The following is a 57,671-nucleotide window of genomic DNA, read 5'->3' as shown; positions in this document are numbered from 1 at the left end:
TTAAAAGGAGAAGTAATTGTTAGGTTTAAATCATTTATCTACGACAACAACAATAGTGGTTCTAAGAAACGAAAGTGAAAAAATTTCTCAAGGAACAGGATTTTTCTTTGCTAGAAGAGATGAAAATGGGGATGCTACTATATTTCTTGTGACAAACTATCATGTAGTTACAGGAAATAAGCCAGGAAGTATGCTTGATCCTAAAGGTACATCAATAGAAATACAGTTTCACCTAAATATTTCTAAACCACATCTTATTAGAACAGTTGAGCTCCAATTGTTTACTACAGATGGTAAACCCACTTGGGTACAATCAAAGGTTTATGCCGAGGCTGATATGGTTGTAATTCCATTGCCAAGTTCCGTTATTGGTGATGCAAAATTAACTGTGATTGCTGCTCCTGAATGGACTACAGATCAGAAGGTAAAACTACAGCCAACTACACCTGTTACATTTATAGGCTATCCCTACGGATACTATGATAAGACAAACTTTCTTCCTATTTGGAAGACTGGGCATATTGCAAGCGAACCATTAGTAGATTTTGATGGAAAGCCTTATTTTGTTGTTGATATCTCAGCTTTCTCGGGAATGTCTGGATCACCAGTCTTTGCAATAACTCATGGATCTTATGAAAATGAGGATGGAAATATTGAGATCGGTAAAGCGCGAAAGTTTCTAGGAATATATGCAAGTATGCAAATATTAAATGAGAAAAAATATTTAGAAGAGTTCAATCATGCTAAGAAGATTGGTATAAGTCACGAAGAGTCTTTAGAACTTGGACATGTGTGGAAAGAAAGTCTATTGCTTGATATTATTGATGGTCTTGATATTGTTCAGTATGAAAGAGAGATTGCTCAGAAATCGCAGCCATTTAAATGGTCTCAACCCGAACACTATGACTAATAATATTAGCTCCATTTCGTCTTAACCTTGGAACTGCTTCAGGTTCTGACATTGAATCTGAATGTGGTTAGCTGACTGCTGAGATCTTTGTGTCAGTGACTCCAGCTAATAATCAAAAGCTAAAAAAGATATAGACAAGGTATTAGGAACTGAAGCTAAATTAAAATTTGTATTTTTTATTTATCCTAATTTTGAGTTAGGTCGCCAGCCTAAGTTAGAAAGAGATAATGTAGTGGTTGAGATTTAAGAGGTACAAATAAGCTATAAAAAACTCTTTTCCCACAAAAAAGCCCATATTAGCAAACTAATACGGGCTTTAACATGTAATAAAGTATTTAACAAACTAAGCTATTAACTAAGCCTCTTCACCAAACTTACCACTTTGGAAATCATTAACCGCTTGCATGATCTCTTGCTGACTGTTCATCACAAACGGACCGTATTGTACAATTGGTTCGCGTAATGGACGACCAGTAATCAAAATCACTTTGGTGTCCTCACTACTATCGGCGGTAATAGTCACGCCATCGGCATCTTTGTCATTTTTTAAGATAGCCATATTTTTGGTCGGTACTGTTTCGCCTTCGATATCTACCGTACCGCGATACACAAAGGCAAACGCATTGTGATCAGCTGGAATGGCCTGACTAAAGCTAGTGCCTGCGGGTAGATGGATATCCAAATACGTCGGCTCAGTGATATCGCGTGTGACTGCGCCTTCAACGCCGTGCGATGTCCCCGCAATGACAGTAACATCCACGCCATCTTCTGTGGTGTATTTAGGCAAGTCCTCACTTTGGAAATCTTTATACCAAGGATCATTCATTTTATCTTTGGCAGGTAGATTGAGCCACAGCTGGAAGCCTTCCATCGCGCCATCTTCTTGCTCAGGCAGTTCTGAATGGATGACACCGCTCGCCGCCGTCATCCACTGCACACCGCCGTTTTGTAATAATCCTTCGTTGCCCGCGCTGTCGCGATGACGCATACGGCCAGTGATCATATAAGTAATCGTTTCAAAGCCGCGATGTGGATGATTGGGGAAGCCGGCGACATAATCATCTGGATTATCGCTTTTGAAGTTATCCAGCATCAAGTAAGGGTCAAGGCGCTCTTGTAATTTCTGCGTGAGCACGCGAGTCAGTTTAACGCCAGCACCATCTTGGGTGTCTACCCCAGCATAGAGGTGCTCAATTTGGCGAGATTGGGTGACTGTTTCTTTTACGCTATTTGCTACGTCTTTTACTACCGTGTTATTCATGGTTCTCTCCCATTTTATGATTGTGAATAATGGACTTCTTTTATTCATATTCAGCCATATATTTGGGGTAAGGGGTTGTAGATTTCAATACTTTATTGTGTAGTAAATGTAAATAAGAGATTCAACTTTTTAAGTATAAGTTAATTTATTGCAAGGTTAAAACAACTCACCCGTCTCAATCACTTCTTCAAAATCAAAGCCTAGTTGCTCACCTTTACGCTGTCGCATTTGTTCAATACGCTGCCTGCGACCTACGATTAACCTTAATACTTCTCGGCGCTGTTCGGTGTTCATACTCAGCCACAACTGGCGCTCAGGACGGCTACGCAGACAGCCAAAACAGTAGCCTTTTTTATTGCTCGTGCATACGCCGACACAAGGATTGTCGATGTCAAACAGTTCGATCTGCTCACTCATGACATCTCCTTTTATTGGGTTAGAATGCACTGATAGACTGCATTAAATTGCTTAGTTTTTGATTAAAGACTATCGCTGTGCCGTTTTGTCATTATTGCTCACAACGAAGCTGTGATAGGCTTATGATAATTGAATTATTCACTATAATAGCTGACATAACAAGAGAGACGACACGTGAACCTCGTTTATATTCATGGCTTAGACAGTACGGCAAACTCCGTTAAGGGTCAATTACTAGAGCGCTACTGCGCCAGACATCATCCTGACATTAGCGTACATCGTCCTGATCTAAACCAGTCACCTGAGCGAGTCTTTGGCTATTTGACTGATGTAGTGGCTGAGTTAAGTACGGACGCCAAAACCGTTTTGGTCGGCAGCTCCTTGGGTGGTTATTTTGCCAGTATAGTGAGTAATCATATGGGCTGCGGCGCGCTACTATTGAATCCAAGTACCCAGCCGCATGTCACTCTGCAACGTTTTCAGGATAATGCTCATGCAGATACTCTAGAGTCTGCTAGTAAAAATAACAGTGACAGTAACAGTGATGAGACGCTTTATACCACGACTGGTGGCTGGGTAATGACTCGAGCTGACTTGACGTGGTTTGCCGATCATCAGCTAACCGCTATTCATTGTCCTGACAAAGTCGCTGCGCTGATCAAAGACGGTGATGAGTTATTAGACGCTCAAATCTCCAAGCAGTTTTATCAAGCAAAAGGCGCGACTGTTATCATGCAAGAGGGCGGCGATCATCGCTTTAGTGATTTTGCGAAGCACCTGCCTTTAGTGATAGATATTGTGCAGCAACTATCATCTTAAAATACTATATTTTGCACGCGCTAGAATAAACGACATTATATGACGTAAGCCTGTAACTATCAGCCTTTAACGTGCGGTTTTTGGTTATAATAAGGACATAGAGTTTGTAGATATTAAGGAAAGCATTTTGAGTCAATATAATGCGCAATCGTTAGAGATTTTAGAAGGCCTTGAGCCTGTCCGCCGCCGTCCTGGCATGTATACCGATACCACCCGTCCCAATCATTTAGCGCAAGAAGTCATCGATAACTCGGTTGATGAAGCGCTGGCGGGCTATGCCAAAACCATAAAAGTCAGGCTTCATGAGGATGGTTCGTTATCGGTCGAAGATGATGGCCGCGGTATGCCAACAGATATCCATCCTGAATTTGGTCAGTCGGGTATTGAAATTATCTTAACTCGCTTGCACGCTGGTGGTAAGTTTTCGACCTCAAACTATGAAGTGTCCGGCGGTTTGCACGGCGTTGGCATCTCTGTCGTCAATGCCTTGTCTACACGTGTGGAAGTGACGGTGTGGCGTGATAGTACTCAATTCGACATGGCATTTGAGAACGGTGCGCCAGTGACGCCATTGACCGAATCGGTCAGTCCAAACAAGCGCAAACGTGGTACTAGAGTACGGTTTTGGTCAGATAGTACCTTCTTTGATACGCCTAAATTCAATATCAAACAGCTCAAGCACACCTTAAAGGCCAAGGCGGTGTTGGCCGCTGGACTCACTATTGAGTTCACAGATGAGATCAATGATGAAAAGATTGTTTGGCAATTTACCGATGGGGTGGTTGAGTATCTAACCGAGCAATTAGATGGGCTTGAGACCCTACCGCCAGAGCCTTTTTATTATAATTATGAAGCGACAGGTAGCGAGCGCGCCGGCATCACCTTTGCACTGTCTTGGTTACCTGAGGGCGGCGTGCCCATTCAAGAGAGTTATGTCAATCTCATTCCAACCGCTCAAGGCGGCACCCACGTAAATGGGCTGCGTACGGGTATTTTAGAAGCGCTGCGTGAGTTTTGTGATATTCACAATCTATTGCCGCGTAACGTCAAGCTTACCGGTGAGGATGTCTGGGATGGGATTAATTATATCTTGTCGCTCAAATTCTCTGAGCCGCAGTTCTCAGGTCAGACCAAAGAGCGTCTCTCAAGCCGAGAAGCGGCAGGAGCAGTACAAACGCTTGCCAAAGATGCGTTTAGCTTATGGCTCAATCAACACGCAGATTTAGGCGCTCAGATTGCAGAATTAGCGATTAATAAAGCAGGACGCCGCCTAAAATCTGCTAAAAAAGTCGCACGTAAAAAAATCACTCAAGGTCCAGCGCTACCGGGCAAACTGGCCGACTGCCGAGGTGATCTGCGTGATGGGGCAGAGCTGTTTTTGGTAGAAGGCGACTCCGCTGGCGGTAGTGCTAAGCAAGCACGTGATCGTCACTATCAGGCGATACTGCCGCTACGTGGTAAGATTCTAAATACGTGGGAGGTCTCTTCAGATACCGTGCTCTCAAGCCAAGAGATTCATGATATCGCTATCGCTATCGGTGTCGATCCAGCATCAGATGACTTATCAGAGCTACGTTATGACAAGATATGTATCCTAGCCGATGCTGACTCTGATGGCTTGCACATTGCCACCTTGATCTGTGCACTGTTCGTCAAGCATTTTCCAGCACTTGTCGATGCAGGTCATCTGTTTGTTGCGATGCCGCCGCTTTACCGCGTCGATGTGGGTCGTGAGGTACATTACGCGTTAGATGAGTCTGAGCTTAAGCATATATTGGCGAGCGTGCAAGGTAACAAAAAAGCCCAGATTACCCGATTTAAGGGTCTAGGGGAGATGAGTGCTGAGCAGCTACGCGAGACAACAATGAACCGCGATACAAGGCGCTTGGTGCAATTAGATATGGACGATATGGCACTGACTAATAGCATTATGGATATGCTACTTGCCAAAAAACGCTCGTCTGATCGCAAGTCATGGCTTGAGGATAAAGGTAACTTGGCAGATATACCCGTTTAGTTTTGGCTGATATGCCGATTTAGCAATAGTCATTAGTCATATTAGAGCGAACTGCACAGCAACAAATATCTATAAAAGTCGGCTTATTTGGCTAAGTTTTCATAAGTTAATGGTATGATAAGGGTATCTTTTATTATGCGATGCCCCTATGAAATCTGAGACAATTGATAAATCAAAGCCCACAAAAACCAGCAGATTACCTAAGCTTAACAGAAAAGATTTAGGCGCTAAGATACCTAAACGCGGTAATAAGTTTACGCCAACGATTGCCTCAGTAATGGTAAAGGCTATGGGGTGGCGCAGCGTTGGCGAGATTCCGAACATCTCGCAAGCAGTGGTACTGGCATTGCCGCATACCTCTAATGTCGACGGTGTCTATGCTTTGCCCAATCTGTTTGCACTTGATCTAAAAATCAGCATCATGGGCAAACATACTTTATTCAAAGTACCTGTACTCTCGCAGCTGCTACGTTGGATGGGTATTATTCCTATTGATCGCGGTCAAAAAGGTTCGGTTTTGCAGGCGAGTATTGATAAATTTAAAAGTGGTGAGCCGCTATTTTTGGGGTTATCGCCTGAGGGTACACGCGACTATACCGATAAGTGGAAAACGGGATTTTATTATCTAGCAGTCGGCGCTAATGTGCCAATCTTGCCCGTAGCACTCGATTATAAGACTAAGGAAGTGCGGTTTTTGTCGCCCGTTTATCCTACTGGTGACATCGATGCTGATTTGCCAAAGATATATGAGCAGTACCGAGGGGTGGTGCCGCGATATCCTAAGCGCTTATCTAAGCCGCTACAGGATATGAACAATAAAGAGCCTGAATAATAAAAAAATAGATAGCACCGAGCGGCGCTATCTATTTTTGTTTTACAGTGACAAATAACTCTAGGATAAGTAATTTTAATTAAAAGTGCGGTTGTCCATTAGAGGCACTCACGCCGCCATCGACAGGCAAGTTAACGCCAGTAATCATTAAAGCATCATCACTTGCCAAAAAGGTAATGGCTCCTGCAATATCTTCAGGCGTCACAAAACGTCCTAGAGGACAGCGCGCTAGGAACTTATCCACCTTTTCTTGATCCTCTCGCATGTCTTTAGTCATACTGGTTTTGGTCGCAGTAGGGTTGACCGCGTTAACACGGACGCCGTCTGCACCATGATCGAGCGCTAAGGTACGCGTAAGATTGGTCACGCCTGCCTTAGCTGCATTGTAAGCCGCCATATTCCAGTCGCCACCGATACCAGATAGCGATGAGACGTTGACGATATTGCCTTTGGTTTTGATTAAGTGTGGCAGGGCAGCTTGGCAAACATAAAAAGTGCCATTTAAATTGACGTCCATAGCCGATTGCCAGTCCTCGGCGGATAAGTCTATGATTTTGCCCTGCATGCCTTTGCCTGCATTGTTTACGACGATATCTAAGTGCTCAAACTTGTCTATAACGCGCTTAATCATCTCCTGTACTTGACCTTGGTCGCTAATATCGCAAACGACAACCATATAATTGTCTGAATGAATCCACGTTTTGTCCTGTGGAAATTCGCCTGCGGTCTCCTCCAAAGTCTCAGCAGTACGCCCTACTAGCACAACATTAGCGCCTTCATTGGCAAAACGGATAGCGGTTGCACGCCCCATGCCTGAACCTGCACCAGTGACGATCACGGTTTTTTCTTTAAAACGTTTCATAATTTTGAATCCTTGTTATTATAAGTGGTAAGTGCGCCGTAGATATAACTGAACACGGCTAAAATAATTGACAGAACATCAGTTTGTTTGTAGCTATTTTAGTCATCATAACAACTCATCGCTATGAAAGCGATTGTGTATAATTATTCTTATGTATAGTATTTTTTATCGTACTAGAGAATAAGATTGCACTTATGCTGTTTATTTAAAGATTATTTTGATTTACCAATGAAAGGGTCAGATTTTGTCTAAAACCCCAAAGAGCACGCCACCTTTTTTAGCAAAAGATTTAGCCTGCTACTTATCAGTACGGCCTGTTGAGGTTGCGCTTCCAGTACCACTAGGTACAAATAGCGCACAGCATCATGCCACTTTATACCGCTATCAGTTGCCTTTGGGTGGGATTAATATATTAGCATTCACCCTTTACTTGCCAGCTCACAGTAGTCGTAGCGTCATAGAAAGCGAGCGCATGGCTATGATTAAGGGAGCGTTGGCATGGCATAAACTGTTTTTGACACAGAATGCTGAGGATTTAAAAAGTCACAATCTATTAACCTTTGATATTCAGCTCCACAATCATAACGATCTAAGTCAAGCGTTTAGTCTTTTAGATATACAAAATGCTCAAAGCCGCGCTTTTGAGCACAGCTTTGGCGCGCGCTACTTCATGGAGGATCTGGTCGTTGATATGAGCGAAAACGTTCAGCAGCTACAGGTTTTTAGTCGACAGGACTGGCACGCTATACTTACAGCAGTACAGACGCCTTGTGAGTTATGGCGGTTTTTGGAGTATCATTTAGCGTATTTGCAGCGCTCAGCGCTTGACGACGGTGTAGACTTTGATTCAGAGCAAGAGGTGCTCGATGCCTTTATGAGTGATGATGTGTTATTCACTCAAGCCATCACTATCGACAATGCTTTGATGAATTATAAGATGCAAGATAAGCCCAATTCTGCACTGATTACGATGAAGCTTGCGCAAAAAAGCAAAAGCAAAACATCGCCTATGTATCAGCGTCATATGCAACAGGCATCAACTCTATGGTCGCAGCTGATTGCACAGATGATGACGACCGTCGATACCAAGCAGCAGGCGGATAAAAGAGGCTATCGTAAGGAGCCAAGATCGATACAGTGGCAGAAGCAATTGCTCGATGAGTCACTGTTCTCTCGTCATGAGCTCGTTCGTACTATATACAAGCACCCCAAACAAGAACACGCTTTGCAGCAAAGTGGCTACGTGGTGCATCAGCACTCTTATGAGCACTTGGGTCGACATTATGTTTTGGTATTCTACGGTCAAGTAAAGGGCGCTCAGCAAAGTAAGGCAGTTATTCAGCCTAAGCTTAGCGATATCGCGCAGGAGGTAGCAACGCGCTTACCGCTTGCAGAGTTGCATCATGTAATCGTAATGGGCATCGACTTTATTACAGATCAAGATGATACCTTTATCGATATCGATCTATGGATTCAACCTATAGATGCGACGACTCAAAAAGAGCGGCAACTCACTAAACAAATTCAGCAGCTAAAACCACAAACCTCTAGGCTAAAAGAGGACAGTCAGCAAACAAGTAACCCTCAAGTCACTAGCGAAATCCGAGCTAAGAGTGCACAGGTATCTAGCGCTCCAAAGCACAAGAATATAGAAAAAGGGAAGTTTAAAAAACTGCCTAGTATGCAATTAAACTTGTCAATTCCTGCGCGCAAAGACAAGCCTTAGATAGTCTCAACTTTGCTAAGTCCTATAAGTTTAAACTCAAACAGTAGCCATAAAAAAAGACAGCCTAGGCTGTCTTTTTGGTGCTTAAGAGTAATCTAGCTTATTTGTTGTCATTATTTAGATCGTTGTTTAGACCTTGATCAGACAACAAGTTTGAGCGGGTGTTGCTTTCGACATCAGTAGTGTCAACAGACTCAGACCCAAGCTTACTCGTATCGACAGTATCTGTACTAAAGTCGTTCGTAGTAGTATTTGTGGTTGTAGGCGTAGTGGCAGTTACCGAAGTATTGGTAGTATCAGCAGTAGCAGCGCTTGGCGTGTTTTCGCGTACCGCGTCCGCAACTTTGTCCTGCGTGCTGCTATTAGGCGTCACAGCAGATTTTGCTTTTGCTTTGTCACTTTCTTTGTCCATCTTGTCCTGCATCTTACGTAAGAAGCGAGCGGCGGCTTCTTGACCACCAAGACCGAATGAAAGGGCAAAGGCTACAGCAACAGCGCCTAGTGTTAGACCAAATGCTAGGTTAACGATAGAATCTGCAATACCCATAGCTTTTAGACCCATGGCTAATACTAAGCCCATGATCAATACGCGTACGATATTCGCTAAGAACTGCGATCCTTGCTCAGAGCGCTCAACGACACCGGCGATGATATTGGCAAGCCAAAAACCGATGAATAGGATGATCGCGCCCAAGATGATGTTCGCACCAAATGCGATAAACATCGTGATGATCGCTGAGATAGGCTCAAAACCTAATAAGTCAGCTGCCGCAACTGCCGCAAATAACATCGCAAAGAAGATAATGGCATAGCCTACGACGTCAGATACTCGCTTGTCGCCCATCGTCTCTTGTAGACCGACTTTGGCTGGCAATTGATTGATCTGCGTGTTTTCTATTAAGCCTTTGATGATGTTAGCGACCATGCGAATAACATAGAAAGTCACAATCAAGATTGCCGCTGCCATAAAGATATTTGGCAAAGCTTCCATGATTTTGTTCAGCATGTTGGTTGCTGGACGAGCGATAACGTCAATTTTTAGCGCGTTTAGAGCGGCAATTGTCGTTGGAATAATAACGATTAAAAAGGCTAAAGAACCTGCGATATTAGGCAGACTGTTCTCTTCGCTCAAACCTGCTCTTGAGGCTAATTTTTGCACATCAAAAGTAGAGACAAGGTTAGTGACGATGCCGCGTACGACTTTGGCGATGATATAACCGACAACAAAGACAACCGCTGCAATTAAGATATTAGGGATAAAGCTAAAGATCTTATCGACCATGTTAGTGAGCGGTGCAAATAGACCATCAAGCTCTAATTGACCTAGAACCATTGTCAAAACGATAAGTAGGATGAACCAATAAACCATATCAGCAATCGTGCTGCTCATAGGTTTTACGCCAGCTTGAGCACTTAAACGCTCATCCATTGACGTCTTAGACAGTCCAGTATTGATAGCGGTACGTACTACAGTAGCAATGACCCAACCAATCACACCAACGGCGATAGCAGCGATGAGGTTTGGAATAAACGAGAGCACTTGACCGACCATATTAGCGAACGGTGCTGATACTGAATTGAGGTTTAACTGATTTAATGCCGCTGATATCGCGATAATAAAGATAAACCAAAAGACAATCTTGGAGACTATGCCTTCTATATCGTAGGTTTTACCTGTTGAGGTGTTCATACGTTGATTGACATTGACCTTTGCTAACACACCGCGCACTACTGCTGCGATACCTAAAGCAACAAGCCAGCCAATGATAAAGATAAGAATAGCGCCGATGATAGAACCGATAGGTCCACCAAGATAGCCATTAAAAGATGTAAACGTTGGGTTCATCCTGTCCTCCTTTAAACTTCACATATGAGTAGCAGAATAAAAGTCATGATATTGAAGGATGTAAACTCAAAACAATCACTTTTATAATGAAAACACATACGGACAGTTATAATAAATAGTATTTTAATTGGCATTATTCGTTGAATAATTAAGTCGCTAACTAGCTATTAAAGGCACTAAAAATAGGTGGTATATCATTCAAAATAAAGACCATATATTATCAGTAGTTTAATAAAAAGTTACCAAGAGTTACTTATCTTCTTAACCAAATTAGCTTAGCTGATATAATCGTGAATATAAAGACAGAAAGCTTAACCTGCCACTATATTTGTGTGATAAGTTGTTATGTTTATAGTAAATACTTACATAGACTGTACATTGCACCGATAATTTTGCGCTAAACATGGCTCACAAAACCAAGATTTGCTATGATATCGTCACTGTGACATCTTGCCACTATTCTTCCAATTGAGAGCAATTTATGAAAAAAATCACTACCTTAAGCATCAGTGCCCTTGCCAGCGCTATGGTATTAGTTGGCTGTAGCACTAATAACGGTAATCAAGAAGCAGCGGCGCAAAGCGTGGCTATCACTGAGCAAAGTACGGCTAATGAAAAAGTTGGCTACAGCTTAGGATTTATGATGGCTGAAGGCAACAAAGAAGCCGTTGATGATCTAAACCTAGATACCTTTGAGATGGGTTTTCGTGATGGTTACGACGGCAAAGAGTCGGCTCTAACCCAAGAGCAAATGCAAGAAGTGCTCATGACGTATCAAAAAGAGCAAGAAGAGAAGTTTGTTCAAGACATGCAAACTCAAGCGGTTGAAAACAAAGCTGCAGGCGAAGCCTTTTTGACAGCCAATGCTGCAAAAGAGGGCGTGATGACCACGGATAGTGGTTTGCAATATAAAGTGCTAGAGGCAGGAACGGGTCAATCGCCAAAAGCGACAGACGTGGTTGAAGTAAACTACGAAGGCAAATTGATCGATGGTACGGTATTTGACAGCTCATATGAGCGCGGCGAATCTGTTGAATTCCCACTCAATCAAGTGATCGCTGGCTGGACTGAGGGCTTGCAACTAATGAAAGAGGGCGGTAAATACGAGTTTTATATCCCAGGTGATATCGCTTATGGCGAAGCGGGTAACGCAGGTATTGAGCCTAACAGCACCCTTATCTTTGTCGTTGAACTCATAGATGTTAAGTAATATAAACACCTTATAAACAAGAAGCCCTTCAATATTTGAAGGGCTTTTTTGTTGCTAGGTATTATTAAGCTAAGCGCTATTAAAATAAGCCTATAGCGTTTTTTGGAATACCTTTGAGTTGCGACCATTGTGATACTGCTCTAAGCGTTCCTTGGGCAGGGCATCAGCATCAACCTCTTCAAAGCCTTGCTCTACAAACCAGTGCGCGGTACGTGTGGTTAATACAAACAGTTTATGGAGACCATGACTACGCGCTTGCTGCTCCAAAAATGCCAGCAAATCAGCGCCGCGGCTCCCATTGCGGTATTCAGAATGCACCGCAACGCAAGCAACCTCGGCTGAGTCTTTACTTAAAGGGTAAAGGGCGGCGCAACCTAAAACCATGCCGTCACGCTCGATCACGCTGTAGTTGTCGATCTCTTGTTCTAAGCGCTCACGTGATCGGCTAACCAAGATACCTTGTTCCTCAAGTGGCGCTAGTAGCTCAGTGAGACCGATGACATCATCGATAGTCGCACGGCGAATCTCCTCGTAAGGATCATGGCTGATAAGCGTACCTGAGCCGTCACGGGTAAATAACTCTTCTAACAAAGCGCCGTTTTTGGCATAAGAGATGATATGGGTGCGATGTACCCCTTGGCGGCAGGCTTTGCTGGCGCAGTGCAAAAAGTAGCACAGCTCTTGGTTCAAATCGCGATCGCGTAAAAAGCGATCTACTTCATTAGGAATCATCTCGCTTAGCAGGCGATCATCATCGTTGATACCTGCCTCAGCACCTAGCAGTATCAGCTTGTCCGCACCGAGGGCAACGGCTGCACTGAGAGCGACGTCCTCAGCCAATAGATTGAACACCTCACCGGTCGCTGAATAACCCATCGAACCCAAAATAACAATATGATCGTGAAGCAAATTGTTTTTGATAGCTTCTATATCGATTGAGCGCACTTCACCTGTCATCTGATAATCTACGCCGTCGCGTACCCCATAAGGGCGGGCGGTGACGAAGTTACCTGAGACGGCATCGATACGAGAGCCATACATAGGCGAGTTGGCAAGGCCCATAGACAGCTGCGCTTCAATCTGTAAGCGAATCGCGCCTACAGCTTGCAAGATAGAGGGCATCGCCTCACGCGGGGTGACGCGGATATCTTGATGCAAAGGAGAGGTAATACCGACTTCTTTGAGGTTCTTCTCAATTTGTGGACGTGCGCCGTGCACGAGTACCAGCTTAATACCTAAGCTGTGGAGCAAAGCGAAGTCATGAATAAGGGTGCTAAAATTGGGATGACGAACCGCCTCGCCGCCAAACATAATAACGAAAGTCTTGCCGCGATGGGTATTAATGTAGGGCGCAGAGTTACGAAACCAATGGACGTATTCAGGATTAATCTGTGGCATAGCGCTAGTAGTCATAATAGGAGCAGTCTAAAGAGGAAAAAGGGGTGACAAAAAGGGTTTGCCTGCAAAGATTTACCATAGCAAAAAACACCGTTATGAGCTATCTTTTTATTTGAATAGAATCAAGGGGCATTTATAGTGGAAAAGCTATATACACAACCTCAACACGGGGTTAGTATACCTACAAATACTTTTTGCTATGCTAAGCGCTATTGCACCAACACGACTCAAGAATAATCACGACTCAAGATTAATCTCGGCTACGATTTACTGACCTCGTTTTATCGATACATTAATTAGGGATAATGAACCTCATGAAAAAAATCAACTCTCTTGCCAATCCATTTACCGCTTGGAGCGGTCATCGCTTATTTCACGTCGTCGCAGGTACGCTTATCGGTGTGATGGCAGTCACTCAAGCTTCGGCGATGCTACCGACGCCTGAGCAGACTGTTGACAATCCAGCGATGATGCAGCCTAGCACCTCAAGCGTGCAAGCGGTCAATACGACAGTGACCGCAGCGCTCGTCGGCGTGGATGCCAATGGACAAGAAACTTTGATACCTGTCGATGCCAATACCCGCTTGCAATCTGGCAACATCTTAGAATATCAGGGTTATTTTACTAATAATAATGCAGATCGCGTGCGCAAGATGACAGTTACCATGAGTATCCCTGAGCAAGTAGAAATGATACGTGTGGTCGCGCCTGAGTTCCCGTATGGTAGTGTCGATGGCAATACGTTTGCTCGTATGCCGCTGCGCTCACGAGTCAATAATCAGCTGGTAGAGGTTGCACCAAAATACTATAAAGCAGTACGCTGGGATATCGAAGATGTGGGTCTCAATGACACAGTAATGGTTAAGTACCGCGCTAAAGTTAAATAGATAAATTAGCGCTACGACAGAAAACACGATGATAAAAAGCACGGCAGTTTATATCTGTCGTGCTTTTTTGTGCTTAGCCGTTTTTGTTTATATTGATAACATCAAAGGGCCGTATATTTGCTCTTGGTTTTATCTTTAATGAATACTTTGATGGCATCAATTTGCGCCGTGGTAGCCTGCTCGCCTGCATCGATTAAAGCGCGGCGTTGACTGGTATCAAGCGAGCTAATATGACCGACTTTTGGGGTGATGATAATATCGGCGCGCTCGCGTTCACTGACCATAGCGGTTCGACTGCTCGAGGTGGCGGTACTACGCGCAAAGGTGTTCTCAAGTAAGCCCCAAAAGCTACTTAGAGAAGTAATAGTAGGTATTCTATCAGTAGCGCTCGTGCGCGCTTTGCTATCAGCAGCGGTAACGTCGACGGCGATGACGATATCCGCGCCTAAGTCGCGCGCGCTATCAACGGGTACTAAACTGACTACGCCGCCATCGATGTATTTTTTGCCGACGCGTTCAGGAATGCGCGGTGCGATGAATATATTGGGCACACTACTTGACGCTTGTACTGCAAGGCCGGCATCACCTGTAGTAAATACCGTTTTCTTTAGCGTATGTTTTTCAGCGGCGACTGCTGCAAATCGAATAGGGAAGTTCTCTATAGTGCGCCCTTCAGCTTTAGCATTAATAAAGTTTCTCAGCTTTATCCCTTCAATAAACCCCTGATTTGACCAAGTAAAATCAGTCAAGTCGCTATCAGAGGTAGTCAGTGCTAGCTGCTCTAATTGCGCGGCACTATAACCGCTTGCGTACAAGCTACCGATGACGCTGCCGATACTCGTACCGACGATAAGGGTCGGCGTAATGCCATTCTCCTCCAGCACTTTTATCACTCCAACATGAGCAAAGCCTTTAGCGCCGCCGCCGCCCAAAACCAGCGCCACGCTTGGTGGTTCTACGATCGCAGCTGGCATAGTTGCAGCTGGCGTCATACTGTTACAGGCACTCATGAGGACAGTGAGCGCTATCAGCAGACTAGGCTGCATAGCTAAGCGAAAAGCTCTTAGCTTGCTAGATTGGCTATGCTTGGCAAACATAAAAATACCCTATAATTATCGTTATAATTAGCTTAGCATAATCAAACGCGTTGTCCGTTATAATAACCTACAGTATGAGACTTAATTAGGACTTTTGATGCCCTCTGCCTCTATCACATTAGATTTTTCGATACCAGAATCGTCACTCGATATGCCTGTGACCGCGCTGGCGGGTGTCGGTCCAAAAGTCGCCGAGCAGCTTGAGCAATTAGGTATCAAGCGCATATTTGATCTCTTGCTACATCTGCCGCGTGATTATGAGGATCGTAGCCGACTGGTGCCGATAGGTGAGCTGGCGCATGGGCAGTCAGCCCTAATTACAGGGCGCGTAGTCCATGTCGATAATAAGCGTAGTGGCATGACCGTAATCATTGATGATGACAGCGGCACCGTATCATTGCGATTTTTTAAGGTGTACCCTGGGCTACTTCAAACTATGAGCCTTGGTACACGGCTGCAACTGTTTGGGGAGATCAAGGTTAATCGCTATGGCAAGCAGATGCATCATCCTGAGTACCAAGTGATGAGCGCCGCCGGCACACTAATCAATACAGGTCTGCAACCCATTTATCCAACGGTAAAAGGTCTGCATCAAAATAAACTGCGCACGCTGATTAAACTGGCGCTACAAACCGTACGCACGCAAGCGCTACCGATGACGCTGTTCACGCAAGCGGACTTTGAGACGGTCGCCGATATGCCGCTTGTGCCGTTTGATCCCAAATCGCAACCTGTCGTCATTGAGGATGAGCCTAAGGATATATTCTCAGAGCTTGCGCGTAGTGTGCCTGATAAGACCAGCACAAGCGGTGTGCACAAAGCCAGTCCAGTACCTTATGACCATACGAGTCATGAGCAGCTAGCATCAAATGACAAAACGGCTACAGCCGAGACGGCGCACGAAATGAACAGCGTCTATCATTTAACGATATTTGAAGCACTAGTTCTCTTGCATACGCCGCCCACTTATACGGATGCCCCTCAGCAGTATCGCCTATTGACTCAGCTCACGGCGCGTACGCACGCCGCCTGCCAGCGCCTAATTATCGAAGAGCTCACCGCTCATCAGCTGAGTCTACTGTATCGTCGTCAGCAATTGCATAAGCATAAAGCGCCAAAATGTGCCACTACCAGTCCACTGACGGACAAGTTATTTGGTGCTCTGCCGTTTGATCTGACGGGCGCGCAAAAACGGGTGATGACTGACATCGTCGCTGATATGGCTATATCGATTCCTATGCTTAGGCTTGTGCAAGGGGACGTTGGCGCAGGTAAGACTTTGGTCGCGGCAGGGGCAGCAGGCTATGCGCTTGATAGTGGCTGGCAGGTCGCGGTCATGGCACCGACTGAGATATTAGCCGAGCAGCATTTGGCGAATTTTAAGGCGTGGTTTGAGCCACTAGGCGTGGGTGTTGGCTGGCTTGCAGGTAAGCAAACAGCCAAACAGCGCCGCGAGGCTTTAGAAGCGGTAGCGGATAATACCGTACAAATCGTCGTCGGCACGCATGCGCTGTTTCAAGATACGGTTGAGTTTGCCAAATTGGGACTCGTCATCATCGATGAGCAGCACCGCTTTGGTGTGGAGCAGCGTATGGCGTTGACCAATAAAGGCGTGGCGAATAGTACGCCCCATCAGCTGATTATGACCGCAACGCCGATTCCGCGGACGCTAGCGATGAGTGTCTACGGCGATATGGATACCTCCATTATCGATGAGCTGCCACCGGGACGTACGCCTATCACTACTGTGACGATAGATCGTAATCGCCGTGATGATGTTATCGAGCGTATTGCAATCAACTGTAGCGAGGGTCGTCAAGCCTACTGGGTGTGCTCATTAGTAGAAGAGTCTAGTGTGTTAGACGCGCAAGCTGCCGAGGCCACTTATGAGGATCTAAACGAGCGCTTAAACATCCGTATTGGTCTGGTGCATGGCAAAATGAAATCCGCTGACAAACAAGCCATTATGCATGAGTTCAAAGCAGGCAATCTGGATTTGCTCATTGCCACTACCGTTATCGAAGTCGGGGTCGATGTGCCCAATGCTTCACTCATGGTCATCGAAAATGCCGAGCGTTTGGGCTTATCACAGTTGCACCAATTGCGCGGGCGGGTCGGGCGCGGCTCGACCAAAAGTTACTGTGTGTTGCTATATCAAAAGCCATTGTCGGAAACAGGTACAGAACGCCTAAACGTGCTGCGCGATAGTACCGATGGTTTTGTCATTGCGCAAAAAGACTTGGAGCTGCGTGGTCCTGGTGAGCTACTCGGAAAACGCCAAACGGGAAACATTGGCTACTATCTTGCCGATCTGATTCGGGATGAAGAGCTGTTTGCTATTGCGCAGCGTTTGGCTAAACATCTCATAGCGGACTCTACGCGCAAAGCGGATGTGAGCCAACTTATTCACCGCTGGATGCCAGAGGCTAGTCGCTATACCAATGCTTAAGTGTATTGATGCTAAAGGATATCGATGCTTAAGGATATCAACTGCCTAAAGCTTAGCATCAATAAAAAAAGAGGACAGCCAATGCTATCCTCTTTTTTTATTTATATAAATCTTAAAGGCTAAAAACCTTACTTGTCTTTTTTGACCTTTTTTTGTTTCTTTTCAGGTTTTTCTTTTTTGGCCTTTTTAAGGTCTTTTTTGAGATCTTTAATATTTTTCTTTTGCGTTTTGATTTCAGCTTGAGCGTCTTTAATCGCCTGTTTTACCGCTTTTACTTTTTCTTTATTAGCCATGATGGGCTCCTTTTTGTTTGTTGTAGGGACTAGTGCATCAGCATCTAGGTATCGGTGCAGCGTTAATACTGTCTATAGTCGATACTAAATAAAACAGATACGTCGTATTATGGCGCGAGATTGAAATAATTTCTTCTTGCGTACTGTGCCTACGCCGCTCGATGCTGCAAAAAAACCATTTCAATCTCGCTGTATCGGTTTTATATTGAACTGATTATAGTCAGCATCTTCATTGATGATTACCATGATGTTATTGTTGATTTCTCTATTAGAGAGTAACAAACCTACAAGACTATACTGTATGACGTATGTAAATTCTGCTAAACATACCCTATAGATTATTGTAAAAGACAGTAGTTATAAATGTCAGGATAATCAGGAGGTAATCATGACTGCTAATCAGCACAAGATATACCAAGAGAAATCTTTTTGGTTACAAGACTATGGTCATTATAAGCCTAATCCCGCGCTTGATACCGATATAAGCGCCGACGTTTGTATCATCGGTGGCGGTTTTAGTGGTCTTAGCACCGCTTTTGAGTTCAAAAAAATCAATCCCAATGCTAGGGTCGTGGTCATTGAATCGGCGATAATCGGTTATGGGGCCAGTGGTCGCAATGGCGGCTTTAGTATGAAGCTCTTTGGTTTGGAGCCTGAGATAACGGCGCTGCGCTGGGGCGAGCAAAAGACCATTGAAGCGCATCAATATATGATCAAAGCCGTCAACCATGTACAAAACTTAGTGCACGAGCATGAGTTTGAGTCTGATTATCAGCACACGGGTATGTTTCGAGTCGCCTATTCCGACAGGCAAGCCAAAAGGCTGAGCAAGACCTATGAGTTGTTTCAAAAACTAGGTCTAGATGGTGATATGTCTTGGCAGCCAAAACAGGCGCTAGCACAAGCGTTCAAAACCGATAAATTTCTCGCAGGCATGTACGAGCCTCAGACGGGTCTGTTAAATCCTTGCAAACAAGTGCGGGAGCTAAAACGGATCTGTTTGCAAGTAGGGGTCGATATTTATGAGACAACGCCTGCGATAGATATCGAAGACTCTAGAACCATCAAAGTAACAACGCCTAATGGTCGTATTACCAGTGACAAATTAGTGATATGCACCAATGGTTATTCGCATAATGTGCCTAGCGTACGCTTAAAAAACCATCAACTTCCTGTGTGGACGTATCAGGTGGTGACGCAGCCTTTGACGCCTGAGCAATGGGACGCTATCGGTTGGTATAAAAGACAAGCGTTTGAAGATAATAGGCAATTAGTGCATTACTTTCGTCCGACCGCAGATGGACGTATCACCATGGGCGGCGGGCGCGTCGCTGTCGCTTATGGCAAAGATATGGATAAAGATAGCCACCCAAAAGCATGGCAGCACTGCGAGGAGCATCTCAAATGGATTTATCCGCAGTTACAGGACGTCAAAATCGCTTATAGATGGGGCGGCCCGACCTCAGTGAATCTAGATATGACGCCAGAGATTGGCTATCTAAATACTAACAAAATTATCTATACTTGCGGCTGTATCGGTCATGGTGTTTCTTTGACGCACTTAAATGGTAAGTTAATCGCGCAACTGCTCAGTGAACAAAACAGCGATCTGACTGACTTTTGGATCGTCAATCGCAAAGCCATTCGTCTGCCGGGAGATATTTTGAGTTGGTGTAGCGCAAAGGCCTTAACTGGTGCATTAACTTTGGTCGATAAGTTTGAAGAGCGCGGCTTATAGGTAGTACCTTACCTTTTTGAGACCCTTCTATTATTCTCAAAGCCCTATATCTTATTTAATAGTCATATTTACTTACGCCTTTCTACATAATAGCCCTTACTATAAAATGCTTATTCCAGCTTTTGTCGATAACTTTCGCTTATGCAGTGATGGTGTAAATACAGCCGTAATTGACCTGCTAGTACGATAGACTACAAGGCTAAACGCTGATAATCATATAAACTATCTTTATAGAAAAACGAGTGTTCACCCCTTTTTTACCCTGTGCTTATCCGTAGAGACCGATTATGAGTGACCTTCAAGACCCTAATCATAAGCAAGACCCTGCTACTTCTGAAGAGATTAGACCAGTAGTCGACACTGAGCTACCGCCTTATCGTAAGACGATTCCAACTCAAAAGCCAGCGTCCAAAACACCTGCTTGGTTGTGGCCTGTATTGATTGCGGTGCTGATTGCGGGTGTCTTATTAGGTAGGTACTGGGGAGAGGATGAGCCAGTTATTGATGAGCCAGTCGCTGCCAATAGTGCGCAAAGTGATGACGTAGGCAGCGATGCATTTGATGCCGCCCAAGCGGTCTTGTCAGTAGAAACCGTTATGCCAAGCCAAGATAGTATCGGCAACACCTTAAGCGCAGACGGTACTATTAGTGCCAAAGACACGGCTAATGTCAGCGCCAAAGTCAATGGCGTCGCTATCGAGCGTATCTTAGTCGAAGAAGGCGATCGGGTAAAAGCAGGGCAAATGCTAGCGATATTTGATACCGACGCTATGGAGCAACAGGTATTGCAGGCCGAAGCAGATGTTGCAGAAGCGCAAGCGACCCTTGCCAATGCTAGCGCCGATGCCGCGCGCGTGCTACCGCTCATCGATATCGATGCTATAAGTCGTCAAGAAGCCGATCGCTATCGCACCTCAGAGCTGCGGGCAAAAGCGGCGCTACAGGCGGCACAAGCACGTTTGAGTAGTCAGCGCTTGACTTTAGATAATGCAACCGTTACTGCGCCAGTCAGCGGTATCATCAGCGAAAAAATGATTGAAGTGGGACAAGTGACAGGCGGCGCGCCGCTATTTTCTATTATCAAAAATGGAGTCTTAGAATGGCAAGCGGATATCGATCCCAAATTAGTCGGTGAAGTGATTGTTGGCACGCCTGTTAAAGTCAGTCTACCCAATAATCAATCGGTCATGGGACAAGTCAGTCGCATCGCACCGACTGCGGCAAATAATCGGCAAATCACTATCTATGCTAGCCTAGAGCCAAGCACTGCTGCGCGCGTGGGTATGTACCAAACGGGCGAGTTTTTGTTAGGTAGCGAGAGTATGCAAACCGTACCTAATAGCGCTATCGTCAGTAATGACGGCTACGATTACGTCATGCTAGTCACTCAAATACGTACGACTAGAGACGAGCAAAAAGTAGGCCGTATCAAGCAGCAGCGCGTGAGTCTCGGTGAGCGCATTGGTGATAGAGTGGCAGTAACAGAGCCGCTGCCAGCGGATAGTCAACTGGTCGAGCAAGGGGGCAGCTTTTTAAATGAGGGTGATCTGGTGCGTATCGTCAATACGATGCAAACCTCTAACAGTGCGCAGGCAAGCTCATGAGTTTAAATGTCTCTGCTTATTCGATAAGAAATCCGCTCGTTGCTATTTTGCTGTTTGTACTGCTCACATTGGGCGGTATTTACGGCTTTATGCAAATGAAAGTGCAGCAGTTCCCTGATATTGATCTGCCAGCTGTCGTAGTTACTGTGACGCTGCCGGGCGCGGCACCCTCTCAGCTTGAGAATGATGTCGCCAAAAAGATTGAAAACCGTATTACCAGTATCGAGGGCGTCAAGCACATTCGCACGACCTTGCAGACAGGCGCTGCGACCATAGCTACTGAATTTGTGCTCGAAAAAGATATTCAAGAAGCCGTTGATGATGTGCGCTCTGCCGTTGGCGAGGTGCGCGGCGATCTGCCCGCTGCGGCTAACGATCCCGTTATTACCAAGGTGTCAACGGCAGGCTTTCCTGTAGTCACTTACTCAGTTGCCGCTAGCAATATGAGCGTCGAGGATCTGTCTTGGTTCGTCGATGATACGATCACCAAGCGCCTCTCTGATATCCCAGGGGTCAGTACGGTAAGCCGTGTTGGCGGTCTGGAGCGTGAGATTACCGTAGCCGCCGATCCTATAGCTCTGAGCGGTTTGAGGTTTCCAATCTCGCAGTTATCCCAGCAACTAACAGGTATTCAACAAGACAGCTCAGGTGGGGAGGCTGAGGTCGGCAATACGACGCAGACTATTCGCGTGTTGGGTGCGGTTGAGCGCGCGCGTGAGCTGAACGACTTACAGATCGCCGTGCCCACTGGCGGTACGCAAGCTCTAGGACGCTTGGCACAAATCACTGATGGCCCAGCCGATCCAAATTCTATAGCCAAGCTCGATGGGCAAACGGTCGTCGCCTTTAATATCACCCGCTCGCGCGGCGCTAGTGAAGTTGAGGTTATGGAGCGCGTCGATGCTGAGCTTGCCAAGCTTGCCCGCGAGATGAGCACTATCGACATTGAAAAGGTCTATGACCGCGCCACGCCAATCGCACAAGATTATGATGCCTCAATTAAGATGCTTATCGAAGGCGGGATTTTGGCCGTTATCGTTGTCTTCTTATTCTTAAAAAATGTACGCGCAACTTTCGTAGCAGCAGTCGCTTTACCGTTATCCGTCATTCCAACGTTTTTGGCGATGTATTTGTTTGATTTTAGCTTAAACATCATCTCCTTATTGGCTTTGTCGTTGGTTATCGGGGTCTTGGTCGATGACGCCATCGTCGAGGTTGAAAACATTATTCGTCACTTGCGTATGGGTAAGACCCCCTATGAAGCGGCGATGGAGGCGGCGGATGAGATTGGTCTAGCCGTCGTCGCGACTACTTTTACTTTAATAGCGGTGTTTTTGCCAACGGCTTTTATGGGCGGCGTGGTTGGGCAGTTTTTCCGTCAGTTTGGCTGGACGGCAGCCTTGGCGATTTTTGCCTCACTTATGGTCGCGCGTCTCATTACTCCAATGATGGCCGCATATATCTTGCGACCTGAAAAACATCGCGTTGAAGTACAAAGCGGTACGATGACGCGCTATCTTAAGATCGTCTCATGGACGCTGAATCATCGCTGGCTGACGATGGGTGCAACCTTAGTGCTGTTCGTTGCTTCGTTAGCTTTAGTTAAGCTGCTGCCGACTTCTTTTATCCCTGACAACGATATCGATCAGACGCGGGTGGCGATTGAGCTGACCCCCGATGTCGCCTTAGAGGATACTGCGCGCGTCGCTGAAATGGCGAGTACGCGTATCTTGGCAATGCCTGAAGTGACCAATATCTTTACCTCCGTAGGCGAGGCGCAGGCATCGATGGACTCAGACTCTGGCGGCAATAAGGCTGAGAATATCGCAGGACTCGATATCGTACTTGCGCCGCGCGCTGAGCGTGGCTCAAAGCAAGCCATTGAGCGCAAGATAAGCCAATTACTATCTGAGGTGCCAGGTGCGCGCTTTACCGTTGGGTTATCGAGCGGCGGCGAGACCGGTTACAACTTCTCTTTGACCAGTACCAATCCTGAGGTGTTAGAGCAGACGGTTCAGCAGATTATGACTGATATTCGCGCCTTGCCGAGCGCAGGCTCAGTGACCAGCGATCGCAGTCTGCCGCGTCAAGAGCTGACGGTGACTCCAGATAGGTTAGCGATGGCGGACAAAGGCGTGACCACCCAAGATATCGCCACGACCTTGCGTATCGCCACCGTTGGCGATTATGAGCAGCGTCTATCTAAGCTTAATTTGGATACGCGGCAGATTCCTATTGTCGTGCGCCTGCCTGATATTGCCAAAGAAAACGTCAATCAGTTAGAAGGGCTGTACGTGCCTAGTATGAGTCCAGCAGGTCAGGGCGTACGGGTGGGCGAAGTGGCGGATCTAAACTTTGGCACCGGTCCTGCGCAGATCAAGCGTTTGGATCGTGAGCGCGCTATTAGTATCACCGTACAGCCTGCTAATGGCGAGCTTGGCGAGTTGGTACAGGCCGTCAAAAACACTCAGACCATGCAAAATCTGCCAGCGTCGATTACGATCATCGATCAAGGACAGGCTGAAAACATGGCCGAGCTGTTTAGTGGCTTTGTCATCGCCATGTCAGTCGGTATCATCTGTATTTTGGGCGTACTGATTCTGCTGTTCGGCAAATTGCTTCAGCCCTTTACTATCCTAATGGCGCTACCGCTATCGATAGGCGGCGCTTTTGTCGGCTTAGTTATCACTAACAGCAGCTTGTCGATGCCATCGATGATTGGCTTCATTATGCTTATGGGTATCGCAACCAAGAACTCAATCTTACTTGTCGATTACGCCATCATCGCGCAAAATCGCGGTTTGGCGCGTTTTGAAGCTATCATTGATGCGTGTCGTAAACGCGCGCGCCCGATTATCATGACGACGATCGCGATGGGCGCTGGCATGTTGCCATTAGTATTTGGTTGGGGTGATGCTGATCCGACCTTTAGGCGTCCGATGGCGGCAGCGGTATTGGGCGGGCTGGTGACCTCTACTTTACTTAGCCTAGTTGTCATCCCTGTGGTATATACGCTTATGGATGATTTATCGAACTGGTTTGCCAGATGGCTTAGGCCGCATGGTAAAACCGATGACAGTGCAAATATGCTAAAGAAGGATACACAGGTGACGTCGAATGAGATATGAGTAGAATCAACATAGTAATACAAGCATATCTATACGAGTCATGGAGCTAAATCGTGCTATTGTTTCAACTAGCAATGGAATAACTCTATATGACAAGGAAGGCCGCTATGAAATTTCTTTTATTTCCTCAAATACAAGCGTACTTTGGCAAGCCAATAGCTGCTTTATTATTAGCGGCTGCTGGCATCGGCATCAGCAGTATAAGCTACGCCGCCACCTATAATATCGATCCCACGCATGCCAATGTCCGCTTCGCTATCGATCATTTTGGTACGTCAACCAATACGGGCGGGTTTTATAATCTAACCGGTCAACTCGAGTACAGCCCGCAGGCCAAAACAGGGGATATCGCCCTCATTATTCCGATGAATACGTTAATGACAGGCAATACCGCCTTTGATATTGTACTTAAAAGTGATGAATTTTTCGATATCGACAAGTATCCAGCAGCGTATTTTAAGTCGAGTAAATGGTACTTTAGTGATGCCAGCTCGCCACAAGTCACTCGCGTAGATGGTAATCTGACCCTACGCGGGCAGACCCATCCGGTAACCTTGACGGCGACCAAATTTAATTGTTATTTGAGTCCTATTCTAAAAGCGCGCGTTTGCGGTGGCGACTTTACTACGACCATCGATCGCACCAAATGGGGCATTAGCAAATACACCTTGCTTGGGATGACTGAAAAAGTAGATTTGATGATTCAAATAGAAGCGGCAAAGCAGTAGGGCGTTTTATAGGTTCATTAACAGGCAAAAAGCTGGCAATAAAAAAGGTATCAAGCAAATTGATACCTTTTTATTAAAATAGCGCGTTTTTTATAACTGGTCGCTAAAGAGCGCAATCATAAAAAGCGTATTAGTAGACATTTAGGTTACGAGTTACCATCTTTTAGACTCGCTTCTACTTGTATAACGAGCTTAATGTCTTTCATCATACCGCCATCGGTATAGGTGGTAAGACCCCACTTAGTGCGATCAATAGTGGTCTCAAAATCGCCGCCACATACTTGAGTCTCAAGTACTGGACTGTCATAGCAATTGAATTTGGTCGCGGTGAGCGTGATAGGGTGCGTCTGACCATGTAGCGTTAGATCGCCTTTTACTGTCTGTACCTCTTCACCATCAAACTGCCATGATGTTGACTTAAAATAAGCGGTAGGGTACTTGGCAACATCAAAAAAATCAGCAGATTTGAGATGCTTATCAAAGCCTTTGATTCCTGTGCTCAAGCTACCCATAGGAATAGTGATACCTACAAACCCCTTTTGAGCCTCTGGCTGATAATCAATCATACCTGTCAAACCATAAAATCCACCAGCATTGGTAGAGGTGCCAAAATGATCAACAGTAAAACGGGCTGCGGTATGGCTTGGGTCAAGCTCATATATGGCACTATGACCTAGTACGCTAAGCATGCCAAGACTACTGACCGCAGTGATAGCAATAGTACGTTTTAATGTTTTAATTGATAAATTCATAATAAGTTATCCTTATATACTGTAAGAGGTTATTAATGAGCACTCGAAGACTATAATTTCGTTATTCATTTTGGTATAAAAGCCAAAATAACTAAAATCTTTATCGTTTAGCTTATCTTACCGAAATGCGTTATTAGTTTAGCAAATATTTAGCAATCTTGTTGATTACTAGAATAGATGATTGCGTGGTGTTGTTATATTTTGGTTACTGTACTCCCTTTTACTGGTTTAGGCTGTCATGTTCTAAGGTCGATACCCAATAAAACAGAGACGTCTTATAGTTAGTTGAATGCAAAACGGTTATAGATTTGAACGCGCTGCTGGTATAAATTTTACTTGCGTGCTGCGTCCCCAGAGGCTGCGCAAAATTCATACCAGCAGCGCTATAACATTTTTACAGTATATCGACTATATTATAGGGCGAAATTAAAACAATTTTTTCTTGCGTACTGTGCCTACGCTACCTGATGCTGCAAAAACATATCTCAATTTCCCTGTATCGCCTTCAGATTAAACGGACTATATTTATTGGTTTTATATTTAAAACGGCTTTTAGACGGTGACTATCCTTTATGAGTGAACCGATTAAACAGTCTTTTATCAAAAAAAATGCTTGGCTTATAGCGCTGACCTGTCTGCTTTTGGGCGGGGCATTGCTTGGTATCTCAACCAACTTAGCCAAGTACGCAGATGAGATTGGACTAACACCACTGGCTTTTTTATTTTGGTCAATTGCGGGCGCTGCCATTATCTTGCTTGTCGTCGCCTATATGAGAGGCGAGCTATTAGCGCCAAGCAAGCGTAGTTTTGAGTATTACATCGTTGCCGCTTTGGTCAGCGTCGCAGGCTCAAACTTGATATTTTTCTCCGCTATTCCACACGTAGGTGCAGGTTTTGTGGCGCTGATAATCTCCTTGCCGCCGCTGCTGACTTATTTGGGCGCGCTTATGCTGAGTATCGAGCGCTTTAGTACAGTGCGCGCGCTCGGTGTCGCCGCTGCGCTTATAGGCGTTGGTGTACTGGCAGCGCGTAAATTTGCGACGCCAGATACCAGCGTCTTTTGGATCTTAATCGCGCTTTGTGGCCCTGTGCTGCTAGCGATTGGTAATATTTATCGCACGCTTCGCTGGCCGGATGATGCCTCACCTATTGCACTCGCGCCTGGCATGCTGATCGCCGCGGCTATTATGCTCGGCCTAGTAGGGATACTGCCTAGTTTTTCACTTATAGTCTCGTTAGACAATACTCACTCAATACTATTAATCCTTGTGCAAGCTATCATCTTTGCGGTGCAGTTTGTCCTGCTATTTGTACTACAAAAAACGGGCGGGCCTGTGCTACTAAGCCTACTTGGCGCTGTCGGTGCTATCGTTGGCGTGCCCGTCGCTGTTCTCTTGCAAGGCGAAGCGCCGCCTGAGGGGTTAATCTTAGGCGGCGCTTTGATCGCCCTCGGTGTGATGCTAGTCACTTGGGGCGGTATGAAGATGGCTAGGCTATCAAAGTAGGCTATCAAAGTAAGCTTTATGCTGACTTATCAATAAGCGCTTTTTTTAAAGCCTTTAAAATCATTCTAAAAAATAAATCTCAGCGGCCGCGTTGTTAAAGGTTTGCTTACCGTTTTTAAAGCCCGCTAGCGCTTGCGCATTGGTGCGGATGGCTTCGACCTCGTCTTTGGCCTCTAGTATTACTAGCGTTGCTGGCGCGCCAACCACTATCTGGCTCTGCATAGATAATAGTTTGGCGGCGTTTTGAGTGATCATATCAAAGGCATCTGCAATCTCATCATCGGTAGATAATTGCGCGATATTGGCGTACATATTCGCCATGCGTATGAGTGACGCATCGCCAAAAGGGGTAAAGGCATTTAATATGTTGTTGCTTGAGATCATGGTTTTGACGCCCAACTCTGCGAACGGATTGGCATTGACCGTGCCTCTAGGGATAAGCGCTTCGTAATCACTGCCATTGATGTAGATATCAGTAGCAGGCAGGACAATTAGGGCAATGTCTGCCTGTTTGAGTAGTCCTGCCATCTCACCGCGCTTCATCTTGTCCATCGCCGCAAGCTTGGTCACATGTCCGATAGAGACGCGGCCTTGATAACCACGTTTGATGGTCTCCTCTACCACTTTTGGAATGCTAGAGTCTTTAGGATCCAAATCAAAATCTAAATGAAAGTCAACATCGACGTCATACTCTTGAGCGATATCGAATATCAGTTCGATATGCTCGTCTGGATTGTCGTCTTTGTAAGGGCAGCCCCCTATCAGATCCGCGCCTTGCTCCAGCGCTTGTTTAAGTAGCTTAAGGGTTTTGGGTTTGGTCGTCAGTCCTGACTGGGCAAAGACGCATATCTCAACATCGATAGCAAAGGCATATTTATCGCGCGCCTTCTTGATGGCATCAAAAGCGCGCATTTCTGTCTTCTCATCAGTCTCTACAAAGGTGCGCAGACCGACGGTGCCCTTTTTGATTGCCATCTCTAGCACCTTTGAGGCGCGCTCAAATACATCTTGAGTAGTAAAATTTTCTTTAGCTTTGCCTGTCTGTTCAACGGCCTCATCGAGTGTGCCTTTTTCTACGCTACAACGGTCTAGAATACAGGCTTTATCCAGATGAATATGACTCTCAAAAAACCCTGAACAGACAAAGTTGCCTTTTGCATCGTAATCAATAGCTTCGTCGTTATTAGGCTTAGAAATCTCCACTTTATCAGTAGCGCCGTCACCTTTGACCACGTCTATGCTAGCGATGAGTCCGTCTTTTATACGGATATTGACGGGATATTGATAGGCTCTGAGCATGGCGTTTTTTATAGTAAAGTCGGTCATTGTTATTATCCCATTTGAGAGTTATCGTTTTATTTTAAGTATGTAGTGATTAGTAGATTCTAAATAAAAGTATTATGTGCTCTATTTACTAGCAAGGCTGATAAAGATTTTCTAGCTTGGGGTGCCTACGCAGACAGAGGCTACAAAAATCTTTATCAGTCTTGCTATAACATTTATAGCGAACCGACTATAGATCATTAAAGCGTAAAATATTTAGCAAATAGCTGCTATCTTTTAGTGTCATGGTTCGGTGGCAATTGTGTAGGCAGGAATGGATTGATTAAGGAGAAGTGAAAAATAGCCAAAAAAAAGCTGAGCATTACGCTCAGCTAATAATAAGTAAATAAATAAGTAAATAAAATAGAAATGCTATACGGACACGCGGAATGGATATAAATTTTTTTACGTGCTGTGCCTACGCAGACAAAGGCTGCAAAAATTCATATCCATCCTGCTATATCTTATTTACATTGACGATTTTTGAGATTTTAATCTATAACAAAAACTACTTATTTTTCATCGACATCGCAACCGCTTTGTCACCAATCCAATTGACCCAGCTGACAGGAAAGAGGCGTAGTTGCAAGCGGATGAGATTGGCCATCACGCCTGGCACAACCAAGAACTCACGGTTTTTGACGCCTTTTAGCATAGCTTTGACCGCATCTTCAATTTTGAGCTCGCCTGCTAGCTTTTTCATACCGACGCCTGCGGCTGCCATGACTCCGACCTCAGCTTGGGTAAGCGGGGTATCGATAGGCGGCGGGGCAAAGACGGTAATATCGATCCCCAAAGGCTGCCATTCATAATGAAGCGATTGCATCATGCCCCAAATGGCAAATTTGGAGGCGCTATAAGAGCTATAGCCATAACTACCTGTAAACGATGCCATCGACGCCGTCACCATCACTTGCTTGCCGCGCGATAAAAAGGGACGTACCGCTGCCAGCACGTTGCGCGTACCAAACACATTGATACTCATGACTCGCTCAAACTGCTCTTGCGTCATCTCATCAAAAGTCCAAGGCCCTGTGACGCCAACGAAATGCATTAAGATATCGGGCGGCGTATGACTCGCGGCCTCAGCGATCTGTTTGGTAGTCATCTGGGCGTCGGTCGCATCAAGCTCATAGGTGCTAATTGAGGTGTTGAGTTTGTTCATGCCTTTGAGCGTTGACAAGGTCTCATCGAGCGTTTGCACATCAAATAGTACTAGATGCGCGCCTTGATTGATCAATTGCTTGGCCGTCTCAAAGCCAATACCAGAGGCTGCACCCGTGATATAAACCGTTTTGTCTTTATAGTAACTCATCAAGCACCTACCTGTTGCGCTTTACTATTTTGAGGTGCAGCGCTACGGGTACGCAGCGAGCCAAACTTAGCTTCGCCAATGAGATGACTGACCTTTTGACCTGGCAAGAGCCAATAAGGGGTGGCTTCACTACTTGAGGCGCAATTAGGAAAGTCAGGATTGCTAGACGGTCCTGCGATGGTTTTCTCAACGACCATAGAGATATATTGGTCGGTGCTGTCCTCTAGGGTGTTACCATTTAAGATAACCTCCATGCCTGTATTTTTGGCATAGCGGCGAATGGCGTTGACCTTGGAGTTCATCGGGGCATAAGCATCAGCGCCCACGCCATTCTCTGAGGTGACGCGGATACCGTCAGGGACGCGCGCGACCAAAGAGTGATTGCCCTCAGTGTGACCAGGCGTATGCACAAGCGCTAAGCCTTCGCCCAACTGTAGGCTACTGGTAAAGGTAATCACCTTTTCAGGATCGACGCCTTCGATGCCATTAGGGCAGTACCATTCTGCTTGTACTGGCAGTAGCCCCTGCGCGCTTTGCCATTCTTTTTCGTGGACGAGGAGCTTGGCATTTGGGAAGTAGGCAGGTCTGTCCTCAGTAGCGGTCTTGCTACCGAGCCATTGACGTACATCTTGCGTATGCAGATGGTCGTAGCTGATGTAATCGACGTCCTCTGGCATTAGATTAATCTCTTTTAGAGCCTCAGTGACATCGCGAAAGATAGGCGCAACCACGTTTTCAAGCGGCGACCAGTTGGGCATTTTATCAGTTAGGCGTTTAAAGAATGGCGTTTCACGGTCAGCATCGATATCTGATGGTGAGAACAACAAGGTTTTAAGCTCACCTAAGGCGTTGCAAAACTGCACAATAAATAGACGGTTTAAAATATGCAAATACGGAAACTTGTAGGTGCTTTGCGTATAGACGCCGCTATAAGCGTACCATGTCGGGTAGGGGACGCGCACTAGATTGACGCTTTGATAGTAGGCGACCTCCGGCTCCTCCATAAAGCGCTCGCGAAACGCTTCGGCCTGTTTGCGCGCCGCACTTAGGCGCTCTTGTGGCAATGGACTTTGGCGTACTTCATTAAAGTCGTGCAAGGTTTTCATACCTAATGATTGCAAATCCATCATATATCCTTATAAGTGTTTGGTTGTCAATGAGCTTTAAATCATAAGCTGTACTTGATAATAGCAATAGTATTTCGGCAGTGATAGTACTTTTAGCGTACGCTTAAGTCTTATCCCAATACGGATCATCACCGAAGCGTTCTGCAATAAAATCAATAAGATAACGACAGCGCTGTGACAAAAATCGGTTTTTGGGATAGACGGCATAAGCATTTAAAGAGGGCAGCTTATACTGCTCAAGGATAGGAATAAGTGCGCCGCGCGCTACGGTCTGATAGGTAATAAAAGTAGGCAAAAACGCAATACCTTGACCCCTTACTGCCATATCGAGCAAAAAATCACCGTTATTGGCTTTTATTTTCGATTGTGTCACCACGTTATGCGTTTTGCCTTGCTCATCTGTCTTAGCTTCGCTAACTACCATAATCCTGAGCGTATGGGCTTTGGTGCGCTACGTGTCATCAACGATGACTTTGTAACAGGCGGTCAAGGCTTTGGTAAGCACTCACACCGCGACATGGAAATCATCAGCATTCCGTTGTCAGGTAAGCTCGGTCATGGCGATAACATCGGTAACAATGGCATCATTGAGACCGGCGAGATTCAGGTCATGTCAGCAGGTACGGGCATCACGCATAGCGAGATGAATGGCGATGACACCGAAGCCGTCAAATTCCTACAGATTTGGGTCATTCCAAACAAAGGCGGCGTCGCTCCGCGCTATCAACAAGTGCGCATGGATGAAGACGCTAAGCACAATGCTTTTAACCAAGTACTCTCGCCAAACCCCAATGATGCTGGTGTCTGGATTCATCAAAACGCTTGGTTCCATATCGGCAGCTTTGATAAAGGCGTTACCGAAACCTATGACTTAAAAGATGCTAACAATGGTGTTTATGTACTAGTGCTAGAAGGTCAAGTGACCATCAATGGTAGCACTTTAGATACTCGTGATGGCCTAGGTATCTGGGATACTAAGAGCTTCACGATGGATGCTGATGAGGACGCTCGCGTATTGCTAATGGAAGTACCTATGCAGTAAGGCGGCAATAAGGCGGCACTAAACCAATGAAAAAAGTAGTCTTATATACTTAAACCATTATAGAGTTCTAATAGCCAGCTTAGTAAAGTAGGGTGTCAAAACAAGTACATTAAAATAGACACGCTACTTTTGGCTATATCTGTCATCAAATAATAAGAGGTGAGTTATGAGTATTCAAACCCTAGAGCCAAGACTGGCAGACGTCGGCGGCATTCCTATCGCCAGATTACTACCCAATAAAGGCAAGCAGCCAATTGGTGCGTGGTGCTTTTTGGATCATGCTGGCCCCGCTGATTTCGGTCCAGATGAAGCTGGTATGCAGGTCGGTCGTCACCCGCATATCAACTTGCAGACCTTTAGCTGGATGCTTGACGGCGAAGTCTTGCACAAAGACAGCTTGGGTAACGAGCAAGTCATTACCAAAAACCAAGTCAACGTCATGACCGCAGGCACAGGGCCTACTCGTGGCATCAGTCATACTGAACAAAGCGTATTCCCTGATACGGGTGGATCGCCTGATGCGTCGCGTGCGCTGAGCATGGTACAGCTGTGGATCGCGCTACCCACGGATCAAGAGATTGAGCCAAGCTTTCATCACTATCCAGAATTGCCGACGTGGACCGAAGACAGCGTCGAGATGATCCTTACGACGGGCAGCTATACGTCGGTGACGGGTGAGCGTTTCGAGGCGCCAACGATTCAGTACTCAAAAATGGTTGGTATCGATGTGTACTGGCAGGAAGACGGCGAGGTTACCTTGACGCTAGAGCCAGGATTTGAGTACGGTATCTTAGTCAACGAAGGCGAGATTGAATCTGAGGGCAAAGTCTGCCCACAAGATCAACTGCTGCGCTTTCACGATCATGATGTCGCCAATAATGAAAGTATCAAATTAGTCGCCAAAAAAGGTACGCGGGTGATGTTCATCGGTGGTGAGCCTCTCAATAACCAAGTGCTGCTATGGTGGAATTTTGTCGCAGATAATAAAGAAGAGATTGAGCTTGCGATCAAAGACTGGAACAACGGTCACGAGCGTTTTGGTAATGTTGACTCAGATATGAAGCGTCTATCCGCACCAGAGTTGCCAGAAGGTTTTCAAGGCTAGTAGCAAAGGCAATTATAGAAGCGAGACAGTAAAGTAATCGGTAAGGCGAGACAAACTTATTGATTACCTTAGCTTTACAATTATAGTTACTGTTAAGTTATTTTACAAAAAGAGAGTACGGATATCATTACCGCTCTCTTATAATAGGCACATTATTAACTTGTATGGGTTGTTCAATGATCAACCATACTTTTTTATTCACATAAATTTTGGAGACAAATTATGTCAGACCTACAAACTCTACAACAGCTTATGGAAAAGCGTCGTTCTATTTACGGCCTAAGCGATCAGTTACCTGTCTCAAACGACGACGTTGTCAAATTGGTTGAGCATGCACTATTGCACGTACCCTCAGCGTTTAACTCGCAATCAGCACGTTTGGTTGTACTATTTGGCGAAGACCATAAAAAACTATGGGATATCACCGAAGAGACACTAAGAGTGATCGTCAATAACGAAGAGCAGTTTAAAGGTACTAAAGATAAAATCGCAGGCTTTAGAGCAGGCGCAGGTACAGTATTGTTCTTTGAAGACAAAGGCGTTGTGAGAGGCATGCAAGAAGCCGCTCCATTATATGCAGACAAGTTCCCAATCTGGGCGCATCAAACCAGCGCGATGCATCAGTATGCGATCTGGACGGCGCTTGCGAGCATCGAGATTGGCGCAAACTTACAGCATTACAATCCTGTGATTGACCAAAGAGTTGCACAAGAGTGGAACATCGCTGAGGACTGGGAATTGAATGCACAATTGGTGTTCGGTGCTATTGAACAGCCAGCTGGCGAAAAAGAGTTCAAGCCATTAGATGAGCGCATGAAAGTATTTGGCGCATAAGTCGCTATTATAAGTACAATAATGGCCAGTGCTAAAAACAAAACCCCGCTACTATGAATTTAGTAGCGGGGTTTTTTATGGTAATGGTAATTATCGGAATAACTTTTCTATTACTTTCTGTTTTTAAGAAAAAAATATTATTACCGTTTATGTTTCCTCCTATAAATTCAACACATATCAGAGAACTGAATTAAATTCATCTTATCTTAAAATACTATCGTTTTTATTCATGTTGTAATTTAGGTATGATCTATCCCATACAATATCAAGTGCTATAAAGACAGCGCAGTAGGGGAGTATCATGACACAGCCATTTACCTATACCATATCCAGCATTCGCTTCGATGAAAATTATCAGCCCGCAAACAGTACGCGGCTGACCACGAACTTTGCCAATTTGGCACGCGGCGAGAGCCGTCAAGACAACTTACGCAAAACGCTGGCGATGATTAACAATCGCTTTAACGATCTTGCGCATTGGGATAACCCGTCAGCCAACCGTTACTCAGTCGAGGTGGATATTATCTCAGCCGATTTACATATCAAGGGCGATGTTGAGGGCAAGGGCGATAGTTTTCCCGTTATCGAAACGCTAAAAACCACCATTGTCGATCATCATACCGGCGAGCGTATCGACGGTATGATTGGCAATAGCTTCTCATCCTACGTGCGCGATTATGATTTTAGTATTGTGTTACCAGAGCACTTTGCAAACTATCCAGATGCGCCGCCGCCAAATGATTTTGGCGTGCTCCATGGCAAACTGTTTCAGCATTTACTACGCTCAGAGGCTTACCAAGCAGAGTTTAACAAGCAGCCTGTGATTTGCCTAAGTGTCTCAAGCAGCAAAATATATCAGCGTACAGGCAATCAGCATCCAGTGTTAGGGGTTGAATACAGACAAGATGAGCATTCACTCACTGATGATTACTTTTATAAGATGGGCCTCACAGTGCGCTATTTTATGCCTACAGGTAGCGTGGCACCGTTAGCGTTTTATTTCGCAGGAGATTTACTAAGCGATTACAGCGATCTTGAGCTAATAAGCGCTATTGCAACGATGGAGACCTTTCAAAAGATCTATCGACCTGAGATTTATAATGCCAATTCAAGAGCGGGGCAGGTGTATCAGCCAAGCCTTAAGTACCAAGATTACTCGCTAACGCAAATTGTCTATGACCGCGCGGAGCGTAGCCAGATGGCAGTAACGCAGGGCAAATACACCGAAGATGACTTTATCAAACCGTATCAAACTATCCTTGATGAGTGGGCGGCAAGCTTTGTGCTGGACAATGATAGCGTGAAAAAACGCGCGGCTTAGTGGTCTATTAATGAATATCTTACTTCTAACTATTTGAAATCATTAGTCGTAGGGTGTATTCCATGCACCATGGTGAGTGGTGCTTAAAAAGCACCCTACGCCAAGATAAATGAGATTTAGTAATGATATACAAGAATAAAATATAAGAGAGTAAAGACTATGACACTACTATTACCAACCTCAACTGCAGGCAGCTTACCCAAACCGTCTTGGCTAGCCGAACCTGAGAAAATTTGGTCACCTTGGGCATTAGCAGGGCAGCAGTTACTTGATGGTAAACAAGACGCGCTACGTTTGACGTTGCAGGAGCAAAGACACGCGGGCATCGATATCGTTAGTGATGGCGAGCAGACCCGTCAGCATTTTGTGACGACCTTTATTGAGCATCTCGACGGCGTCGATTTTGAGAATCGTAAAACGGTCAAAATTCGTGACCGCTATGAGGCGAGTGTGCCGACAGTGGTGGATGCGGTGAGCCGGCCCAAAGCCGTTTTCGTTGATGACGCCAAATTCCTGCGCGCGCAGACCGATCAGCCGATCAAATGGGCGCTACCAGGTCCGATGACGATGATCGATACGCTGTACGATAGTCATTATAAAAGCCGTGAAAAACTAGCTTGGGAATTTGCCAAAATTCTCAATGAGGAAGCGCGGGAATTGGAAGCGGCTGGTGTCGATATTATCCAATTCGACGAGCCTGCCTTTAATGTGTTCTTCAATGACGTTAATGACTGGGGTATCGCTACTTTGGAGCGCGCCATCGAGGGCCTCAAGTGTGAAACGGCAGTACATATCTGCTATGGCTATGGTATCAAAGCCAATAATGACTGGAAGAAGACACTGGGTTCAGAGTGGCGTCAATACGAGCAAGCCTTTTCAAAGCTGCAACAATCTAATATCGATATTGTCTCGCTTGAGTGTCAAAACTCGCACGTACCGATGGAGCTTATTGAGCTTATTCGTGGTAAAAAAGTGATGATTGGTGCTATCGATGTTGCCACCAACGAGATTGAAACTCCCGAACAAGTCGCTGATACGCTACGCAAAGTCCTACAATTCGTCGACGCCGATAAGCTCTATCCGTCGACCAACTGCGGTATGGCGCCATTGTCTCGTGAGGTAGCGCGCGGCAAGCTAGCAGCGCTGAGCGCAGGCGCGGCAATCGTGCGTAATGAGCTAAGCGCTTAGCATTTCTTAACAAGTGCTAGCTTGTTTACCTGCATGCGTGGCCTCAGTTACAAGTATAATTATATCCGTATAGGCTGGACTTTTAGTTCAGCTTTTATACATTACAAAGTGACAATGCTGGATTGAGCTGGATTGAGCTCGGTTAAAAAACTAGCCTACAGCTAAGCGCATTTGATAAAAAAGCGCTGATAAACTTGAGACTAAATTATGATTGAAGCCACTGACTTTAGAGATGCCATGTCTTTGCTCACAACTGCTGTGAATGTGGTCACGACCAAAGGCGAATCGGGCATTTATGGGTTTACGGCGTCTGCGGTGTGTAGCGTCACCGATACGCCGCCAACGCTGCTTGTTTGCATGAATCAGGCGGCGCGCTCGCATGCGCATTTTTCGGATAATAAAATATTGAGCGTCAATGTATTGGGCGCACAGCATGAGTCTATATCCAACGCCTTTGCTTCTAAATTGGGTTCAAGCGAGCGATTTGAATATGGTCAATGGACTGAGCTGGTCACAGGCGCACCTGTGCTAGAAGATGCGCTGGTGAGCTTCGATTGCGTGATTGACGACATTCAGCAAGTGGGCACGCATAGTATATTTATGTGCCAAGTTGTCGGTATCAAGTATGCTGAACCACAAGACGGGCAACACGAGAGTTTGGTTTATTTTAACCGTGCGTATTCTCGAGTTGGTCAAGTAGACATTACTTAAATTTGCGCGCAAACTCATCGTCAATCAGTGAGATTACCTTTCACTCATATAACTTATTCAATACAGAAGCAACTATCCCGTGGAACTTATTATCTTTTTAATTATCGGCGCGCTAGCAGGATTTGCGGCAGGGCTGTTTGGTGTGGGCGGTGGCACGATCATCGTACCGCTACTGTTTATCGTCTTTACGCAAATGGGTTATAGTCCTGACAACATCATGCATCTTGCGCTCGGCACGTCACTAGCCACTATTATCGTCACCTCAATCAGCTCACTGATGGCGCATAATAAAAAAGGCGCGGTGATGTGGCCGGTGTTCAAAAACTTAGCACCAGGGTTAGCGCTAGGCTGTTTCTTTGGCGCTGGGATAGCGGGACAAATCTCAGGGTTGTACTTGCAGCTGATCGTCGGGGTGTTTTTGCTATGGGTCGCCTGTAAGATGTTTTTCGGGGTCAAAAAGAAGGTCGCTAGTCAGACTGATACTGTTAGCGGGCTTGAATATGCTCAGACAGAGCTACCGTCCAAGCCTAAGCAACTCGCGGCAGGCGGCGTTATCGGTATCGCGTCTGCCATCTTTGGTATTGGCGGCGGTAGCTTAACCGTGCCTTATCTCACTCGCTATAATGTCGTCATGCAAAAAGCGGTGGGCACCTCAGCAGCGTGTGGCCTGCCGATTGCCATAGCTGGCGCGTTAGGGTTTATGTTCTTTGGCATGCAACAGCAGGTCGATGTGCCTAATACCATTGGCTTTGTGCATATTTATGCCTTTTTGGGCATCGCGAGCATGAGCTTTTTTACCGCTAAGCTTGGCGCTAAAGTTGCGCATATCTTATCACCAGAGCTTTTGAAAAAGTGTTTTTCGATATTGCTATTCGTAGTGGGGATTTATTTTCTTTATAAGGGTTTGGTTTGAGAGTCTTTATATTGATGTGTTTAAGATGCAAAATTAACAAACAGAATTATATTGAGTAATACCAAAAACCATACCTAACATAGCAGTCTGTTATAAGTAGTTCCAGTATGGCGGTCTATTTTAAGTGGTATTTTAATAGGTTTGAAGGCTGAAACAGCTGGTTTTCTTAGAGTATGGTCAAGTGCTCACGGCATCTGATTGCTGATGTAGTTAAAAGTGCTGATCATAATTAGTTATTTGCGTAAACATTAATGAATAAACTTAATTATATGTTTATACACCTAATATTTACGCAAATATTAGGTATATTTCTTGAATTATTTCCGCATTAGTGCATAATAAACATAAATTAAATACCACAAGGATTAACAAGGTGGCTAACGTAATAGGTATATATACAGGCAAAGATTTAGCCAAAATGCAATCAGAAGGTGGCTCAGCCTATTGGAAAGCAAGGACTGATCGTATTGATAAGGCCGAATATGTCGTTCTTATGAGAAACCATAGAGCACCATGGGCGGTAAAGGATGGCGTTAATCATGGTCAAGCATTCATGATTGGTAAGATCTCAGGTTGGACAGCTTCAAAGGAATACGAAGGAAGGAAGGTAATTCATATTAGTGAATATGCGCTATTACCAGACACTGCTAACTTTAAGAAAGCTTGGAGAAAACTGACAGATGGTCAAAGGTATCCTTTATCTTATATAACGACAGATGACTTACTAGAAAACATTGATCTTGATGTTGAGAGTCTTGAATGGTCTGTCTTTGAAGATAAATCAAAGTCGAAAGATGTAATAAGTGCTATTGATGAAATTTCAGGTGAGCAGGATGAAAATGCATTATCCGATATCATAGCTGAAGCAAAGCATATGGTTGCTTGTGTGGCTGGTATAGATGAGTCTAAAGTAAGTATTCAGATTAATTTCTAACAACCAATACCAACAATATAGAGCCGTAGAGTACATGGTTATGGATAATAATTCTGCTCATGCAATGCAAGTTGATATTGTGAATTCTAGTAATAGAGATATAACTATTGCGGCCTTATATCGACCAAATATGGAATATTTTCCACCATCTATTATTGGCTGCTTCGTTGTCAACGACTACTGGAATGAAAAAGCATTATCAGAGCTACAAGAGACGGTGGGTGCTGATTTCTTGGTGGGACTACAGACAAAAGAAAATAGCTCCAAGCACTTATTTGAACATATGGATATTGTGAAGACCACTATAAAATGTCAGCCTGACCAAGTGGATGATATTATTCAGCTATTAGATATCTATTCTTCACGCTATGTCATATGTTTAAATCTTTATGATATTAAAAGCTTATTTGAATGTAGTAAATCATTTAAGTTTATTCAAACCGGTACGATGGATAATTCTGAACCATGTTCAATACAGGCTGCGACACAAGAATTGGTGAGCCAGATTCCTAGTGCTGATCTTATAAAAGGTATATTCGTCAATCCAGAGAGCAACGAAAGCTTAGCGTTAGATGATTATGCTTATATATCTAACGCTGTAGAGTCAGCCTGTGACAGTTCAGATATATACTATAGCCAAAGCACTGTTGATGCACCTAGCCATTGTTGTTTAAGAGCCATATATGCTGAACCATAATTCAAAAAATAGCGGTGTCCAACTTGTTTAGTCTACCGTGCGTAGTACTTGCACTTGCTACCCTAATTTTTGTGAATGGTATAAGTTATCTTGTATAAGGAAATACTAATATGAAAACAGATGCAAAAATATCAAAGTGCGAGAAATATAGATACTCATTGGAGCGTATATGGGATGAAAATAAATCGCTAGTAGCTTTTATAGCTTTAAATCCATCAACAGCTGATGAGGTTAATAATGATAAGACTATTAAGCGATGTATAGATTTTGCGAAATCTTGGGGGGCAGGTGGGATGTACATGTTTAATGTGTTTGCTTATCGTGCTACAGACCCAACTGATATGAAGGCACAAGAAGATCCTATTGGCTCAGAAAACGATAAATTTTTAGCCAAGCTACCTAAGGTGGATAGAATTATTGTTTGTTGGGGTAATGACGGTCTTCACAGAGATAGGGCTAATCAAGTCAGAGAGATATTAAAAAATACGGAGCAAAATAAATTATACTGCTTAGATATAAATAAAAATGGTGAGCCTAAACACCCTTTGTACGTTCATGGTTCAACTAAGCCAACACTATACGAATATCCTCCAACAACTTTCATCTAACATGACATTTCCTGACATTCATCCCATAACAGTGCTTATGGGAAATAAAAATAATGATCCAAAAGCTCACTGCATGTACACAGCGAAGTACACTGTGACTATTTCAGCAAGTTAAAACCTTGATATCATTAGCCTACAGTCAAGGTTTTAAGTCCTCACTAGGGACTGGAACATTCAGAACTCTCCACCCAAGAAAATTCTTCCAAAACATTCATCCATTGCTCATCCAACTCTGCTTTTAAGAGCAAAGGCTCACCCGTAACAGGATGCCTAAGCGCTAAACTCTGAGCATGTAATAGCATACGCTCGCAACCATATTGACTCCGAAAAAATCGATTATGCCGTCCATCACCGTGGCTGGTATCACCTACGATATGATGAAAGATATGCCTCATATGCCGACGTAGCTGATGCTTGCGTCCCGTCTCTGGGGTCAAGCGCACGAGACTATAGCGAGTCGTATCATGCTTCTTTGATACCGCAAAAGGTAGCTCAATTTGTGCCAAACTCTGCCAATGGGTCACCGCCTCTTGCGAGGGTTTGTCTAAGTCCGCAAACTTATCAGCAATAGCATCAGGCTTAAAGCTCAAGGCATAATCAACCACTCCTTGCTCGGGCATAAACCCGCGCACTACCGCTAAATACTGCTTGGTAACCTTATGCTTAGTAAAAGCTTCGCTAAGACTACGCGCCACCTCAGAGCTTTTGGCAAATAATAAGACGCCTGATGTTGGCTTATCTAATCTATGTACGGGAAACACGTGGCACCCTACCGCATCACGAGTGAGCTGCATGGCAAAGCGCGTCTCACCTTTATCCAGCCAACTGCGATGCACGAGTAAACCTGCTTCTTTATTTATCGCTACCATAAATTCATCTTCGTAGATGATTTCTATTTGATCGGTGATGTCATTTTCTATATTCATGTGCTCTAGGCTTTTAATCTTAGAAGGGGTTGCCATAATAGTTTCCCTACTTCATATCAAATACTAAGCAAGTGGTCGTGGCATGAGCGTAGAGTTTACCATCTGGCCCCACAATACGACCTTCAGCGGTCGCTGTCTGCCGACCAACGTGGATAGTATTGGCTTCAGCACGTACTAATGGGATATTTTTGGTCAAGGCACGAATCATATTTACCTTAATCTCAAGCGTAGTATAGCCTTTGCCAGCAGGTAAGGTTGAGTGAATAGCGCAAGCAACAGCCGAGTCAAGAATGGTGCAGAACCAACCACCATGTACGGTGCCTAGTGGATTATAATGCTGCTCAGCGGGTCGACCTTGAAAGATGGCATGACCGTCCTTTATCTGAATAGGAATAAAGTCAAGCGTTGCACCTATGGGCGCTGAGGGCAGGTCTCCTGCAAACATAGCATCAAAAACCGCTTGGCCGCTTATGCTTGACATCTCTTTAGGCGATGCCACTCCTGCAGAACCTAACGTAGCGCGCACCTGTAACTCGTCAGCTTCCCAACTGGCAGTCATGTCGGTGTCTATTGTTGTATTACTCATGACATTATCCTTTTTATAATATTTATATCTAATTTGAGGGTTATGATAGCTCTAAAAGCTTGCTCATATACTATTTACCTAAACTATTTTCTGTCAATTAGAAACGGTTGCTTATAGTAGCGATTGTCTTATATTTGATACTAAATAAAATAGATACGTCGGATTATAGCGCAAGATTGAAATGAATTTTTCTTGCGTGCTGTGCCTACGCCGACAGATGCTGCAAAAAAACCATTTCAACCTTGCTGTATTGCTTTTATCTTAAACTGACGATAGTAAGTCGATCTATCAGCAAATAAATAATACTCTATTTATAAGTTTAGCTTGTTTGTCCAACATAAGTGGTTTTAAGAAAATCTGTTTTAAGTAGACGGTAACTTTCTTTACAGGGCCGCTCGTAGGGTTCTGATAGGGTATACCTTATCTGAGTATATAGAGAAGCATAAATAATGAATAAGTCAGACTCTAAACGCGTGACTGTGTGGACGGTTATTAATTTACTCGTTTTCTTTGCTACTTTAGCCGTGAATTATTTAGGGGCGTCTGGATTTTTTAATGGTATGGGACAGGCTGCAGTCTCAAGTAAATATCAAACTTTACTGACCCCGAATGGTTTTGCTTTCTCGATTTGGGGTGTTATTTATACGCTTGTTTTTGCGACTCTCGTCACCCTTTTTATAAAAAGAAAAGATCCTGCCGTCGCTAAACTTATCGGACGCATATCTGGGCTATTCGTGCTCAGTAGCTTATTTAACATGGCATGGATTGTGGCTTTTTCTTATGAAAGAGTAGGGCTGTCAACCCTGTTTATAGTGGGTATATTAGTGTCGCTCATGGCTATCGTGCATAGACTTTATAACGCACGAGATAACGCACGAGGAAAAGTTACCTTTACTTTAGCAGGGATAGCTTTTAGCCTTTACGCGTCTTGGGTATTTGTCGCGACTATTTTAAATACGGCTATTGTAGCGGTTAAGCAAGACTGGCAGGGCTTTGGAATCTCATCTTCAGTTTGGACCATTATCGTCTTACTGGTCATAGTGGCTGTGGTTGTAGGCTATGTGCGGCACTATCGAAATGCCGTCTTTCCCATTGCTGTAGCGTGGGCTTATTTCGGTATCTATAGCGCCTACAATAATGGGCTAGTGGCTCCCTCATTAGCAGTGGTCATTCAAATGGTTTTAGTACTTGGTATCGCTGTATTGATAGCGTTGGCAGTCTATACTTTTTATAAAAATAAGCTTTCTATATTCCCATCTACTAGAGCGTGATAATTTTCTGCTATTTATATAATTTATTTCTGTCTAATAAAAAATCCTCACTACTATCAAGACAGTAGTGGGGATTTTTTACGCTCATTTTTACGCTTTAAACCTATTCAACCGTAACGCTTTTTGCAAGATTTCTAGGCTGATCGACGTCCGTACCGCGCATGACGGCTACGTGATACGAGAGTAATTGTACCGGCACGCTATAGACGATAGGCGCAAGATCTTCGCAGACATCAGGCACATAGACCACATGCAAGCGATCCTCTGCGACCATTTTGCTCGACTCACCTGCGAATACAAACAGCTCACCGTGACGGGCGTGCACTTCTTGCATATTGGCTTTGAGCTTATCGAACATACTGTCCTTGGGTGCCAGTACGACAATAGGCATGTCTTTATCAACAAGAGCAAGCGGCCCGTGTTTTAGCTCGCCTGCTGCATAACCTTCGGCGTGAATGTAGGAGATCTCTTTTAGCTTAAGCGCGCCCTCAAGAGCGATTGGAAACTGTAGACCGCGACCTAGGAACAAGCAGCTTTTTTTATCTTCAAAGCTCTCACTCATGGTTTTGATTGCCGCATTGAGATGAAGGCTGGCGTACAGTTGCCCCGGTAGCTTATTAAGACTCTTAATCAAGGTCTCTAAACGCGAGTTATCGATACGCTGTTGAACCACACCAACTTTGAGCACTAGCAGCATTAAGGCGACAAGCTGCGTGGTAAAGGCTTTGGTGGAGGCGACGCCAATCTCAGGACCTGCGTGCGTCGGCAAAAAGATATCCGTCTCACGTACCAAGGATGACGTTGGTACATTACATAGCGCCAAGCTCACCAGTCCTGCTGGACTTTGTTTTTGTGTATCGCGTAGAGCCGATAACGTATCAGCGGTCTCACCCGATTGCGAGATACAGATGATAAGTGAGTGATCAACGACGACTGGATTACGGTAGCGAAATTCACTAGCGATCTCAACGGAGCAAGGCAGGCGGGTTAAGTTTTCAAACCAGTATTTGGCGACCATGCCCGCGTGGTAACTCGTACCACAAGCGATGACTTGAATATGCCGGATGCCAGATAGCTTGTCACTATGACGCGCCAAAAAGTCATCACGCAAGCTTGCCGTGCTGCTATCTATCGCCATATCTAACGTGCGCGAGACTGCATCAGGCTGCTCGTAGATCTCTTTGAGCATGTAGTGTTTGAACTCGCCTTTGTCCGCGTTGTGCTGGGCCGCATCGATCTCGTTGATAGAGCGCTCGACCTCCACGCCATCGGCGTAAACGGTAATGCTATCGCGCGTGATGCGTGCGATATCGCCTTCTTCTAAGTACATAAAGCGATTGGTTACTGGTAGCAAAGCCAGCTGATCTGAGGCAATAAAGTTCTCACCAATACCGACACCGATGACCAGCGGTGAGCCAAGACGTACGGTGATGAGCTCATCTGGGCTATCGACATGGACGATACCCAAGGCAAACGCGCCGTGCAGTTTAGGAATGACCGCACGTACCGCTTCTAATAGATCTTGCGTCTGTTTATACAGATCATGGATTAAATGAGCGACGACCTCAGTATCGGTCTGCGAGGTAAACTCGTAGCCTTTGGCAATCAAGTCTTCTTTGAGTTCGCTATAGTTCTCGACGATACCATTGTGGACGACGGCGATTTTGCCAGAGATATGCGGGTGAGCATTACGCTTGGCAGGCTCACCGTGGGTGGCCCAGCGCGTATGTGCGATGCCAATATGACCGTTCAAACCATTAGGATTTTGTGCAACAGCATCGACTAGCGCTTGCACTTTGCCCACTTGACGCTCGCGATGCAATTCACCATCACGAATCACTGTGAGACCCGCCGAGTCATAGCCACGGTACTCCAAACGTTTGAGACCTTCGATCAAGATACTGGCAATATTACGCTCAGCGACAGCGCCTACGATTCCGCACATAGCGATTCCTTTTTTAAAATGGTTATTTGTGAGATGACAGCTATTTATAAAGCGATTAGCAGTCAAACCGTTTATATGTATCAATCACGCTATAAGCCGCACAGTAATCTATTATCACTGTACGGCTTATCATTATTTATTAACTAGCCATTACTTTTTGGTTTTTACTGGGCGCTCAAAGTCGTTCTTTTGGGTTTGTCTAGCACGGCCAAAGGCTAGAGCATTGGCATCCACATCTTTGGTAATGACTGACCCTGCCGCTACAGTCGCCGTGTCACCAATAGTCACTGGGGCCACTAAGCTAGAGTTTGAACCGATAAAGGCATTGTCTTTAATAATAGTTTGCGATTTGTTCGCGCCGTCATAGTTACAGGTGATGGTACCTGCGCCAATATTGGCACTCGTGCCGATAGTGGTATCGCCAATGTAGCTTAGATGATTGACCTTGCTGCCTTGACCGATGACTGACTTTTTGATTTCAACAAAATTACCAACTTTGCTATTATCAGCCAACACGGTATCAGGACGCAGATGCGCAAAAGGCCCAACATCGACGCCAGCGCCAATCTGGGCATGATCAATAACGCAGTATGGTTTGAGATGACAAGCATCGCCAATACTGGCGTTTTTGATCACGCAGCCGGCTTCTATATAGACGTTATCGCCTAAGACGCAATCGCCTTCAAATACCACGCCGACATCGACGAATACATCCTGTCCTGCGCTGAGGCTACCACGAATATCAACGCGCGCAGGGTCAGCGAACTGCACGCCTGCTTCTTGCAAATCAGCGATGAGCTTGCCTTGCCAAGAGCGCTCAAGACTGGCGAGCTGCTGACGGTTATTGACGCCCTCGATCTCAAAGGCATGCTCGGGCTCAATAGCTGTAATAGTAATGCCATCAGCGACCGCCATTTTGACGATATCAGTAAGGTAGTACTCACCTTGGGCGTTGTCATTTGACAGCTTGGGCAAATATTTATGTAGCAGGGCATTATCAACACAATAGATACCGCTATTGATCTCAGTTATCTTTTGCTCAGCATCATTTGCGTCTTTTTGCTCGACGATAGCTTCTATGTTGCCTTCTCTGTCACGTTTAATACGGCCCAAACCAAAAGGATTGTCTACGGTAAGGGTCAGCATCGAGATACCATCAGTGTTAGCCGCTTGCAAGTTAGCTAAAGTGGCTGCATTCACAAGAGGAACGTCCCCATAGAGAATAAGACTTTGACCCTCTTGTGGTAATTCATCAAGAGCGACTTTGACCGCATGTCCTGTGCCTAACTGCTCAGTTTGTGCAACCCACGTCAGTGACAGATGTGCATATTGACTATCCATTGCCGACTGGACTTGATCACCGCCAAACCCATAGACCACCACAGTATTATCTACCGTCAAATGATGACAAGTCTCAAGGACGTGACCCAGTAGCGGTTTGCTCGCCAAAGTCTGTAGTACCTTAGGCTTTGCTGACTGCATACGCGTGCCTTTGCCAGCTGCTAGGATAACCACAGATAAAGATGTTTTGATAGACGCTGACATTTCACGTACTCCACAAATGTAACAAAATATAATTTTGAATTATAACGTAAAAAAGCCTAGAAGTCATATCCAGATGGCAAGGTCTATGACTGATAGGCTTGATACTATTAAGAAAAATACAATGCTAGGTCTAAAAGTAGACAGTTAAAGCATCAGCCCCGCCATAGCGATCAGCCAAACAAAAGCAGCCATTATGCCTGCGATAATGTCATCAAGCATAATACCTAAGCCACCTGCGACCTTTTTATCCGCCCAGCCAATAGGCGGCGGCTTAATGATGTCAAAAAACCGAAAAAATACAAAGGCAATGATAAGGGAGAAAATAGAAGTGGTATTGCCAATGTCTTGCCAAAAGCTAGTAGTGGTCACGCCCAAGTAAGAAAAGGGCAAAAGTGTAATCCATATGCCTGCCCACTCATCCCAGACGATGTGCGGGTCATCATGGACTTGCATGAGCATCGATGTGCGCCCGCATATCCAGATACCGATGATACTCGATAAGATAGTAAGGACAAGAAAGGGAATAAAACCCAAACTCATCAAAGGAATGGCGACGATAAGGCCACCAACGGTGCCCCAAGTACCTGGTGCGCGGCGCGGCAAACCACTACCCAGACCGATACCGAGCCAATAGACGATGCGATCAAGTAGGCTTGCTGTAGCGGGCAGGCGCGGGCAGTCATTAGCTTTACTGATGTCAGGCTTATGGTTGTCGGACGTATCGTTGGTCATGGGCTAACCTATAAAATGTTGGTAACCGCTTAAGTTAGGCAAGCTGGTAAAAGGTGCAGGGCTTGCTGTGGTCACAGGCTGACCTTGATAAAACAGCTTGGGATAAGGCTTACTAGCGCTGCTATTAACGCTTGTATCTGGGTCTATCAGTGCTAAAGCCGTCACCTCACCAATGCATGTGATCTGAGTATTGGTTTTATTATCAAAGGTGGCTGCAATATCAGCAGGCAAAGTAAAAGCCAGCTCATAATCATCACCGCCTGTCAGCTGATATTGCAAGCGCTCTGCGAGATCTATACTAGATAGTGCTGAACTAGTAGGTAAGTCGTCAAGGTTAAGCTGAATCATAACACCGCTTTGCTGACAGATATGTCCAAGGTCTTGATAAAGGCCGTCTGAGATATCGATCATTGAGGTCGCACCAATCTGCGCGAGTGCTGCGCCCAAAGCGATACGCGGGGTTGGCATATGCAAACGATGCGCAAGCTGCGCTCCGATAGCCGTATCAGCATGGTTTAGCGCGTAAGCGGCATCACCAATACTACCAGATACATAGACCTTGTCACCGACCTGCGCCCCTGAGCGATAAATGGCAGGCGTACTTGCATTTAAGTAGCCTTGCGCACTGATACTCAGTACTAAAGTCTCGCTACGCGTGGTATCACCGCCGATCAAAGTCACTCCAAATGACGTGCACGCGTGAAATAGACCTTTGGCAAAGCCGGTCAGCCAAGTCTCATTTGCTAAGCGTTCTGGTAATGCCAGCGCCAGCAAGATACTGTGCGGGGCTGCGCCCATAGCCGCAATATCTGAGACATTAACGGCGACAGCTTTATAACCAATAGCAAAGGCTAGATCATTGATCTCATCCCAGTCTGCGCTAAAGTGTCTGCCCTGAACTAAAGTATCAATACAGCTGACCAAGCGTGAGTCCGCTGGCAGTTTGATTACCGCAGCATCATCGCCGATACTTTTTTCGATACCGTTTGCGACGCCAGCCTCTATTTGCTCAGCGTCCTGCAATCCTAAAAATATCTGCTCAATCAGCTCAAACTCGTTCATGGTTAGTCTTTTACTTCAGAGTTATTATTTTCAGAGTTATTATTTTTAGAGCTAGCCTCTTTATTGTCATTGTCTTGTGATGGTTCAGAGGTTTTATCTGCATCGCTGAGCAAATTAGAGTTCTCTAAGCCGATATCTGCTGCATCGGTAGTTGCCAATAGCTTGTCTGTCTCTACCATACTGTCATCTTTTGGCGTTGTTGTCACCGCGTCATCGGCTACGGTAATAGGATTACTTTCGCTATCGATATTAGCTATAGTGTTGGCTGTGTCTTGCTCTGTATCTTGAGAGGTCGTGACTGGCTTGGTCGCCAGTTTTTTGCTGGCTTGTTTGGTTGCTGTGCCCGCGCTCGGTTTATTAGGACGAATGCGTTTAACACCTGTTTTATTGGCGCTGATACGCGGCTTGTTCGATGCGGTGGGCGCGTCGGTATAAGTCTCAGGTTGCACAGCGCTCTGGTCTTCATCTTGACTGGTCCTTGCTTGTTTGCTTGCCGCCTTTTGTGAGGTGCGTAGATTGGCTTTGCTGTCCGCTTGTACTTCAACGGCGCGTAATTGTATCGCCATTCTATCGAGTACGGCATTAATTAATTTGTGCGCGTCGGTTGCGCCAAAGTGATTGTTCAGCTTCATCGCCTCATCAAGCACCACTTTATACGGAATCTCTAAGCGGTGCTGTAACTCGTAAGCACCGATGAGCAAGATAGCGTGCTCAACAGTATCTAACTTCTCAATCCCGCGATCTAGCTGCTCAGCGATCAGCGCGTCCAAAGCGTCTATTTGCTCCGGAATATCGCGCATCATCTCATGATAGTAGCCGATATGTACGGTATGCATAGCATTGGTCGCGCGCGTACGGGCAGCGATGTCATGCGGGGCATTGTCCTTCCAGCTACGCTTGTCTGTCGTATCAAAACGGCGGTCAGTGACCAGCCACTCATACAGACCCTGCATAGCAAAACGCCGCGCTTTACGCACGGCAGTATGACTGGTCTTATACGAGGATTCACTGACATCGAAATGTTGCTCATCGTCGCGGGCGGGCGTTTGAGTGATAGGATCAGTCTGTGCGTCATTCAGAGCGCGCTTGAGTTGGTCAGTCATAAGAGGTGAATACCTAAATGTTAAGATGTTAAATAGTGGTCGATTCGCAATTTGCCAATCTGTCGTCATGCTGTAGCGCTAAGACTTTAAACCTTAGCACTATTTAATGGTTATTACTTACCTGAACATACACTTTTATGTAGGGCTAAGGCCTCAGCCGATATGCCCTACAACAATAATGTATTAACGATTAAATTTAAGCGTCATCGCTATCATCGCGAGCATCATAGTCATCTTCAACATCTAATTGCGATAATACCGCTAGCATCTCAAGTACGACCATCGCCGCATCGCTGCCTTTGTTACCCGCTTTAGTACCCGCGCGCTCAATAGCTTGCTCAATACTGTCGGTGGTCAAAACGCCATTAGCAACAGGGATATTATAGTCAGTGGCAACGCCGCTTAAGCCTTTGGCAGATTCGCTGGCAACAAAATCAAAATGCGGCGTGCTACCACGAATGACTGCGCCCAAAGCGATAATCGCGTCAAAACGATCTGATTCAGCGGCGCGCTGGGCGACAAGCGGTAGCTCATAAGCGCCCGGTACGCGAACGACTGTGATATTGCTGCCCAAAACGCCATGACGAAGCAGGGCATCGATTGCGCCATCAACTAAAGACTCTACGATAAAAGCGTTAAAGCGACCGACGACGATACCGATACGAGCGTCTTTGTTTTGATGTAAATTGCCATCGATATGAGTGATGTTAGCGCGCTGCTGTTGTAAGTTTGACATAGAGGTATCCTTAGATTTATAACTATTAAAATGCAATTAAATAACGGGTTTTAACTATTGATTGACTATCCAATCAGTAAAAATATATAAGTGGCGCTATGATAGCATTTTTACGACTTTATTTGTGGATTAGCTGACTCTGGTAACCTGAATATAAACACCTTGTAACGCTCTACAAACGCATGGTTATTCCTTGCGCTGCCATATAAGCTTTGGCCTCACCAACAGTGAATTCACCAAAGTGAAAAATACTGGCTGCAAGGACAGCATCGACGCCGCCTTGCAGTACGCCTTGAGCTAAATGCTCGAGGTTACCAACGCCGCCTGAGGCGATAACTGGAATGTTCACTTGATCAGTAATCTGTTTCATCAGTGCCAGATCATAGCCCTTTTTGGTGCCATCGCCATCCATTGAGGTGACGAGCAGCTCGCCTGCGCCCAGAGCTGCCATTTTGACTGCCCAAGCGACAGCGTCAATACCCGTCGGTTTGCGCCCGCCATGGGTAAATATCTCCCAGCGCGGCATAAGTATGCCGTTGACATCGATATCGGCGACGCGCTTGGCATCAATAGCAACGACAATGCATTGATTACCAAATTTCTGCGCTGCCTCCCCAACGAATTCTGGCGTAAACACCGCTGCTGAATTAATCGCCACTTTATCCGCGCCAGCATTGAGCAAATTGCGTATGTCGCTGATTTTGCGCACGCCGCCGCCAACGGTTAGCGGTACAAACACCGTCTCTGCCATACGCTCAACGGTATGATACGTGGTATCACGCGCGTCACTGGTCGCGGTAATGTCCAAAAAGGTAATCTCATCTGCGCCTTGTTCATTGTAGCGACGCGCCACTTCTACAGGGTCGCCTGCATCGATAATGTCGACGAATTGCACGCCTTTGACCACGCGCCCATTGTCCACATCCAAACAGGGAATAATACGTTTTGCTAGCATTTTATCTCACTCTTAATTACATTAAGTCAGTCAAAAACTTCATTGAAGCATTCTAACAAAATTGGAGCGCTTATATCGTGTTTAGTCGATACTGATATCATAATCTACTTTGTACAAATCAACAGTGACCACGCCGCTTACGCATGATGAGAGCGGGCACGCTGATCAGCTCAAAACCCTTCTTATTTATACAAAGGGTAGACGTTTCACGCTTGGTCATAAATTTTCGGTATAATGTCGCCTAAAATGCTCGCAACATTTACATGCCGCTATTAAAGAGAAGCTTATGTCCGTCTATACCCAGCTCACCGATGATCAATTTGCCGCCTTTTGCTCAAGCTTTGGGGTAGCGTTTGCCCGCGCCATTCCCATCACGCAAGGTATCAAAAACTCGAACTGGTTTATTCAGACCACAGATGACAGCGAGGGTGAATACTCTTATGTGTTCACCTTATTTGAAGAGCGCCCGCCCGCTGATATCGAAAAAATGGCAGTGATTTTGGGTCAATTGGACGGCACTTTACCCGTCGCTGCGCCACTACCTATTATCGAGATTGACGCCGCGCAAGCCGCTACTGATAAAAACAATGACAAGCGCTACGTCATCCATTATGAAGACAAAGCCATCACGGTCGTGCCCTGCTTGTCGGGGGCGCATCCCAAACAAACGACTACAGCGATGTGTTACGAGATCGGCGCGGCGCTGGCGATGCTGCATGAGACTTTGCAAGAATTGCAGCCCAGCGAAGACTATGGGGTAGCGCTATATCCATGGATCGATGTACGCGATCGTGAGATACAGTTTATGCCAGGTGATGAGGCCAAATTAATGAGTGATATCTGGCAGTCGTATGACAAGCTATCGCTGGATAAATTACCCAAAGGCCTTTGTCATCTCGATATGTTCGCGGACAATACCTTGTGGGATCTGACCAAAGGTAAAGAGACACTTACAGGCTTACTAGATTTTACTGAAGTGAGCGTCGATCATTATGTGATGGATATTGCCATTACCATCAATGACTTTTGTACCACGTGGGGCGATGCCGAGCAGGGCGAATCGGTAGATTTTGATCGTCATAAAATGACCGCATTCTTGCAAGGCTATGAGTCCAAGCGCGCACTTGATAGCGATGAGAAACGAGCCTTGCCAGTGATGCTGGCCAAAGCGGCGGTTATCTTTTGGCTACTACGTCTTAATGTCATTCATTACAACCGTACTGAAGGACGTAGTGGCGACAACATCATGGTCAAAAACCCTGATTTGATGAAACGCCTTGCCGCTTATCACTACTCGCACGTCGAAAAAGATCAAGATAGCGTCTTTGTCCTTGAGCATACACGGTTTGAAGAGGATGATACGGACAAAGATATTGCTGATTTTAAACTCATTGGCGTGTTCGCTAGCGAATCTCAAGCACAGGCGGCTATTGAGCAACTAAAGACGCAGCCAGGCTTTGAGGATTATCCCAATGGCTTTCATATTGATGAATATCCACTGGGTCAAATCAACTGGTCTTCAGGCTTTGTCGTTTATTAAAATATTCAACACGCCCTAATACTAATTGAGTTCACTTGCCAATGATAAAAGCCTATACACTAAAGGTTAAGCGGTACTAATATTCATCTCAATTATGTTCATGTCATTTGCTCATTTGCATGTGACCTTTCAGAGCATCACCATTTAAAGTTCAAGGATACCTTTATGAGCGATCAAGTCGATAATTGGCATAAGCTAGCTCGCTTTGATACCAATATGCAAGGCGAATTAAACGCTAATTTGCTACGTAACAACGGCATTACCGTCTCGTTGCAGGCACTAAGCGCGATTCCAGGGATGAACTCTGGCGTAGTGCTATGGGTACAAGATACTGATTTGGCGCAAGCTCAGCGCATCTTGGGCGGCGTCAGTAGTGCAACAGATGGCGAAGCACTCTTAGATCAAATGAGTGATGCCGAGCTGGGCATTGTACCAGATAGCCCAAAACCTTCATAGAACATAACCGAGCACAAAAATAGTCAAACACCAAGACAACTAAGCACCAAGACAATAAAGGCGGAAGCAGATACATGTGTCAACTTTTAGGAATGAACTGTAATACCCCAACCGATATCGGCTTTAGCTTTTCAGGCTTTCGTCGCCGCGGCGGTATGACTGACCATCATGAGGACGGTTTTGGTATTGCATTCTTTGAGCGTAGTGAGTGCATGCAAAATGGTAATGTATCCAACCTCTCAACAGGCCTGCGCTTATTCCATGACAACCGCCCAAGCCATTTATCGCCCGTTGCCGACTTGGTCAATAACTATCCGATCAAAGCGATGAATGTCATCGCTCATATCCGTAAAGCCACGCAAGGTCAAAATTGCTTAGCTAACACCCATCCGTTCGTGCGTGAAGTCTGGGGCGAACAGTGGGTATTTGCGCACAACGGGCAGATGAATAGCGAATTTATAAAACGCTGCGAGCGCTTACAAGAAAACGGCAATGCCTCACACTGTCAGCCTGTGGGTAACACAGATTCTGAAATGGCATTTTGCTATTTGATTAACCGCCTCAAAAGCAGCTTTAAATCGCGTCCTGATAACGAGACATTATTTAATTTTTTGACGACGCAGTGCCGATATCTATCTGCTAACGGTCTGTTTAATTGCCTGATATCAAATGGCGAATGGCAACTGGCGTACGCGGGCAGCTTATTGTTTTATCTCACCCGCCAAGCGCCCTTTGGCAAGGCAGAACTCGCTGATGATGAGATATCGATTAACTTTGGTGATGTGACCGCTGACACCGATAAAACGACCATTTTAGTGACCGTACCGCTAACTAAAAATGAGAAATGGCAGCAAATAGCAGTCAATGAGTGCCTGATATTCCAAGAGGGTGACGTCGTCTATAAGAACAGCCCAAGCCAGCGTAAGTTTTTGACGGTTGAGGAGGGGATTGCCATTGCACGGGCAGTTGGGGCGAGTGTTTAGAGGTATAGCCCACAACACCTTTTAAACTTCTCCCCAGACCCGCAAATACAGGGCTGTTTTTGACTAACACTCATATCTACTGTCGGATCTAAAAAATACCAGCGCTCAGTGTTATCTGCTTTGTTTTTAACTTTTACAAAGGTAGAGCGCTCATGATGGGCTTGCAAGTCATCCATTTTATTAGCTTCATTATAATAAGCTTTAAACTCCACCTGTGCATGACGTTTACCCAGCTTTGGCGTGTGCTGAACGATTTCTAATCCTGCCCAAGGCGTCTCGTGTGCCCAGCTCTCAATTGACTTGATATCAAGTAGTGCTTGCTGCGCGGGCACAGTCGTCTTAACAATATATTCAGGATTAATAAGCACAAAAGCGCTATAGCGAGTACGCATCAAACGTTCCGCAGTTTCAGCTTTACTGACACCTTTATGATACGGCTGACAACAGTCGCTATAAGCCAGTGGCGCTTTTACCCTAGCTACTAGATTTGTTTGGCAAGGACATAATGGCATACAGTACCCTTATAGCTCTTTATTTAGTTATCTTAACGCAAGTAGTTCTCTATCATCGCAGGTAACATACCCACTCTAAGCTGCGCCCAAGGTTGAGGATCGCGCAATTGCTGCCAAAACTCGGTAAAGGGCGGCGCGAAATATATCAGTACGGCTATTAGGACATAGAGCAGCAAGTACCAGCCTTTATCTTTATGCGCATAAAACTTCATCGCTGTGCCCGATGAGCGCTTCATTGTCATACCCATTAGGTTGACGCTGTAGAGCTCATCTAAAGCGAGATGCACCATCGCCCCGCCAAACAAAAACAGCCCAAAGAACCAACTAGCCGCCAACGCATTGCCAAGTACATAATAGCTCAAGCTCACTAGACCTAACCCTAGTACTGCCATATAAGGCACCGAGTGAATAACGCCGCGGTGTACCGTCATTTTGGTAAAGATATTGAAGACAATGTAACGCATAAATCCATAACCTGCCAGCCATAGCGCTATGAGGGACAGTAAGCTCAGCTCGCTACGCCAATGCATCACCAATCCAAAGGCGAATACAAAAGACGCCATATTAAAGCCAAGCTTGATCGGGGTTGAGTTATCCGAGTCCAAATCAGGGAGCAGCCCGCCCATCGTGCCAAGCGCCACGCACATCAAAAACCCAGAATCATCAATGAGTCCAGCCTTATAGACCGTCAGTGCTGCCAGCCCACTAATAGCAAAAGCGCCATTTAAGTGGGTATTAAAATTTGCCATATATTCTCGTTATCATTAGCGCTAAAGGGTGAGATTACCTAACTAAAAAGCGCTTTATGATACCATAGCCAAGCCAAATGCCTGCTAGAGATACTTGTCATGAGTCCCATTGATTTACCCGTCACCGTCCATTCGAACAATGCAATAAATGCTAAAAAATCACTTTTTGCTAACATCGACTGGCAAGCGCCGTGGTTATGTCATTTAAGCCAACTCACTTATTTGAGCCAAACCATAGAGCAGCTAAGTGCTGCGCATAATAACAGCGTGAATCTTGATAATACCGAACACTTAGACGTTGTCGCTGGCGTTTTAAATATAGCTTTAATACAGCAAAGTGACGACTCACAAATACCGCAGCCGACTACGAAACCTGCGCTTGATCATGACAGGCATACACTTAACTTTGTCTCGCAAAACGTGCTACCAGAGGGCGTAGGCTACGAGCAGTTTATCGGCTCAACAGGTAATATCCCGACTCGTGATAACTTGCATGATTTATTTAATGGTAGTATTTGGCTCACCTTTCCCAAGACCAAAGCTGTGCTCAATTATTATCATATGCTCGAGATAAGCAAGCGAAGCGATGAACAAGACAGCGACGAACAAGATAATCAAAGCAATCGCGGACGCGTGCGCGATACGATCACCGTGTTTGACGAAAATGGGGCGGTGTTAGTGACCTCGAACCCTAGCGTTGGCGAAGCCTTGATCAATTTTGATTGGCAAGGCTGTTTGATTGCGCCGCGTGCTAGTTGGGATAATCCAAAGCAGCCCCATGCTGATGCGCAAGCTGCGGTTTATATCTTTGGTCATGCGCTACTTGAACAGCTCATTACGCCGCGCAAACCCTTGTGCGCCCATAGTGTCATTATTAATGTCGATCAGAACTTCTTTGCCTTATCGATGCCTGAGCGTATAGCGTTTTTGGACGACGCTCTTGCCAATTATATGGATAGGCTTTTGTCAAAAGAGGATGTCGTCCCGCGTCATTTATCGCCGTTACCTATTTTAGGCGTGCCGCATTTTTGGACGGATAATATCAATCGTGACTTTTACGATGACAATTATGTCTTTCGTAGCGGCCGCCGCCGTTCAAAATAAAGACGTTTTGTAGATAGCGTAGGACTAAGCTGTTATTTTGATTATCCTTTTGGTTACTATTCATCAACGACTTAGTGTTAACAACTGTGCTCTTATTTGCTATGGTAGAAGAGTACTGATGCTGACAGTTATAAGAGTAATTATAGGTGCTGTCAGCGCAGTAGAATCGCCGCACCCGCGATATTTTATTAGCAATGATAATAATAAATTCATAACCTCTACCTAGTAGATAAGGAAGCTACCATGAGTGATATCTTTAATGTAAAAGACACCTTGAGCGTTGATGGCAAGGAGCATGCTTACTATAGTTTGCCCAAACTTGCTGAGACTTACGACAACATCGATACGCTACCGTTTTGTATGAAGGTCGTACTTGAAAACTTACTACGCAACGAGGACGATGGTCAGTCTGTTGGCAAAAACCACATCGAAGCGGTCGCTAACTGGGACGCAGGCGCAGAAGCGTCAAAAGAGATCGCCTTTATGCCAGCGCGCGTAGTGTTGCAGGATTTCACAGGTGTACCATCAGTTGTTGATCTGGCGGCTATGCGTGATGCGGTCGTTGAGCTTGGCGGAAAAGCGGAGCAGATCAATCCTTTTATCCCAAGTGAGCTGGTCGTCGATCACTCGGTACAAGTCGATGCTTATGGTCGTGAAGACGCCCTTGATCTCAACGAAAAGATTGAATTTAAGCGTAACAATGAGCGCTATGAGTTTTTGCATTGGGGCAAAAATGCCTTTGAAAACTTCGTTGTTGTACCACCAGCGACCGGTATCGTGCATCAGGTCAACCTTGAGTACTTAGCGCGTGTCGTCATGGCAGCGGACGTCAATGGCGAGTTGACCGCGTACCCTGATACGGTATTTGG

General features: G+C 45.4%; 52 protein-coding genes (1 of these 52 running past the window's edge). 29 read left to right on the top strand and 23 right to left on the bottom strand.

Features of this window, described 5'->3' with window-relative positions; translation table 11 throughout:
* Positions 1-16 precede the first annotated feature (16 nt).
* Positions 17-910, top strand: a complete 894-nt coding sequence (locus ACR64J_RS12135; protein WP_435949878.1) for a S1 family peptidase — start codon at positions 17-19, stop codon at positions 908-910.
* Positions 911-1,265: 355 nt separating this feature from the next.
* Here ACR64J_RS12135 and ACR64J_RS12130 read toward each other — a convergent pair whose 3' ends face one another.
* Positions 1,266-2,171: a pirin family protein gene (locus ACR64J_RS12130; protein WP_435949877.1), complete on the bottom strand. Its 906-nt coding sequence runs from the start codon at positions 2,169-2,171 to the stop codon at positions 1,266-1,268.
* Between the two features lie 156 nt (positions 2,172-2,327).
* Entirely contained in the window at positions 2,328-2,588 is a 261-nt protein-coding gene (locus ACR64J_RS12125) for a DUF1289 domain-containing protein (protein WP_435949876.1), read from the bottom strand.
* A gap of 174 nt (positions 2,589-2,762) precedes the next feature.
* On the opposite strand from ACR64J_RS12125, the gene ACR64J_RS12120 reads away from it, so the two are divergent.
* The 3 genes from ACR64J_RS12120 (at position 2,763) to ACR64J_RS12110 (ending at position 6,256) form a co-directional block, all read left to right on the top strand.
* Positions 2,763-3,407 (top strand): YqiA/YcfP family alpha/beta fold hydrolase, encoded by a 645-nt coding sequence (locus ACR64J_RS12120; RefSeq protein WP_435949875.1) that lies wholly within the window; start codon positions 2,763-2,765, stop codon positions 3,405-3,407.
* Between the two features lie 127 nt (positions 3,408-3,534).
* A complete protein-coding gene (gene parE / locus ACR64J_RS12115) occupies positions 3,535-5,424 on the top strand; it encodes a DNA topoisomerase IV subunit B (protein ID WP_435949874.1) in 1,890 nt (629 codons plus the stop codon).
* Between the two features lie 148 nt (positions 5,425-5,572).
* Complete coding sequence (locus ACR64J_RS12110; RefSeq protein ID WP_435949873.1) at positions 5,573-6,256, top strand: lysophospholipid acyltransferase family protein; 684 nt, start codon at positions 5,573-5,575, stop codon at positions 6,254-6,256.
* Positions 6,257-6,335: 79 nt separating this feature from the next.
* On the opposite strand, the gene ACR64J_RS12105 is transcribed toward ACR64J_RS12110, so the two are convergent.
* Entirely contained in the window at positions 6,336-7,118 is a 783-nt protein-coding gene (locus ACR64J_RS12105; protein WP_317200782.1) for an SDR family oxidoreductase, read from the bottom strand.
* 244 nt (positions 7,119-7,362) lie between these two features.
* Between ACR64J_RS12105 and ACR64J_RS12100 the strand changes: the two genes are divergently transcribed.
* Entirely contained in the window at positions 7,363-8,844 is a 1,482-nt protein-coding gene (locus ACR64J_RS12100) for a hypothetical protein (protein ID WP_435949872.1), read from the top strand.
* Positions 8,845-8,944: 100 nt separating this feature from the next.
* On the opposite strand, the gene ACR64J_RS12095 is transcribed toward ACR64J_RS12100, so the two are convergent.
* The gene (locus tag ACR64J_RS12095; protein WP_435949871.1) at positions 8,945-10,690 is read right to left on the bottom strand and encodes a mechanosensitive ion channel; all 1,746 of its coding nucleotides are present in this window, start codon (positions 10,688-10,690) and stop codon (positions 8,945-8,947) included.
* A 481-nt stretch (positions 10,691-11,171) separates the two neighbouring features.
* Here ACR64J_RS12095 and ACR64J_RS12090 point away from each other — a divergent pair, with 481 nt between their 5' ends.
* A complete protein-coding gene (locus tag ACR64J_RS12090) occupies positions 11,172-11,900 on the top strand; it encodes an FKBP-type peptidyl-prolyl cis-trans isomerase (protein WP_317200785.1) in 729 nt (242 codons plus the stop codon).
* A gap of 90 nt (positions 11,901-11,990) precedes the next feature.
* Here the strand turns inward: ACR64J_RS12090 and argA are convergent, their stop codons facing one another.
* Positions 11,991-13,313, bottom strand: a complete 1,323-nt coding sequence (gene argA, locus ACR64J_RS12085) for an amino-acid N-acetyltransferase (RefSeq protein ID WP_317200786.1) — start codon at positions 13,311-13,313, stop codon at positions 11,991-11,993.
* Between the two features lie 299 nt (positions 13,314-13,612).
* Between argA and ACR64J_RS12080 the strand changes: the two genes are divergently transcribed.
* Positions 13,613-14,185, top strand: a complete 573-nt coding sequence (locus tag ACR64J_RS12080; RefSeq protein WP_435949870.1) for a hypothetical protein — start codon at positions 13,613-13,615, stop codon at positions 14,183-14,185.
* 101 nt (positions 14,186-14,286) lie between these two features.
* On the opposite strand, the gene ACR64J_RS12075 is transcribed toward ACR64J_RS12080, so the two are convergent.
* Complete coding sequence (locus ACR64J_RS12075) at positions 14,287-15,282, bottom strand: patatin-like phospholipase family protein (RefSeq protein WP_435949869.1); 996 nt, start codon at positions 15,280-15,282, stop codon at positions 14,287-14,289.
* 97 nt (positions 15,283-15,379) lie between these two features.
* Here ACR64J_RS12075 and recG point away from each other — a divergent pair, with 97 nt between their 5' ends.
* Entirely contained in the window at positions 15,380-17,731 is a 2,352-nt protein-coding gene (gene recG, locus ACR64J_RS12070; RefSeq protein ID WP_435949868.1) for an ATP-dependent DNA helicase RecG, read from the top strand.
* A gap of 128 nt (positions 17,732-17,859) precedes the next feature.
* Here the strand turns inward: recG and ACR64J_RS12065 are convergent, their stop codons facing one another.
* Positions 17,860-18,024 (bottom strand): hypothetical protein, encoded by a 165-nt coding sequence (locus tag ACR64J_RS12065; protein ID WP_435949867.1) that lies wholly within the window; start codon positions 18,022-18,024, stop codon positions 17,860-17,862.
* Positions 18,025-18,412: 388 nt separating this feature from the next.
* Between ACR64J_RS12065 and ACR64J_RS12060 the strand changes: the two genes are divergently transcribed.
* The 4 genes from ACR64J_RS12060 to ACR64J_RS12045 all read left to right on the top strand — a co-directional run bounded on the left by ACR64J_RS12060 (position 18,413) and on the right by ACR64J_RS12045 (position 25,222).
* The gene (locus ACR64J_RS12060; RefSeq protein ID WP_435949866.1) at positions 18,413-19,762 is read left to right on the top strand and encodes an NAD(P)/FAD-dependent oxidoreductase; all 1,350 of its coding nucleotides are present in this window, start codon (positions 18,413-18,415) and stop codon (positions 19,760-19,762) included.
* 287 nt (positions 19,763-20,049) lie between these two features.
* Entirely contained in the window at positions 20,050-21,366 is a 1,317-nt protein-coding gene (locus tag ACR64J_RS12055; RefSeq protein WP_435949865.1) for an efflux RND transporter periplasmic adaptor subunit, read from the top strand.
* The gene (locus ACR64J_RS12050; protein WP_435949864.1) at positions 21,363-24,494 is read left to right on the top strand and encodes an efflux RND transporter permease subunit; all 3,132 of its coding nucleotides are present in this window, start codon (positions 21,363-21,365) and stop codon (positions 24,492-24,494) included. Before ACR64J_RS12055 ends, ACR64J_RS12050 begins: the two co-directional genes overlap by 4 nt.
* Positions 24,495-24,601: 107 nt before the next feature.
* Positions 24,602-25,222, top strand: a complete 621-nt coding sequence (locus ACR64J_RS12045; protein WP_435949863.1) for a YceI family protein — start codon at positions 24,602-24,604, stop codon at positions 25,220-25,222.
* A 146-nt stretch (positions 25,223-25,368) separates the two neighbouring features.
* Here the strand turns inward: ACR64J_RS12045 and ACR64J_RS12040 are convergent, their stop codons facing one another.
* Entirely contained in the window at positions 25,369-25,974 is a 606-nt protein-coding gene (locus tag ACR64J_RS12040; RefSeq protein WP_317200795.1) for a YceI family protein, read from the bottom strand.
* A gap of 572 nt (positions 25,975-26,546) precedes the next feature.
* Here ACR64J_RS12040 and ACR64J_RS12035 point away from each other — a divergent pair.
* Positions 26,547-27,479 carry a DMT family transporter gene (locus ACR64J_RS12035; RefSeq protein WP_435949862.1) on the top strand — a complete coding sequence of 311 codons (933 nt, stop codon included), beginning with the start codon at positions 26,547-26,549 and terminating at the stop codon, positions 27,477-27,479.
* A gap of 60 nt (positions 27,480-27,539) precedes the next feature.
* On the opposite strand, the gene ACR64J_RS12030 is transcribed toward ACR64J_RS12035, so the two are convergent.
* The 4 genes from ACR64J_RS12030 to ACR64J_RS12015 all read right to left on the bottom strand — a co-directional run bounded on the left by ACR64J_RS12030 (position 27,540) and on the right by ACR64J_RS12015 (position 31,617).
* Positions 27,540-28,805, bottom strand: coding sequence for an amidohydrolase family protein (locus ACR64J_RS12030; protein ID WP_435949861.1), 1,266 nt, complete (start codon positions 28,803-28,805; stop codon positions 27,540-27,542).
* Between the two features lie 505 nt (positions 28,806-29,310).
* Positions 29,311-30,117 carry an SDR family NAD(P)-dependent oxidoreductase gene (locus ACR64J_RS12025; protein ID WP_435949860.1) on the bottom strand — a complete coding sequence of 269 codons (807 nt, stop codon included), beginning with the start codon at positions 30,115-30,117 and terminating at the stop codon, positions 29,311-29,313.
* On the bottom strand, positions 30,117-31,247 hold the full coding sequence (locus tag ACR64J_RS12020) for a hypothetical protein (RefSeq protein WP_435949859.1): 1,131 nt from the start codon (positions 31,245-31,247) through the stop codon (positions 30,117-30,119). Before ACR64J_RS12020 ends, ACR64J_RS12025 begins: the two co-directional genes overlap by 1 nt.
* 100 nt (positions 31,248-31,347) lie before the next feature.
* Positions 31,348-31,617 (bottom strand): LysR substrate-binding domain-containing protein, encoded by a 270-nt coding sequence (locus tag ACR64J_RS12015; protein ID WP_435949858.1) that lies wholly within the window; start codon positions 31,615-31,617, stop codon positions 31,348-31,350.
* A gap of 6 nt (positions 31,618-31,623) precedes the next feature.
* Between ACR64J_RS12015 and ACR64J_RS12010 the strand changes: the two genes are divergently transcribed.
* The 10 genes from ACR64J_RS12010 (at position 31,624) to ACR64J_RS11965 (ending at position 40,597) form a co-directional block, all read left to right on the top strand.
* The gene (locus ACR64J_RS12010; protein ID WP_435949857.1) at positions 31,624-32,286 is read left to right on the top strand and encodes a pirin family protein; all 663 of its coding nucleotides are present in this window, start codon (positions 31,624-31,626) and stop codon (positions 32,284-32,286) included.
* A 166-nt stretch (positions 32,287-32,452) separates the two neighbouring features.
* Positions 32,453-33,391 (top strand): pirin family protein, encoded by a 939-nt coding sequence (locus ACR64J_RS12005; RefSeq protein WP_435949856.1) that lies wholly within the window; start codon positions 32,453-32,455, stop codon positions 33,389-33,391.
* A gap of 222 nt (positions 33,392-33,613) precedes the next feature.
* Positions 33,614-34,225 carry a nitroreductase family protein gene (locus tag ACR64J_RS12000; RefSeq protein WP_435949855.1) on the top strand — a complete coding sequence of 204 codons (612 nt, stop codon included), beginning with the start codon at positions 33,614-33,616 and terminating at the stop codon, positions 34,223-34,225.
* Positions 34,226-34,526: 301 nt separating this feature from the next.
* Positions 34,527-35,546, top strand: a complete 1,020-nt coding sequence (locus tag ACR64J_RS11995; protein WP_435949854.1) for a DUF1852 domain-containing protein — start codon at positions 34,527-34,529, stop codon at positions 35,544-35,546.
* Between the two features lie 159 nt (positions 35,547-35,705).
* Positions 35,706-36,734, top strand: coding sequence for a methionine synthase (locus ACR64J_RS11990; RefSeq protein ID WP_435949853.1), 1,029 nt, complete (start codon positions 35,706-35,708; stop codon positions 36,732-36,734).
* Between the two features lie 207 nt (positions 36,735-36,941).
* Complete coding sequence (locus ACR64J_RS11985) at positions 36,942-37,445, top strand: flavin reductase (RefSeq protein WP_435949852.1); 504 nt, start codon at positions 36,942-36,944, stop codon at positions 37,443-37,445.
* Between the two features lie 79 nt (positions 37,446-37,524).
* Complete coding sequence (locus ACR64J_RS11980; protein WP_435949851.1) at positions 37,525-38,358, top strand: sulfite exporter TauE/SafE family protein; 834 nt, start codon at positions 37,525-37,527, stop codon at positions 38,356-38,358.
* 373 nt (positions 38,359-38,731) lie between these two features.
* Positions 38,732-39,292, top strand: a complete 561-nt coding sequence (locus tag ACR64J_RS11975; protein WP_435949850.1) for a hypothetical protein — start codon at positions 38,732-38,734, stop codon at positions 39,290-39,292.
* Between the two features lie 40 nt (positions 39,293-39,332).
* A complete protein-coding gene (locus tag ACR64J_RS11970) occupies positions 39,333-39,989 on the top strand; it encodes a hypothetical protein (RefSeq protein WP_435949849.1) in 657 nt (218 codons plus the stop codon).
* Positions 39,990-40,099: 110 nt separating this feature from the next.
* Positions 40,100-40,597, top strand: a complete 498-nt coding sequence (locus tag ACR64J_RS11965) for a DUF1643 domain-containing protein (protein WP_435949848.1) — start codon at positions 40,100-40,102, stop codon at positions 40,595-40,597.
* 158 nt (positions 40,598-40,755) lie between these two features.
* On the opposite strand, the gene truC is transcribed toward ACR64J_RS11965, so the two are convergent.
* Both truC and ACR64J_RS11955 read right to left on the bottom strand, forming a co-directional pair.
* The gene (truC, locus tag ACR64J_RS11960) at positions 40,756-41,523 is read right to left on the bottom strand and encodes a tRNA pseudouridine(65) synthase TruC (RefSeq protein ID WP_435951076.1); all 768 of its coding nucleotides are present in this window, start codon (positions 41,521-41,523) and stop codon (positions 40,756-40,758) included.
* A gap of 46 nt (positions 41,524-41,569) precedes the next feature.
* Complete coding sequence (locus ACR64J_RS11955) at positions 41,570-42,109, bottom strand: PaaI family thioesterase (protein WP_435949847.1); 540 nt, start codon at positions 42,107-42,109, stop codon at positions 41,570-41,572.
* A 449-nt stretch (positions 42,110-42,558) separates the two neighbouring features.
* On the opposite strand from ACR64J_RS11955, the gene ACR64J_RS11950 reads away from it, so the two are divergent.
* Positions 42,559-43,380 (top strand): hypothetical protein, encoded by an 822-nt coding sequence (locus tag ACR64J_RS11950; RefSeq protein ID WP_435949846.1) that lies wholly within the window; start codon positions 42,559-42,561, stop codon positions 43,378-43,380.
* 103 nt (positions 43,381-43,483) lie between these two features.
* Here the strand turns inward: ACR64J_RS11950 and glmS are convergent, their stop codons facing one another.
* The 7 genes from glmS to hisF form a co-directional block, all read right to left on the bottom strand.
* The gene (gene glmS, locus ACR64J_RS11945; protein ID WP_435949845.1) at positions 43,484-45,325 is read right to left on the bottom strand and encodes a glutamine--fructose-6-phosphate transaminase (isomerizing); all 1,842 of its coding nucleotides are present in this window, start codon (positions 45,323-45,325) and stop codon (positions 43,484-43,486) included.
* 150 nt (positions 45,326-45,475) lie between these two features.
* Complete coding sequence (glmU, locus tag ACR64J_RS11940; RefSeq protein WP_435949844.1) at positions 45,476-46,870, bottom strand: bifunctional UDP-N-acetylglucosamine diphosphorylase/glucosamine-1-phosphate N-acetyltransferase GlmU; 1,395 nt, start codon at positions 46,868-46,870, stop codon at positions 45,476-45,478.
* A 144-nt stretch (positions 46,871-47,014) separates the two neighbouring features.
* Positions 47,015-47,602: a phosphatidylglycerophosphatase A family protein gene (locus ACR64J_RS11935; protein WP_435949843.1), complete on the bottom strand. Its 588-nt coding sequence runs from the start codon at positions 47,600-47,602 to the stop codon at positions 47,015-47,017.
* 3 nt (positions 47,603-47,605) lie between these two features.
* The gene (gene thiL / locus ACR64J_RS11930) at positions 47,606-48,664 is read right to left on the bottom strand and encodes a thiamine-phosphate kinase (RefSeq protein ID WP_435949842.1); all 1,059 of its coding nucleotides are present in this window, start codon (positions 48,662-48,664) and stop codon (positions 47,606-47,608) included.
* Between the two features lie 2 nt (positions 48,665-48,666).
* Positions 48,667-49,767 carry a transcription antitermination factor NusB gene (nusB, locus tag ACR64J_RS11925; protein ID WP_435949841.1) on the bottom strand — a complete coding sequence of 367 codons (1,101 nt, stop codon included), beginning with the start codon at positions 49,765-49,767 and terminating at the stop codon, positions 48,667-48,669.
* Between the two features lie 196 nt (positions 49,768-49,963).
* Complete coding sequence (ribH, locus tag ACR64J_RS11920; RefSeq protein WP_317199996.1) at positions 49,964-50,503, bottom strand: 6,7-dimethyl-8-ribityllumazine synthase; 540 nt, start codon at positions 50,501-50,503, stop codon at positions 49,964-49,966.
* 172 nt (positions 50,504-50,675) lie between these two features.
* Positions 50,676-51,458, bottom strand: a complete 783-nt coding sequence (hisF, locus tag ACR64J_RS11915) for an imidazole glycerol phosphate synthase subunit HisF (RefSeq protein WP_435949840.1) — start codon at positions 51,456-51,458, stop codon at positions 50,676-50,678.
* A gap of 286 nt (positions 51,459-51,744) precedes the next feature.
* Here hisF and ACR64J_RS11910 point away from each other — a divergent pair, with 286 nt between their 5' ends.
* The 3 genes from ACR64J_RS11910 to ACR64J_RS11900 all read left to right on the top strand — a co-directional run bounded on the left by ACR64J_RS11910 (position 51,745) and on the right by ACR64J_RS11900 (position 54,437).
* Positions 51,745-52,998 carry a homoserine kinase gene (locus ACR64J_RS11910; protein ID WP_435949839.1) on the top strand — a complete coding sequence of 418 codons (1,254 nt, stop codon included), beginning with the start codon at positions 51,745-51,747 and terminating at the stop codon, positions 52,996-52,998.
* A 165-nt stretch (positions 52,999-53,163) separates the two neighbouring features.
* On the top strand, positions 53,164-53,454 hold the full coding sequence (locus tag ACR64J_RS11905) for a hypothetical protein (RefSeq protein ID WP_435949838.1): 291 nt from the start codon (positions 53,164-53,166) through the stop codon (positions 53,452-53,454).
* Positions 53,455-53,528: 74 nt separating this feature from the next.
* Positions 53,529-54,437, top strand: coding sequence for a class II glutamine amidotransferase (locus ACR64J_RS11900; protein ID WP_435949837.1), 909 nt, complete (start codon positions 53,529-53,531; stop codon positions 54,435-54,437).
* On the opposite strand, the gene ACR64J_RS11895 is transcribed toward ACR64J_RS11900, so the two are convergent.
* On the bottom strand, positions 54,434-54,949 hold the full coding sequence (locus ACR64J_RS11895; RefSeq protein ID WP_435949836.1) for a YchJ family protein: 516 nt from the start codon (positions 54,947-54,949) through the stop codon (positions 54,434-54,436). The two genes, ACR64J_RS11900 and ACR64J_RS11895, sit on opposite strands and share 4 nt — an antisense overlap.
* Positions 54,950-54,981: 32 nt before the next feature.
* Positions 54,982-55,698, bottom strand: coding sequence for a metal-dependent hydrolase (locus ACR64J_RS11890; RefSeq protein WP_435949835.1), 717 nt, complete (start codon positions 55,696-55,698; stop codon positions 54,982-54,984).
* 99 nt (positions 55,699-55,797) lie between these two features.
* Between ACR64J_RS11890 and ACR64J_RS11885 the strand changes: the two genes are divergently transcribed.
* The gene (locus ACR64J_RS11885; protein WP_435949834.1) at positions 55,798-56,802 is read left to right on the top strand and encodes a DUF3025 domain-containing protein; all 1,005 of its coding nucleotides are present in this window, start codon (positions 55,798-55,800) and stop codon (positions 56,800-56,802) included.
* A 243-nt stretch (positions 56,803-57,045) separates the two neighbouring features.
* Positions 57,046-57,671, top strand: the start of a protein-coding gene (acnA, locus tag ACR64J_RS11880; protein ID WP_435949833.1) for an aconitate hydratase AcnA. 2,161 nt of this gene lie beyond the right edge of the window; only the first 626 of its 2,787 coding nucleotides appear in the window; it begins with the start codon at positions 57,046-57,048; its stop codon lies beyond the right edge, outside the window.

Origin of the sequence: Psychrobacter sp. DM8, assembly GCF_051307025.1 — a bacterium.
Taxonomy (GTDB): domain Bacteria; phylum Pseudomonadota; class Gammaproteobacteria; order Pseudomonadales; family Moraxellaceae; genus Psychrobacter.
This window is presented reverse-complemented; position numbering and strand designations above follow the sequence as displayed.

What these genes read in the sequence shown, in the direction of transcription:
- ACR64J_RS11970 (WP_435949849.1), top strand. Translation starts at nt 39,333, where the DNA reads ATGGATAATAATTCTGCTCATGCAATGCAAGTTGATATTGTGAATTCT.
- hisF (WP_435949840.1), bottom strand. Translation starts at nt 51,458, where the DNA reads ATGCTAGCAAAACGTATTATTCCCTGTTTGGATGTGGACAATGGGCGC.
- ACR64J_RS11910 (WP_435949839.1), top strand. Translation starts at nt 51,745, where the DNA reads ATGTCCGTCTATACCCAGCTCACCGATGATCAATTTGCCGCCTTTTGC.
- ribH (WP_317199996.1), bottom strand. Translation starts at nt 50,503, where the DNA reads ATGTCAAACTTACAACAGCAGCGCGCTAACATCACTCATATCGATGGC.
- ACR64J_RS12030 (WP_435949861.1), bottom strand. Translation starts at nt 28,805, where the DNA reads ATGACCGACTTTACTATAAAAAACGCCATGCTCAGAGCCTATCAATAT.
- thiL (WP_435949842.1), bottom strand. Translation starts at nt 48,664, where the DNA reads ATGAACGAGTTTGAGCTGATTGAGCAGATATTTTTAGGATTGCAGGAC.
- ACR64J_RS12010 (WP_435949857.1), top strand. Translation starts at nt 31,624, where the DNA reads ATGCGTTTTGCCTTGCTCATCTGTCTTAGCTTCGCTAACTACCATAAT.
- truC (WP_435951076.1), bottom strand. Translation starts at nt 41,523, where the DNA reads ATGAATATAGAAAATGACATCACCGATCAAATAGAAATCATCTACGAA.
- ACR64J_RS11885 (WP_435949834.1), top strand. Translation starts at nt 55,798, where the DNA reads ATGAGTCCCATTGATTTACCCGTCACCGTCCATTCGAACAATGCAATA.
- argA (WP_317200786.1), bottom strand. Translation starts at nt 13,313, where the DNA reads ATGACTACTAGCGCTATGCCACAGATTAATCCTGAATACGTCCATTGG.
- ACR64J_RS12000 (WP_435949855.1), top strand. Translation starts at nt 33,614, where the DNA reads ATGTCAGACCTACAAACTCTACAACAGCTTATGGAAAAGCGTCGTTCT.
- ACR64J_RS11985 (WP_435949852.1), top strand. Translation starts at nt 36,942, where the DNA reads ATGATTGAAGCCACTGACTTTAGAGATGCCATGTCTTTGCTCACAACT.
- ACR64J_RS12040 (WP_317200795.1), bottom strand. Translation starts at nt 25,974, where the DNA reads ATGAATTTATCAATTAAAACATTAAAACGTACTATTGCTATCACTGCG.
- ACR64J_RS12050 (WP_435949864.1), top strand. Translation starts at nt 21,363, where the DNA reads ATGAGTTTAAATGTCTCTGCTTATTCGATAAGAAATCCGCTCGTTGCT.
- nusB (WP_435949841.1), bottom strand. Translation starts at nt 49,767, where the DNA reads ATGACTGACCAACTCAAGCGCGCTCTGAATGACGCACAGACTGATCCT.
- ACR64J_RS12055 (WP_435949865.1), top strand. Translation starts at nt 20,050, where the DNA reads ATGAGTGACCTTCAAGACCCTAATCATAAGCAAGACCCTGCTACTTCT.
- ACR64J_RS12105 (WP_317200782.1), bottom strand. Translation starts at nt 7,118, where the DNA reads ATGAAACGTTTTAAAGAAAAAACCGTGATCGTCACTGGTGCAGGTTCA.
- ACR64J_RS11990 (WP_435949853.1), top strand. Translation starts at nt 35,706, where the DNA reads ATGACACTACTATTACCAACCTCAACTGCAGGCAGCTTACCCAAACCG.
- ACR64J_RS11895 (WP_435949836.1), bottom strand. Translation starts at nt 54,949, where the DNA reads ATGCCATTATGTCCTTGCCAAACAAATCTAGTAGCTAGGGTAAAAGCG.
- ACR64J_RS11935 (WP_435949843.1), bottom strand. Translation starts at nt 47,602, where the DNA reads ATGACCAACGATACGTCCGACAACCATAAGCCTGACATCAGTAAAGCT.
- ACR64J_RS11890 (WP_435949835.1), bottom strand. Translation starts at nt 55,698, where the DNA reads ATGGCAAATTTTAATACCCACTTAAATGGCGCTTTTGCTATTAGTGGG.
- ACR64J_RS11965 (WP_435949848.1), top strand. Translation starts at nt 40,100, where the DNA reads ATGAAAACAGATGCAAAAATATCAAAGTGCGAGAAATATAGATACTCA.
- ACR64J_RS12095 (WP_435949871.1), bottom strand. Translation starts at nt 10,690, where the DNA reads ATGAACCCAACGTTTACATCTTTTAATGGCTATCTTGGTGGACCTATC.
- ACR64J_RS11995 (WP_435949854.1), top strand. Translation starts at nt 34,527, where the DNA reads ATGACACAGCCATTTACCTATACCATATCCAGCATTCGCTTCGATGAA.
- ACR64J_RS11900 (WP_435949837.1), top strand. Translation starts at nt 53,529, where the DNA reads ATGTGTCAACTTTTAGGAATGAACTGTAATACCCCAACCGATATCGGC.
- ACR64J_RS11950 (WP_435949846.1), top strand. Translation starts at nt 42,559, where the DNA reads ATGAATAAGTCAGACTCTAAACGCGTGACTGTGTGGACGGTTATTAAT.
- ACR64J_RS12080 (WP_435949870.1), top strand. Translation starts at nt 13,613, where the DNA reads ATGAAAAAAATCAACTCTCTTGCCAATCCATTTACCGCTTGGAGCGGT.
- ACR64J_RS11905 (WP_435949838.1), top strand. Translation starts at nt 53,164, where the DNA reads ATGAGCGATCAAGTCGATAATTGGCATAAGCTAGCTCGCTTTGATACC.
- ACR64J_RS12090 (WP_317200785.1), top strand. Translation starts at nt 11,172, where the DNA reads ATGAAAAAAATCACTACCTTAAGCATCAGTGCCCTTGCCAGCGCTATG.
- ACR64J_RS12110 (WP_435949873.1), top strand. Translation starts at nt 5,573, where the DNA reads ATGAAATCTGAGACAATTGATAAATCAAAGCCCACAAAAACCAGCAGA.
- ACR64J_RS12020 (WP_435949859.1), bottom strand. Translation starts at nt 31,247, where the DNA reads ATGATGGATTTGCAATCATTAGGTATGAAAACCTTGCACGACTTTAAT.
- glmS (WP_435949845.1), bottom strand. Translation starts at nt 45,325, where the DNA reads ATGTGCGGAATCGTAGGCGCTGTCGCTGAGCGTAATATTGCCAGTATC.
- ACR64J_RS12060 (WP_435949866.1), top strand. Translation starts at nt 18,413, where the DNA reads ATGACTGCTAATCAGCACAAGATATACCAAGAGAAATCTTTTTGGTTA.
- ACR64J_RS12045 (WP_435949863.1), top strand. Translation starts at nt 24,602, where the DNA reads ATGAAATTTCTTTTATTTCCTCAAATACAAGCGTACTTTGGCAAGCCA.
- ACR64J_RS12075 (WP_435949869.1), bottom strand. Translation starts at nt 15,282, where the DNA reads ATGTTTGCCAAGCATAGCCAATCTAGCAAGCTAAGAGCTTTTCGCTTA.
- glmU (WP_435949844.1), bottom strand. Translation starts at nt 46,870, where the DNA reads ATGTCAGCGTCTATCAAAACATCTTTATCTGTGGTTATCCTAGCAGCT.
- ACR64J_RS12005 (WP_435949856.1), top strand. Translation starts at nt 32,453, where the DNA reads ATGAGTATTCAAACCCTAGAGCCAAGACTGGCAGACGTCGGCGGCATT.
- recG (WP_435949868.1), top strand. Translation starts at nt 15,380, where the DNA reads ATGCCCTCTGCCTCTATCACATTAGATTTTTCGATACCAGAATCGTCA.
- ACR64J_RS12065 (WP_435949867.1), bottom strand. Translation starts at nt 18,024, where the DNA reads ATGGCTAATAAAGAAAAAGTAAAAGCGGTAAAACAGGCGATTAAAGAC.
- ACR64J_RS12035 (WP_435949862.1), top strand. Translation starts at nt 26,547, where the DNA reads ATGAGTGAACCGATTAAACAGTCTTTTATCAAAAAAAATGCTTGGCTT.
- ACR64J_RS12125 (WP_435949876.1), bottom strand. Translation starts at nt 2,588, where the DNA reads ATGAGTGAGCAGATCGAACTGTTTGACATCGACAATCCTTGTGTCGGC.
- ACR64J_RS12025 (WP_435949860.1), bottom strand. Translation starts at nt 30,117, where the DNA reads ATGAGTTACTATAAAGACAAAACGGTTTATATCACGGGTGCAGCCTCT.
- ACR64J_RS12130 (WP_435949877.1), bottom strand. Translation starts at nt 2,171, where the DNA reads ATGAATAACACGGTAGTAAAAGACGTAGCAAATAGCGTAAAAGAAACA.
- ACR64J_RS11955 (WP_435949847.1), bottom strand. Translation starts at nt 42,109, where the DNA reads ATGAGTAATACAACAATAGACACCGACATGACTGCCAGTTGGGAAGCT.